This window comes from Paenibacillus sp. HJGM_3, from assembly GCF_045062745.1.
In the GTDB taxonomy this organism is placed as follows: domain Bacteria; phylum Bacillota; class Bacilli; order Paenibacillales; family NBRC-103111; genus Paenibacillus_AA.
Window position 1 is genome coordinate 1 of the sequence record NZ_JBJGED010000045.1, and the last position, 51,491, is coordinate 51,491.

The 51,491-nt window shown below is 58.3% G+C and carries 39 protein-coding genes and 6 tRNA genes; 38 read left to right on the forward strand and 7 right to left on the reverse strand.

Annotation, left to right across the window (positions count from 1 at the left end; genetic code table 11):
• Window positions 1–97 precede the first annotated feature (97 nt).
• From ACI5FR_RS31800 to ACI5FR_RS31825, 6 genes are all read left to right on the forward strand, one after another.
• Window positions 98–171: transfer RNA gene (locus ACI5FR_RS31800), tRNA-Met, on the forward strand.
• Window positions 172–182: 11 nt separating this feature from the next.
• Window positions 183–258 (forward strand) — tRNA-Val (locus ACI5FR_RS31805).
• A gap of 34 nt (window positions 259–292) precedes the next feature.
• A tRNA-Asp gene (locus tag ACI5FR_RS31810) sits at window positions 293–369 on the forward strand.
• Between the two features lie 52 nt (window positions 370–421).
• Window positions 422–497, forward strand: a tRNA-Phe gene (locus tag ACI5FR_RS31815).
• 6 nt (window positions 498–503) lie between these two features.
• Window positions 504–589: transfer RNA gene (locus tag ACI5FR_RS31820), tRNA-Tyr, on the forward strand.
• 23 nt (window positions 590–612) lie between these two features.
• Window positions 613–688, forward strand: a tRNA-Lys gene (locus ACI5FR_RS31825).
• Window positions 689–742: 54 nt separating this feature from the next.
• On the opposite strand, the gene ACI5FR_RS31830 is transcribed toward ACI5FR_RS31825, so the two are convergent.
• On the reverse strand, window positions 743–1,984 hold the full coding sequence (locus ACI5FR_RS31830; RefSeq protein WP_405462087.1) for a nickel-dependent lactate racemase family protein: 1,242 nt from the start codon (window positions 1,982–1,984) through the stop codon (window positions 743–745).
• Between the two features lie 139 nt (window positions 1,985–2,123).
• Here ACI5FR_RS31830 and ACI5FR_RS31835 point away from each other — a divergent pair, with 139 nt between their 5' ends.
• The 14 genes from ACI5FR_RS31835 (at window position 2,124) to hisIE (ending at window position 15,038) form a co-directional block, all read left to right on the forward strand.
• Window positions 2,124–3,071, forward strand: a complete 948-nt coding sequence (locus ACI5FR_RS31835; protein ID WP_405462090.1) for an MraY family glycosyltransferase — start codon at window positions 2,124–2,126, stop codon at window positions 3,069–3,071.
• 89 nt (window positions 3,072–3,160) lie between these two features.
• Entirely contained in the window at window positions 3,161–4,273 is a 1,113-nt protein-coding gene (locus ACI5FR_RS31840) for a PucR family transcriptional regulator (protein WP_405462093.1), read from the forward strand.
• Window positions 4,274–4,363: 90 nt separating this feature from the next.
• On the forward strand, window positions 4,364–5,485 hold the full coding sequence (locus ACI5FR_RS31845; protein WP_405462096.1) for an ABC transporter ATP-binding protein: 1,122 nt from the start codon (window positions 4,364–4,366) through the stop codon (window positions 5,483–5,485).
• Window positions 5,486–5,718: 233 nt separating this feature from the next.
• The gene (gene hprK, locus ACI5FR_RS31850; protein WP_405462099.1) at window positions 5,719–6,663 is read left to right on the forward strand and encodes an HPr(Ser) kinase/phosphatase; all 945 of its coding nucleotides are present in this window, start codon (window positions 5,719–5,721) and stop codon (window positions 6,661–6,663) included.
• A 66-nt stretch (window positions 6,664–6,729) separates the two neighbouring features.
• Entirely contained in the window at window positions 6,730–7,671 is a 942-nt protein-coding gene (gene lgt / locus ACI5FR_RS31855) for a prolipoprotein diacylglyceryl transferase (protein ID WP_405462101.1), read from the forward strand.
• 49 nt (window positions 7,672–7,720) lie between these two features.
• On the forward strand, window positions 7,721–8,380 hold the full coding sequence (gene ppaX / locus ACI5FR_RS31860) for a pyrophosphatase PpaX (protein ID WP_405462104.1): 660 nt from the start codon (window positions 7,721–7,723) through the stop codon (window positions 8,378–8,380).
• Complete coding sequence (locus ACI5FR_RS31865; protein WP_405462106.1) at window positions 8,377–8,877, forward strand: acyltransferase; 501 nt, start codon at window positions 8,377–8,379, stop codon at window positions 8,875–8,877. The genes ppaX and ACI5FR_RS31865 overlap by 4 nt, the downstream gene beginning before the upstream one ends.
• Window positions 8,878–9,106: 229 nt before the next feature.
• Entirely contained in the window at window positions 9,107–10,282 is a 1,176-nt protein-coding gene (locus tag ACI5FR_RS31870; protein WP_405462109.1) for an ATP phosphoribosyltransferase regulatory subunit, read from the forward strand.
• A gap of 26 nt (window positions 10,283–10,308) precedes the next feature.
• The gene (hisG, locus tag ACI5FR_RS31875) at window positions 10,309–10,953 is read left to right on the forward strand and encodes an ATP phosphoribosyltransferase (protein WP_405462112.1); all 645 of its coding nucleotides are present in this window, start codon (window positions 10,309–10,311) and stop codon (window positions 10,951–10,953) included.
• A 16-nt stretch (window positions 10,954–10,969) separates the two neighbouring features.
• Window positions 10,970–12,256 (forward strand): histidinol dehydrogenase, encoded by a 1,287-nt coding sequence (gene hisD, locus ACI5FR_RS31880; protein ID WP_405462115.1) that lies wholly within the window; start codon window positions 10,970–10,972, stop codon window positions 12,254–12,256.
• Window position 12,257: 1 nt separating this feature from the next.
• The gene (hisB, locus tag ACI5FR_RS31885; protein WP_405462118.1) at window positions 12,258–12,863 is read left to right on the forward strand and encodes an imidazoleglycerol-phosphate dehydratase HisB; all 606 of its coding nucleotides are present in this window, start codon (window positions 12,258–12,260) and stop codon (window positions 12,861–12,863) included.
• A 1-nt stretch (window position 12,864) separates the two neighbouring features.
• Window positions 12,865–13,485, forward strand: a complete 621-nt coding sequence (gene hisH / locus ACI5FR_RS31890; protein ID WP_405462119.1) for an imidazole glycerol phosphate synthase subunit HisH — start codon at window positions 12,865–12,867, stop codon at window positions 13,483–13,485.
• Window positions 13,486–13,521: 36 nt separating this feature from the next.
• Entirely contained in the window at window positions 13,522–14,280 is a 759-nt protein-coding gene (gene hisF / locus ACI5FR_RS31895) for an imidazole glycerol phosphate synthase subunit HisF (protein ID WP_405462121.1), read from the forward strand.
• Window positions 14,277–15,038 (forward strand): bifunctional phosphoribosyl-AMP cyclohydrolase/phosphoribosyl-ATP diphosphatase HisIE, encoded by a 762-nt coding sequence (hisIE, locus tag ACI5FR_RS31900; protein ID WP_405462124.1) that lies wholly within the window; start codon window positions 14,277–14,279, stop codon window positions 15,036–15,038. Before hisF ends, hisIE begins: the two co-directional genes overlap by 4 nt.
• A gap of 1,860 nt (window positions 15,039–16,898) precedes the next feature.
• Here hisIE and ACI5FR_RS31905 read toward each other — a convergent pair.
• Entirely contained in the window at window positions 16,899–18,509 is a 1,611-nt protein-coding gene (locus ACI5FR_RS31905) for a type 2 periplasmic-binding domain-containing protein (protein WP_405462126.1), read from the reverse strand.
• A gap of 211 nt (window positions 18,510–18,720) precedes the next feature.
• Here ACI5FR_RS31905 and ACI5FR_RS31910 point away from each other — a divergent pair, with 211 nt between their 5' ends.
• The 16 genes from ACI5FR_RS31910 (at window position 18,721) to opp4C (ending at window position 41,111) form a co-directional block, all read left to right on the forward strand.
• Window positions 18,721–20,961: a helix-turn-helix domain-containing protein gene (locus ACI5FR_RS31910; protein WP_405462127.1), complete on the forward strand. Its 2,241-nt coding sequence runs from the start codon at window positions 18,721–18,723 to the stop codon at window positions 20,959–20,961.
• 119 nt (window positions 20,962–21,080) lie between these two features.
• Entirely contained in the window at window positions 21,081–22,226 is a 1,146-nt protein-coding gene (locus ACI5FR_RS31915) for a Gfo/Idh/MocA family protein (RefSeq protein WP_405462129.1), read from the forward strand.
• 198 nt (window positions 22,227–22,424) lie between these two features.
• Window positions 22,425–23,375, forward strand: coding sequence for a ribose-phosphate diphosphokinase (locus tag ACI5FR_RS31920; protein WP_405462132.1), 951 nt, complete (start codon window positions 22,425–22,427; stop codon window positions 23,373–23,375).
• 142 nt (window positions 23,376–23,517) lie between these two features.
• A complete protein-coding gene (locus tag ACI5FR_RS31925; RefSeq protein ID WP_405462135.1) occupies window positions 23,518–25,257 on the forward strand; it encodes a tetratricopeptide repeat protein in 1,740 nt (579 codons plus the stop codon).
• A gap of 96 nt (window positions 25,258–25,353) precedes the next feature.
• Complete coding sequence (gene trxB / locus ACI5FR_RS31930; protein WP_405462177.1) at window positions 25,354–26,307, forward strand: thioredoxin-disulfide reductase; 954 nt, start codon at window positions 25,354–25,356, stop codon at window positions 26,305–26,307.
• Window positions 26,308–26,488: 181 nt separating this feature from the next.
• On the forward strand, window positions 26,489–27,433 hold the full coding sequence (locus ACI5FR_RS31935) for an ROK family glucokinase (RefSeq protein ID WP_405462136.1): 945 nt from the start codon (window positions 26,489–26,491) through the stop codon (window positions 27,431–27,433).
• Between the two features lie 100 nt (window positions 27,434–27,533).
• Window positions 27,534–28,445 carry an RNase adapter RapZ gene (rapZ, locus tag ACI5FR_RS31940; protein WP_405462138.1) on the forward strand — a complete coding sequence of 304 codons (912 nt, stop codon included), beginning with the start codon at window positions 27,534–27,536 and terminating at the stop codon, window positions 28,443–28,445.
• Window positions 28,442–29,434, forward strand: coding sequence for a gluconeogenesis factor YvcK family protein (locus ACI5FR_RS31945; protein WP_405462140.1), 993 nt, complete (start codon window positions 28,442–28,444; stop codon window positions 29,432–29,434). The genes rapZ and ACI5FR_RS31945 overlap by 4 nt, the downstream gene beginning before the upstream one ends.
• Before the next feature lie 6 nt (window positions 29,435–29,440).
• Window positions 29,441–30,412, forward strand: a complete 972-nt coding sequence (whiA, locus tag ACI5FR_RS31950) for a DNA-binding protein WhiA (RefSeq protein WP_405462143.1) — start codon at window positions 29,441–29,443, stop codon at window positions 30,410–30,412.
• Window positions 30,413–30,492: 80 nt separating this feature from the next.
• Complete coding sequence (locus ACI5FR_RS31955; protein WP_405462145.1) at window positions 30,493–30,762, forward strand: HPr family phosphocarrier protein; 270 nt, start codon at window positions 30,493–30,495, stop codon at window positions 30,760–30,762.
• A 324-nt stretch (window positions 30,763–31,086) separates the two neighbouring features.
• Window positions 31,087–35,109 (forward strand): CehA/McbA family metallohydrolase, encoded by a 4,023-nt coding sequence (locus ACI5FR_RS31960; RefSeq protein WP_405462147.1) that lies wholly within the window; start codon window positions 31,087–31,089, stop codon window positions 35,107–35,109.
• Window positions 35,110–35,432: 323 nt separating this feature from the next.
• Window positions 35,433–36,395 carry an ABC transporter ATP-binding protein gene (locus ACI5FR_RS31965; RefSeq protein ID WP_405462150.1) on the forward strand — a complete coding sequence of 321 codons (963 nt, stop codon included), beginning with the start codon at window positions 35,433–35,435 and terminating at the stop codon, window positions 36,393–36,395.
• A gap of 27 nt (window positions 36,396–36,422) precedes the next feature.
• Window positions 36,423–37,388, forward strand: a complete 966-nt coding sequence (locus ACI5FR_RS31970; RefSeq protein WP_405462153.1) for an ABC transporter ATP-binding protein — start codon at window positions 36,423–36,425, stop codon at window positions 37,386–37,388.
• A gap of 127 nt (window positions 37,389–37,515) precedes the next feature.
• Complete coding sequence (locus ACI5FR_RS31975; protein WP_405462155.1) at window positions 37,516–39,189, forward strand: peptide-binding protein; 1,674 nt, start codon at window positions 37,516–37,518, stop codon at window positions 39,187–39,189.
• A 69-nt stretch (window positions 39,190–39,258) separates the two neighbouring features.
• On the forward strand, window positions 39,259–40,230 hold the full coding sequence (locus ACI5FR_RS31980) for an ABC transporter permease (protein ID WP_405462157.1): 972 nt from the start codon (window positions 39,259–39,261) through the stop codon (window positions 40,228–40,230).
• A 2-nt stretch (window positions 40,231–40,232) separates the two neighbouring features.
• The gene (opp4C, locus tag ACI5FR_RS31985; RefSeq protein WP_405462159.1) at window positions 40,233–41,111 is read left to right on the forward strand and encodes an oligopeptide ABC transporter permease; all 879 of its coding nucleotides are present in this window, start codon (window positions 40,233–40,235) and stop codon (window positions 41,109–41,111) included.
• Window positions 41,112–41,172: 61 nt separating this feature from the next.
• Here the strand turns inward: opp4C and ACI5FR_RS31990 are convergent, their stop codons facing one another.
• From ACI5FR_RS31990 to ACI5FR_RS32010, 5 genes are all read right to left on the reverse strand, one after another.
• Window positions 41,173–42,174 carry a zinc-dependent alcohol dehydrogenase gene (locus ACI5FR_RS31990; protein WP_405462162.1) on the reverse strand — a complete coding sequence of 334 codons (1,002 nt, stop codon included), beginning with the start codon at window positions 42,172–42,174 and terminating at the stop codon, window positions 41,173–41,175.
• A 23-nt stretch (window positions 42,175–42,197) separates the two neighbouring features.
• Entirely contained in the window at window positions 42,198–44,450 is a 2,253-nt protein-coding gene (locus ACI5FR_RS31995; RefSeq protein ID WP_405462164.1) for a helix-turn-helix transcriptional regulator, read from the reverse strand.
• A 71-nt stretch (window positions 44,451–44,521) separates the two neighbouring features.
• On the reverse strand, window positions 44,522–45,397 hold the full coding sequence (locus ACI5FR_RS32000) for a carbohydrate ABC transporter permease (protein ID WP_405462167.1): 876 nt from the start codon (window positions 45,395–45,397) through the stop codon (window positions 44,522–44,524).
• Window positions 45,391–46,356 (reverse strand): ABC transporter permease, encoded by a 966-nt coding sequence (locus ACI5FR_RS32005; RefSeq protein ID WP_405462169.1) that lies wholly within the window; start codon window positions 46,354–46,356, stop codon window positions 45,391–45,393. The genes ACI5FR_RS32000 and ACI5FR_RS32005 overlap by 7 nt, the downstream gene beginning before the upstream one ends.
• 97 nt (window positions 46,357–46,453) lie before the next feature.
• Window positions 46,454–48,064, reverse strand: a complete 1,611-nt coding sequence (locus ACI5FR_RS32010) for an extracellular solute-binding protein (RefSeq protein WP_405462171.1) — start codon at window positions 48,062–48,064, stop codon at window positions 46,454–46,456.
• Window positions 48,065–48,490: 426 nt separating this feature from the next.
• Here ACI5FR_RS32010 and ACI5FR_RS32015 point away from each other — a divergent pair, with 426 nt between their 5' ends.
• Both ACI5FR_RS32015 and ACI5FR_RS32020 read left to right on the forward strand, forming a co-directional pair.
• Window positions 48,491–50,263 (forward strand): stalk domain-containing protein, encoded by a 1,773-nt coding sequence (locus ACI5FR_RS32015; RefSeq protein WP_405462173.1) that lies wholly within the window; start codon window positions 48,491–48,493, stop codon window positions 50,261–50,263.
• 137 nt (window positions 50,264–50,400) lie between these two features.
• A complete protein-coding gene (locus tag ACI5FR_RS32020; RefSeq protein ID WP_405462176.1) occupies window positions 50,401–51,063 on the forward strand; it encodes a hypothetical protein in 663 nt (220 codons plus the stop codon).
• Window positions 51,064–51,491: the final 428 nt, after the last annotated feature.

Here is a 51,491-nt window from a genome sequence, read left to right on the forward strand (position 1 = left end):
CCCAAGAGGCCGAAGGGGGCGCTTTGCTAAAGCGTTAGGGTGTAACAGCCGCAAGGGTTCGAATCCCTTTCTCTCCGTTTTCCCTTCATCAAAATATGGCGGCGTAGCTCAGCTGGCTAGAGCGTACGGTTCATACCCGTGAGGTCGTGGGTTCGAGTCCCTCCGCCGCTATCTTGTATCTCGGAGGCTTAGCTCAGCCGGGAGAGCATCTGCCTTACAAGCAGAGGGTCGGGGGTTCGATCCCCTCAGCCTCCACCATCTTGTCCTCAACCAGGACGAGACATTATATTGCGGAGCCGTGGTGTAGAGGCCTAACATGCCTGCCTGTCACGCAGGAGACCGCGGGTTCGAATCCCGTCGGCTCCGCCACTTTACCTTGCCGGGTGAAGTGACCGGAACCTTATTTTTTTGCCCTGGACATGGCTCGGTAGCTCAGTCGGTAGAGCAGAGGACTGAAAATCCTCGTGTCGGCGGTTCGATTCCGTCCCGAGCCACCATACCATGGAGGATTAGCGAAGTGGCCAAACGCAGCAGACTGTAAATCTGTTCTCTGACGAGTTCGGTGGTTCGAATCCATCATCCTCCACCATATCCCCTCATGATTCGCATCATGAGCCATTAGCTCAGTCGGTAGAGCACCTGACTTTTAATCAGGGTGTCGTAGGTTCGAGTCCTACATGGCTCACCAGTTTTTGAAATAATCCACCTCCTTTCTTCCCGGAAAGGAGGTTTTTGGTTTGCCTCATCCGTCCTCCCGGACGAACGTAAGCGCCCCATACGGCAGGACGGCGACTCGGGTCAGACCGGAAGCGACGCAAGCCCTCGCGGTCTCGGTAAGATCGTGGGTAGGGAGGAGCCCCGTCAGCTCCACGATCGCATCCGGGATGTCCGAGTACAAGTACACCGTGCATTGCGCCAGCACCTTATCCAAATGCTCCACCTTGTGCGCCCCGAGCGTGAACTGCTCCTTCAGCCGCGCTACCATCATAGCCCGATCCGGCATGGTCTCCATCCAATATTGAAAGATGCCGTTGCCGAACCGCTCCGCACAGCTCGCCACCAGAACGATCGCACCTCCGGGACGCGTGAGGGAGGCGGCATTTTGCAGCGTCTTGAGTGCCTGGTACAGATGCATGTCCTTCGGATGGCCGCCCGCGGAAGCGATGACCATATCAAAGGGACCGGCGGGGGGCACCAGGAAGGAAGATACGGCTTGCCGCAGACCTACCCGGTGAGCCTCGAGCAGATGGCCCGCTACGGCTCCACCAACCGTCCTGTTGTGATCCACGATTACGTTTAGCAGGAACGTGGGGGGCAAGTAAGGCACGACTTCCTCCAAGTCCCGATGAATCGGATTATCCACATGCCCAGGTTGGACCTGGAATTGTTGAGACAAAGCGTGGTTGTGCTCGATGCAGCGCAAGGAGGCTACTCCGGGGACGATCGCTTTGACACCTCCTGAGATCCCGACCAGACGATGGGGTTCGATATTACCCGTCGCTACGATCAAGTCGGCGGTCGCGGCGTGTCGATTGATTTCAAAAGGAGTGCCTCGTGTACTCGTCCCCAAATAAACACAATCTTCTGGCTGAGCCGAGTGGTTGAGTACGGATACCCGCTTGTACACGTCCGGGCCGGTCAAAGTTTTCAGCTCCGCTGCACTAAGCTTCCGATGAGCGCCGAGCGCTACAACGATGCGGATCGCCTCGTCGGGAAGACCTCCCCGATTCAGCTCCTCGAGCAAGTACGGCAGCAACAGGTAGCTGGGGCACAAGCGGGAAGGGTCGCTGATAAGAATGACGGCCGAACGCTTTCCTTGGGCTACCCGGTGAAGCGGCTCCGAACCGATCGGGTGAGCCAGGGCTTGCCGTAACAGCGATGCAGCATCGGCGCTAGCCTCCAGGCGGTATGTAATCTCTTGGACGGTTGCTTCAGCCGGCAATCGGACGGGCACCGTTGTCGATCCGTATGGCAACTGATACATTTGGCTCGCAGCCCCTTTCAACAAATCCCTCCACTATTTATTGCCTTTCCGCGTTCGGCTCATCCATCCAGAATGACCCTTGTCGTTTTCGGAGAGGCTAAAGGACAAAGGACAGAAGAGCGGAAAGGAGCCTAACTGCATGCAAGCCTTTATTCCTTTTATAACGAGCTTTCTCCTCGTGGTCGGCTTAGTGCCCTTGATGCGCTATGTGGCCTTGAAGGTCAGCTTCGTCGATCGCCCCACCGTGCGCAAAATACATGCCCATCCGATCCCCTTAATGGGAGGTATCGCCATCTATCTGGGCTGCCTGACAGCCTTGTGGCTGTTCGACGGATTCAGCAATCGGTTCATTACGCTTCTCACAGGTGGAACGGCACTTCTGATCATTGGCCTCGTGGACGATTGGTATAAAACCCAGGGCCGGGAATTTCCGGTATGGCCTAGACTGCTCGTCTATATAGCCGCATCCGCCGTCCCGATCTGGCAAGGCATCCAGATTGAAGGGATCTCCAAGGTTGGCGGCAGCGGGATGTACATATTTCCAGTGGGACTAAGCGTGCTGGCCACGATGGCTTGGGTGTTCGGCATCATGAACATGATCAATTTTATCGACGGAGTGGACGGTCTGGCGTCAGGCATTGTCACGATTTCGGCAGGGACTTTGCTGGTAGCGGCGCTGCTCGTGGGGGAAGAAGGGTCCGCGGTCATGGCCGCCATTGTCGTTGGGGCGAGCTTGGCGTTCCTCCTCTTCAACTTCTATCCGGCCCGGATTTTCATGGGGGATGCGGGGGCGGTGTTCTTGGGCTACGTACTAGCGGTACTGGCGATTGACGGCACGCTCAAGCAAGCGACCTTCGTCTCGATTGCCGTTCCCGTGCTGGCGATGGGAGTGCCGATCCTCGATACCGTTATTGTTTTTGGCCGGCGCCTGCTGAGCGGTAAAGGCTTGCACCGGGCGGACAAGCTGCATACGCACCATACGCTGATGAAGTGGGGGCTTTCGCAGACCCAAACGGTTTCCTTCCTATATTTAATAGGAGCGTTGTTCTCCCTGCTCTCGATCATCATCGTCCTGACCTCGACCTGAGCCGCTGCCCCGTTGCACAAGGCGCTTGGGTTTTCATCCTCTCCTAAAAAGAGTATCATGGGAGGTAGACTAACAACGGGGGGATGACGGTGACCAACTGGAACTTGATCAAGCAACAGCTAGAGCAAATACTGAATACAGCCATTCGCTTAACTTCGTTCCCCGCAGCCGAATGGAGCCGCATGGACCCGAACGGGTCGATCGCCGCCTCGAAGAGCATCGTTCATGAACATACCCGCTATTTTTATTTATACAAGGACGGAAGCTCCGTCTACGCCCTGGCCATCGACGAGCCGCTCTTGACGCCATCCGAGCAGCAATTGGTGGAACTGACGCTCGAAGCTTACCGGTCTCAGGAAAAAATGCAATCGCTCTCACCGGTGTCCGACGATGAACGCAAAGCCGGCGCGATCCGCAGTTGGATCGTACAAGAGCTGGAGGCCGGAATCACGGAGGGCGAGATGCCCGAGATGGTAGCTTCGTTGTTTCCTTTTTATACGTCCAAAATTCCGATTCTCTTATACGGCGACTATTCCGATCAGCGCAAAACGAATTACCAGGAGCTGAAAAAGCTGCTGGAAACGTTCTTCGAAGGCGATGTCGTCCTGCTCCCGCTGCTGGACAAAGAATGGCTCATTCTCGTCCCGGAATCGCTCTTGCTGGCCGGAAGCGACGCCGGAAAAAACGATGGAGAGGAAGAGGCGCTCGAGGATACGCTCGAATCTATCTGCGACGGCCTGCACGAAATGCTGGCGAGCGAATGGGTAGGCGAATGCCACCTCTCCGTTTCGTACCCGATCCGGCCATCCAAGTCGATGCTGCAGACCGTCGTTCGGCTGCGCGAAGCGATCACGCTCGGGCAGACGTATCACGTGACGGAATACATCCATTTGCCGTGGAAGCTGCAGATGGAGAAGCTGCTGCACTGGATTCCAGAGGAAGAGAAGGCCGAGTTCGTCGAACGGGTGCTGAAGCGCATGGACGCGCTGCTCGATCTCGAGATGCTCACCACGCTGGAGCAGTTCCTGGCGCTCGATTGCAATGTGAGCGAGACGGCGAAGCGGCTGTTCATCCATCGCAATACCTTGTTGTACAGGCTGGATAAGTTCAAGCAGGAGACCGGACTCGAGGTGCGCAACTTCCGCCATGCGGTCCTTGTGTACATTGCCTTACTATTGTACAAAGTGACGAAAAGAAACTAATTTTTTTGTAGGCAATGTGCATAGTCACGGGTCCGGCGGTAGGTTAAGATAGGTCTATGATTAATTTATAATTATTAGGGGGAATCAACCATGGCAGGTGTCCGCTTATCTCATGTCGTGAAGAAGTATCCTGGCGCTGCAGAAGACACAGTAAAAGACTTCAACCTCGAGATTAAGGACAAAGAGTTCCTGGTACTCGTAGGCGCGTCCGGTTGCGGCAAGTCCACGACGCTCCGTATGATCGCTGGCTTGGAGGAAATCACTTCCGGAGAACTGTACATCGGCGACCGCCTCGTGAACGATGTGGCACCGAAGGACCGCGACATCGCGATGGTGTTCCAATCCTACGCCCTCTACCCGCATATGAACGTTTATCAGAACATGGCGTTCGGTCTGAAACTGCGTAAATTCAAAAAAGCCGAAATCGACGCTCGCGTGCGTCAAGCGGCCAAAATTCTCGATATCGAAGTATTGCTCGACCGCAAGCCGAAGGCTCTGTCCGGCGGTCAGCGTCAGCGCGTTGCCTTGGGCCGCGCCATCGTCCGCGATCCTCAAGTCTTCTTGATGGACGAACCGCTTTCCAACTTGGACGCCAAACTTCGCGTACAGATGCGCGCTGAGATCAGCAAGCTGCACAAGCGTCTGGAAACGACGATCATCTACGTAACCCACGACCAGACGGAAGCTATGACCATGGGCGACCGGATCGTCGTTATGCACCAAGGGATCATCCAGCAAGCCGCTACGCCGGAAGAGATCTACAACTACCCGGTGAACATGTACGTGGCAGGCTTCATCGGCTCGCCTTCGATGAACTTCATCTCCGGCAGCCTGTCGGAATCCGGCGGTCAAGTTCGCTTCAAGGCTTCGGGCGTAGACGTGGTAATGCCGGACGGCAAAGCCCAACTGTTGAAAGAAAAAGGCTACATCGGCAAAGAAGTCGTATTCGGGATTCGTCCGGAAGACCTGCACGATGAGCCGATCTTCATCGAAGGTTCCCCGAACAGCATCGTGAACGGGAACATCGAAGTCGTGGAGAACCTCGGTCACGAAATGCAGCTGTACTTGAACGGCATCGGACCGAACCCGGTTGTCGCTCGTCTGAACTCCCGCACGTCCTTCAAGGACGGCATGAGCGTGAAGCTGGCATTCGACATGAACAAGGTCCACATCTTCGACAAAGAAACCGAAAAGAACGTTCTCCTGAGCTAATCAGGATCGAAGTAGGGTCAGCCCAGCGCTGGCCCTTTTTGTTTTGGTCCGGGGTCCACAGGAAAGAATTCGCCTCTACTCCGGAGGCCTAGCGGCACATTGTGGGGGATGACGGTTGCGTTCCTCGCATTATTTCGATACGATGGCTGTAGGAATGTAACAAAGGCTGAGGCACCGACATCAGATCGGACCCGGTACGCAGAACGCCGGGTCTAGCATAAGGGGACTTGAACATGGGGAAAAAGACGAAGGTGTCCGACCTCGTCCAGGCGTTTCAGCTGGAAGTGCTGGCAGGCGAACAAGGATTGAACCGGTTGATCAAGGTGGCCGATCTGTATCGGCCCGGGTTGGAGATCGCGGGCTATTTTGCCTATCATCCGAAAGAGCGGGTACAAATTCTAGGGAAGACGGAGCTGACCTTCTTCGAGACGTTGACCGCCGAGGAGCGCCGGGATCGCATGCAGCGCATGTGCGCGGAGGAGGAAACCCCGTGCTACGTCATCACGCGCGGCATGACGGCGCCGGTCGAGATCCTGGAGGCGGCTGACGAATACGGGATGCCGATCTTGCGTTCGACGATCGCCACCACGACGCTCGTCAGCCGGATCACCGGCTTCCTGGAGAACAAGCTGGCGCCCTCGACGACCATCCATGGCGTACTGGTGGACGTGTACGGCATCGGGATGCTCATTACCGGGTCCAGCGGCATCGGGAAGAGCGAGACGGCGCTGGAGCTCGTCAAGCGCGGCCACCGGCTCGTCGCCGACGACGCGGTGGAGATTCGCCAAGTGGCGGAGAATGTATTGATCGGCAACGCGCCGGAATTGATCAAGCATTTGCTCGAAATTCGCGGGGTCGGCATCATCAATGTCATGACGTTATTCGGGGCGGGCGCGATCCGCAATGTGAAGAAGATCACCCTCGTGATCCGGCTCGAGACGTGGCAGCAGGACAAGGAGTACGACCGACTCGGGCTCGACGAAGAGACGACGCGTATTATCGATACCGATCTGCCGCTCGTGACGATTCCCGTTCGGCCGGGCCGGAACTTGGCAGTTATCATCGAGGTAGCCGGCATGAACTTCCGCCTGAAGCGCATGGGGTATAACGCGGCCCTGCAATTCACGAACAAGCTGACGGAGACGCTCGCGGGCGACCTGGACGATTCCGACGTATAAGCCGGTCGAGGGGCACATCGGCCTCGGGCTTCGGAATAGATTAGAGACCGAAAGGGAGATTAAGGTATGCACGTATTGTTGAATCCGATCGCCTTCTCGCTGGGCCCGATCCCGGTGCACTGGTATGGCATCATTCTCGGCTCGGCGGCGCTGATCGGCCTGCTGCTCGCCGTCCAGGAGGGCAAGAGGTTCGGATTGCCCCCGGAGTTTTTCATGGATTTGCTGCTCATCGGGGTGCCGTCGGCGATCATCGGGGCGCGCATCTACTACGTGGCGTTCAAGTGGGACGCGTACAAGGACAACCTGTGGGAAGTGTTCGCCATCTGGCACGGCGGCATCGCCATCTACGGCGCACTGATCGGCGCCATTATCGGGGCGGTCATCTTCGTCCGCAGACGCGGCTATAACTTCTGGCGCATCGCCGACATTTGTGCACCATCACTCATCGCGGGGCAGCTCATCGGGCGGTGGGGCAACTTCGTCAATCAAGAGGCGCACGGCGGGCCGGTATCCGAATCGTTCCTGCGCGACACGCTGCATTTGCCGAATTTCATCATCGATCAGATGTACATAGACGGCGAGTTCTACCATCCCACGTTTCTCTACGAGTCGCTGTGGAACTTGGTCGGGCTGGTTCTGCTGATCGTTCTGCGGCGCCAAAAATTCCTCCGCGCCGGGGAGTTGTTCCTCAGCTATTTCATTTGGTATTCGATCGGACGGTTCTTCATCGAAGGGCTGCGGACCGACAGCTTGGCGATTACCGCACCGGAATGGCTGCGGAGCTTCGTGGATGCCCTCTGGATGCCGATGACCGGGTTGTTCGAGGCGGGAGCTATGGAATATGGCAATGTAAGAATTTCGCAGCTATTGGCCATTCTATTAATCATCGCAGCGATTGTGCTTATCGTAGTGCGGCGGCGCAAAGGCTGGGCCGAGGAACGCTATAGCGATCCGATTCACTCCACACGCGAACCGGCGAAAACCGTTGAGGCCGGGGAAGGCATTTAACCGCGCGAAGAGAAGATCTGGCTACAGGACCTAAAGGAGACAAGCAGCAATGGGGAGCATCACGACCGTATTATTCGATTTGGATGGCACAATCGTCGACACGAACGAGTTGATCATCGAATCGTTTCTGCATACGTTGGAAGGCATCACAGACAAGGCGTACACCCGGGATGACATTATTCCGCACATGGGGTTTTCTCTGAACGAGCAAATTAAGTTTTTCACCGGACGGGATGACATCGAGGAGCTCGTGAAAAAGTACCGCGCCTTCAACATCAGCAAGCACGATGAGCTGGTGAGGGAGTTCCCCGGCGTACGAGAGACGCTCGCCGAGCTGAAAGCGGCCGGCATGCGTATGGGCGTGGTCACGAACAAAATGCGGATGACGACGCTTATGGGACTGAAGCTGACCGGCCTCGACGCGTTTATGGACACGATCGTAACGGTAGAAGACGTCGCGCTAGGCAAGCCCGATCCGGCGATGGTGATCAAGGCGCTGGAGCAGTTGAACGTGCCCGCTTCCGAAGCCGTCATGGTGGGAGACAGTCAATACGACATCTTGGCGGCGAGAGCGGCCGGAGTGGCAAGCGTAGGAGTGGGCTGGTCGCTGAAGGGCGAAGCGCATCTGCGGCAGTTCGAGCCCACATACATCATCAACCGCATCGGGGAGCTAATCGACATTGTAGGAGCGAAGAGGGAGCGCCTTTGAGGAACACGAAGCGGTATCCCGTAGACGGACCGAACGCGTTATGGCAAATGTACAGCACCGTCAGCAAGTGGAAGGCGGTACGTAATTTTGTGTTTATCCAGATTTCCCGGTACTGCCCTTCGTTGCCGATGAAAAATTGGATCTACCGCCGTGTGTTGGGGATGAAGGTGGGGAAGGAAACGGCGTTTGCCTTGATGGTCATGGTGGATGTATTTTTTCCGGAGAAAATCACGGTCGGGAACAACACCATCGTTGGCTACAACTCCACGCTGCTTACCCATGAGTATCTGATCAAGGAATACCGGTTGGGCGAGATTCGAATCGGATCCAACGTCTTGATCGGTGCGAATGTGACGGTGCTGCCGGGCGTGACGATCGGAGACAATGCCGTCGTGGGAGCCGGTGCCGTCGTCCATAAGGACGTGGCGCCGGGGAGCTTCGTGGTTGGCAATCCGCTGCAGGTGATCCGGGAAGGGACCGATCGGACGGAGGCATAGTGAGGGAAGAATGGGCGAATGTGGAACGATAACCGGGGGAGCGCCTCCGGTTGTTTTGGCGTTGCAAGGAAATTCCAGGAGAGCTAGGGAAATGCCGTTGACGGCGAATCGTGTGCATGTTAAACTTACACATATCTTTATTTTGGTAGCATGGTAATATGGTAGCACATTATCGCGCTAAAGCGATTACCGATAGATGACGAAGCTGCCGTTAATGAGGTGAGTTGACATGTCCAAGCCGAAAGTGTTTGAGAAGCCGACCGGGGTCAAAGATTATTTGCCCGAGGCGGTCGCGAAGCTGCGGCGCATCGAAGCCCGCGTGCTGGATTGCATGCAGCGCTGGGGCTACCGGCAAATCATTACGCCCACGCTCGAGTATTACGATACGGTGGGCTTAGCGAGCTCCACTACCGACCGGAAACTGTTTAAGCTGCTTGACAAGCGGGGGACGACGGTTGTGCTCCGCTCGGATATGACCGCGCCGATCGCCCGAGTAGCGGCCTCGTTATTGAAGGACCATCCGCTGCCGCTCCGGCTGTCGTACCATTCCAACGTGTTTCGCGCTTTCGAGGAGGAGGCCGGCCGGGAGGCGGAATTTTACCAGACCGGCGTGGAGCTGATCGGCGATGCGTCCGCGGAGGCGGATGCGGAAGTCGTGGCGCTCGCCATCGCGAGCTTGAAGGCCGCCGGCGTGAAGCAGTTCAAGATCGCTCTCGGTCATGTAGGCTTTCTGAACGGATTGTTCCAGGAATCGCTGCCTAACCGGGTGAACGAGCAGAACGCGCTGAAGGATCGCCTGCTGCAGCGCGATCATGTGGGGTATCGGACGCTGCTCCGACAGTTCGACCTGTCGGACTCCGTGCGTCAGGAGCTGGAGGGCGTCCTGCGGCTGAGAGGCGGCGAGGAGATCTGCGAGCAGGCGCGTCAGCTGACCCAGGAGCGGACGGCGAGTGACGCGATCCAGCACCTGTGCGAGGTGTGGGACGTGCTGAAGGCGTACGGGGTGAACGAGCACGTGCTGATCGACCTGACGATGATCGGCGATTTCTCGTACTACACGGGCATGACGTTCGAAGGCTATTCCTCCGATCTCGGCTTCCCGGTATGCAACGGCGGGCGGTACGACAATCTGCTGCGGCAGTTCCATCGGCCGGCGCCGGCCACCGGGTTCGCCCTGAAGACGAACCGGATCATGGAAGTGATCGGCTCCGAGCCGGTCGAAGCGCCGTACCGGATTTTGATCCGCTACACGCCGGCAGAGCTGCAGGCCGCCCTGAGCCGGGCGAGCGAGCTGCGCGCGCGGGAAGGCGTGATCGTCGAGACGCTGCGGGTGACGGATGCGGTTCATGGCGCGGGTGCAGTTGGTGAACAAACGGAATATGACGAGATCATTGATTTTCTATAAAAACGAAAAGGAAGGAGCGGCGCTTCATGGGTGATCTATTGAAGGTAGCGGTTCCGAAAGGCCGCATCGTCAAGCATATCAGCCGCTTGTTCCATCAGGCGGGCATCCCGATTCCCGAGGATTTGGACGAGACGCGGAAGTTCATCCTCCCCGCCCCGGAAGTCGGGATGGAGTTCATCATCGCGAAGCCGGCGGACGTGCCGACTTACGTGGAGTATGGCGTAGCGGATGTAGGGATCGTCGGCAAGGACGTGCTGATGGAAGAGAACCGGAACGTCTACGAGCTGCTCGACCTGGGCATCGCGCGCTGCCGGTTTTCGGTGATCGGCTTGCCGACGTGGCAACCCGTACTGAATCCGCGCGTGGCGAGCAAGTTTCCGAACGTGGCTTCCCAATATTTTCGCGAGAAGGGCCAGCAGGTTGAGATTATTAAGCTAAATGGCAACGTCGAGCTGGCGCCGCTGATCGGGCTCGCCGACCGCATCGTCGATCTGGTCGAGACGGGCAATACGATCCGCGAGAACGGGCTAGTGGAGATGGAGACGATCGCGCAGATTACGAGCCGGCTGATCGCGAACCGCGTCAGCTACCGGATGAAGAACGAAGCGATTCAGCTGATGTGCGACCGGCTGCAGCCGGTCATTCAGGCGGCCGGTGTGAAGTCGTCGTAAGAGGAGGGGAATTCGAATGCGTATTATACCAGCCAAGTCGTTTGCCTTGGCGCGTGAAGTGGACTATGGCACGGCAGAGCAGAACGAGACCGTTCGCGCCGTGCTCGAGCAAGTGCGGGCCGAGGGCGACGCGGCCCTGACGCGGTTCAGCGAGCAGTTCGACCGCGTGCGGGTCGAACCGGACCAGCTCCGCGTCACGGAAGCGGAGATCCAAGCGGCCTACGGCCGCGTAGACGAGGCGTTCGTCGCAGCGCTGCGGCAAGCGGCGGCGAACATCCGCCGCTTCCACGAGAAGCAGGCGCGCACCTCGTGGATGGACCTGCAGCCGGACGGCAGCCTGCTCGGGCAGATCATCCGCCCGCTGAAGCGCGTCGGCCTGTACGTGCCCGGCGGCAAAGCGGCGTACCCGTCGTCGGTGCTCATGAATGTCATCCCCGCGCAGGTGGCCGGGGTGCCGGAGATCGTGATGGTGACGCCGCCGGCCACGAACGGCCAAGCCGGCATCGACCCGTACATCCTCGTGGCCGCGGCGGAAGCCGGCGTTCGCGAGATGTACCGGGTCGGCGGCGCGCAGGCCGTCGGGGCGCTCGCTTACGGCACCGCCACGATCCGCCCGGTCGACAAGATCGTCGGCCCGGGGAACATCTACGTCGCGCTGGCGAAGCGCGCCGTGTACGGCACCGTCGCGATCGACTCGATCGCCGGGCCGAGCGAGATCCTCGTGCTCGCGGACGACAGCGCCGACCCGGCGTACATCGCAGCCGACTTGCTTTCGCAGGCCGAGCACGACGAGATGGCATCCGCGCTCTGCGTGACGACGTCGCGCACACTGGCAAACGCCGTCGCCGCCGAGGTCGCGCGACAGCTCGAGGCGCTGCCGCGGCGCGACATCGCCGCGGTCTCGGTCCGCGAGCGCGGCGCGATCCTGCTCGCGGACAGCCTGGACGAGGCGCTCGACACGGTGAACCGGCTGGCGCCGGAGCACCTCGAGCTGCTCGTCGCAGAGCCGTTCGGCCTGCTCGGCCGCATCGAGAACGCGGGCGCCGTGTTCCTCGGCGCCTACAGCTCGGAGCCCGTCGGCGACTACTTCGCCGGGCCGAACCACGTGCTGCCGACGAACGGCACGGCACGGTTCTCGTCGCCGCTGAACGTCGACGACTTCTTGAAGAAGACGAGCTTGATCTCGTACAGCAAGGAAGCGCTGCTGGCGAACGGGGAAGCGATCATGACGCTCGCCAAGCACGAAGGGCTGGAAGCACACGCCCGAGCGATCCAAATTCGCCTGGAGAAGGAAGGGAAGTAGCATGACGATCGAGTCGAACCGGTCCCGCTCGGCGGGTATCGAACGTAAGACGAACGAAACGAACATCAAACTCCACTTCAATGTAGACGGAACCGGCGTCTCCGAGATTGCCACAGACGTGCCGTTCTTGAACCATATGCTCGACTTGTTCACCAAGCACGGACAGTTCGACCTCAAGGTCGAAGCCGAAGGCGACATCGAGATCGACGACCATCACACGACCGAGGACATCGGCATCTGCCTAGGGCATGCGCTGAAGGAAGCGCTCGGTGACAAGCGCGGCATCAAGCGATACGCCAACGTATTCGTGCCGATGGACGAGGCGCTCGCCCAAGTGGCGATCGACATCAGCAACCGGCCGCATCTCGAATACCGCGCGACGTTCCCGTCCAACCAGGTCGGCAGCTTCACGACCGAGCTTGTGCACGAGTTCCTGTGGAAGTTCGCGCTCGAAGCGCGGATTACACTGCACGTCATCCTGCACTACGGCCAGAACACCCACCACATGGTGGAAGCGATCTTCAAAGCGCTGGGCCGCGCGCTGGACGAAGCGACGTCGATCGACCCACGGGTGACCGGCGTGCCGTCGACGAAGGGAGTGCTCTAACGTGATCGCCATTATCGATTACGGGATGGGCAATCTGCACAGCGTGAGCAAGGCGGTAGAGCGGCTCGGCGTAGACGCGGTCGTCACTTCCGATGAGGGCGAACTGATGCAGGCGGACGGCGCGATTTTGCCGGGCGTAGGCGCATTCGGCGACGCGATGCACAACCTGCGCGACACCGGTCTAGGGGAAGCCGTGCGCTACTACGCGCAGTCCGGCAAGCCGCTGCTCGGCATCTGCCTCGGCATGCAGCTGTTGTTCGCCGAGAGCGAGGAGCATGGACACCATGAAGGGCTGGGCCTCCTTCCGGGCCGCGTCGTGCGGTTCCAAGGGGACTACAAGGTGCCGCACATGGGGTGGAACAAGCTGCAGTTCGAACAGCCGCAGCATCCATTGTTCAGCGGACTGGAAGAAGGGCACGTGTACTTCGTGCACTCGTACCATGTGAAGCCGGAGCAGCCGTCGGACCTGCTCGCCACGACCGATTATTATCAGCCGGTCACGGCGATCGTAGGCCGCGGTCAAGTGTTCGGCATGCAGTTCCATCCGGAGAAGAGCGGTCCGCTCGGTATGCGGCTGCTCGATAATTATTTGAAGCTCGTGCAGAATCGTATTCCGGTCTAACCGGCTGAGGATGCTGGGGTAGGGAGAGAGAAGCGCATGCTAGCAAAACGTATCATTCCTTGTTTGGATGTGAAGGACGGACGGGTCGTCAAAGGGGTCAATTTCGTCAATTTGCGTGATGCCGGAGATCCGGTGGAGCTGGCCGCCGTCTATGACCGCGAAGGGGCCGACGAGCTAGTCTTTCTCGACATCTCGGCTTCCGTAGAAGGACGCGCGACGATGGTCGAGGTCGTGAAGAAGACCGCGGGCGAGATCACGATCCCGTTCACAGTCGGAGGCGGCATCTCCAGCGTCGAAGACATGAAGCGGCTCCTTCGAGCCGGAGCGGACAAAATCGGCATCAACACAGCCGCCGTGAAGAACCCTCGTCTCGTAGCGGACGGGGCTTCCAAGTTCGGGTCCCAATGTATCGTCGTGGCGGTAGACGCCAAGTATAACGAGAGCTGGGGCGAATGGGAAGTGTACACGCACGGGGGCCGCAACGAAACGGGTATCCGGGCGCTCGAGTGGGTGAGCGAGGTCGAACGGCTCGGCGCCGGGGAGATCCTGCTCACGAGCATGGACGCCGACGGGACGAAGGACGGCTTCGACTTGAAGCTGACCCGGGCGGTTTCGGAGCGGGTGCACATCCCGGTCATCGCTTCGGGCGGGGCTGGGAAGGAGTCGCATTTTTATGATGTCTTCTCGGAAGGTAAGGCCGATGCCGGTCTCGCTGCGACCATCTTCCATTATAAAGAACTTACCATCGATCAAGTGAAACAAGACTTGAGACAAAAAGGGGTTGAAATTCGATGACGAACCAACTGGGCAGCGACTGGCGCTCGAACATCAAGTGGGATGCGAACGGTTTAGTGCCGGCGATCGTGCAGGACGCCATCAGCAAAGAAGTGCTTATGCTGGCTTATATGAACGAGGACTCGCTCTCTCGGACGGTCGAGTCGGGTGAGACCTGGTTCTGGAGCCGTTCGCGCTCGGAGCTGTGGCACAAGGGAGCGACATCCGGCCACATTCAAAAGGTAAAATCGATCAAGTATGACTGTGACGGAGACACGTTGCTGGTGTTGGTCGATCAAGTCGGACCGGCTTGCCATACGGGCAAATACAGCTGCTTTTACAATGAGATCGTATCGGATAGCTCTTCTAACGCGCCGGCTTCGGCTGTTGAAGAGGCGGCAGCCCAAGCGGCTACCGGATTCATCAATCTGGGCTCGCCGGATGTGGACGTATGTGGGGTACCGAGCCGTGCGGGGCGCTTCGATATCTTGAGCAAGCTCGAGAACGTCATCGCCCAGCGGGATGCAGAGCGTCCGGAAGGAGCCTACACGACGTATCTGTTCGAAAAGGGCATCGACAAAATTCTGAAGAAGGTCGGCGAGGAAACGGCGGAAGTGATCATCGCCGCCAAAAACCGCGACAACGACGAGCTGCGCTACGAGTCGAGCGATCTGATCTTCCACCTGCTTGTCCTGCTGCGCGAAGCCCGCTTGCCGCTCGACGACATCATGGCCGAGCTGGATCGCCGCCACGTGAGCAAGAGCAAAAGCAAAGCTTAATGTTATTAGCTATTCGTGCTGATAAAAGAAGGTGCCGTTCCTCCCTAGAGGGAGGCACTTTTTTTATGGGGTTAATGAGTGGTGAGGTTCGCGCAGGCCATTGTGGTACTATCCCATTGGCTCAGGTGGAGTGAGCAGTTGGGGGTACCTACTCACGTATCGGTTCTTCGAGCCTTATGAGCACTATCCCTTTCGCTCAGGGAATGTGAACAGTAACGTCGGAGTCTCTGGGGCGAGCCCAGGTTGCGGTTTTTCGAGCCTAATAGGCACTATCCCTTTCGCTCAGGGAATGTGATCCGTTAGGTCGGACTTTCTGGAGAGAACTGAGGTACCGGTTTTTTCGAGCCTTATGTGCACTATCCCTTTCGCTCAGGGAATGTGAGCAGTAAGGTCGGACTTTCTGGAGCGAACTGAGGTACCGGTTTTTTGAGCCTTATAGGCACTATCCCCTTTGCTCAGGGATGTGAACAGCAAGGTCGGACTTTCTGGAGAGAACTGAGGTACCGGTTTTTTCGAGCCTTATGAGCACTATCCCTTTCGCTTAGGGAATGTGAGCAGTAAGGTCGGACTTTCTGGAGCGAACTGAGGTACCGGTTTTTCCAGCCTTATAGGCACTATCCCTTTCGCTCAGGGAATGTGAGCAGGAGGGTCGGTCTTTTTGGAGCGAATTGAGGTACCGGTTCTTCGAGCCTTATAGGCACTATCCCTTTCGCTCAGGAACCAGAGCAGTAAGGTAGGACCGCCTAGAACGAACTCAGGTACTGACTTTTCCAGCCTTATGAGCACTATCACCTTTGCTCAGGGGATGTCACCGTTAGGTGAGGAGGGCTGTCTGAGCCAAAGTTGCGATCCGTTGGTATGATTTTACCATTCTGAGCGAAGGGGATAGTGGCGATAGAGGGGTGGAAGGGGCCAAGGGGCCGAAGTTTGCTCCGGGAGCTATGCGCGAGGTTGAGGTAAGCCGACCTGAGCGAATGGGATAGTGGGCATAAGGAGCGATGTAAGGTCTTAGTAGTTGCAGAACGCGAGGGCCGCCAAAGTGAGTGAAAACGACGTAGCGATCAATTGGGCGGTGGTATCTGAGCGAAAGGGATAGTGGCGATAAGGTCCGAAGAGTACAGGGGCCGATGCAGAGGGGAGCTTTAAGAAACGAGGTTAAGGATACCCAATCTGAGCCATGGGGATAGTGGCTATAGGGTCCGTAGAGTCCGTCAATGGACTTGGTAATTGTAGAACGCAGAGGCCGACTGAGTGAAGGCGCTGGTGGAAATGGGGCATCGGAATCGGAGTGAATGGGGAAAGTGGTGCCGGTTTATTAGAGTGGGAGTCCCTACTGAGCGTAACGTAAAGGGATAAGGGCGTTAGGTCCGCTATAGGTCCGGAGAGTCCGATGAAGGGCTCTGGTAAGTGCATAAGGCAGGGCGGCGAATCTGACTGAAGGGTTAGTCGCCTTTTGTGTGCAGCGGTACCGGAGTGGAAGAGATAGTTGCGATCCGGTTGGTATGATTGCTCCGTTCTGAGCGAAGGGGATAGTGGCGATAGGAGGGCGGAAGGGGCCGAGGGCCGAAGTTTGCTCAGGAAGCTGAGTGCGAGGTTGAGGTAAGCTGGCTTGAGCGCAAGGGATAGTAGCGATAGGGTCCGGTCCATAGGGTGAAAGGTAAGGCTTGTGAAAAGAGCTCCTTATTCGAGTAGCCCAACTGCCTGCAAAAAACACGATCCCCTTCACAATGGGGGAGAGCCAGACGGACTAAGGTCTCTGGCTTCCCCACCTGAGCGAAGGGGATAGTGGCTATAAGATCATTCAAACAAGCCAGCTTGTTAGGCTACAGCCCCAGCTACAGAGAGACGAGCGTCGCCGGCTTATTTCACAAGCCCGGCCGCTTTGATCTGCTCGGCGTAGGCTTCGAACAGCTTCGTGCCGTTGTACTTCGTCATCAGCTCTTCGCGGTAAGCCGGCCAGTTCTTGCCGGATTTGTCTTCGAAGATCGCCTTCGCCTGCAGCTCGCGCTGGCGCTTGCGGAACGTCGCCAGGTCGAAGCCGGTAGGCGCGATCAGGCTCGTACCGAGGTACGGGGCCGAAGGGATCGAAGCCAGCGTCTTCTCGATCTGACGATCGCGTTCGGTCTGGGTCGGATCGATGACCGTCAGGCCGAAGACATTCGGCGTCGCCGGCGTGAAGAAATCCCAGATCGTCAACCAGTCGCCCTTGTTCGTAATGTCAGCCGTAATGGCTTCCGGCTTCAGGGTGATCGTCTTCCCGTTCTTGGTGTAGTGCTTGTTCTCTTGGCCATAATGCGTCAGCAGGTAGCCTTCCTCGCTGGATAACCAGTCGAGGATCTCGACCGAACGGGCCACCTTCTCCGGATTTTTCTCCGCCACGCTTTTAGGGAACAGGAACGGGGAGCCCGGTGCAATCCCGGATTGAATCGGGTGACTGCCAAAAGGCGTGAACGGCACCCAGTTCGCGTTCGGGAACAGCGCTTTGGTCTTCGTCTGCAGGCTCTGCGGGTTGGAGTCAAAGGCAAAATCTTTTGTAGCCCCCAGGACGACCCCGACCTTGCCTTGCGCCGCCTTATCCGTGTGTTGTGGCGCCTTGTTCAGGAACCAGTCCGGGTCGACGACGCCTTCGGCGACGACTTTCGAGATATCGTTCAGCACCTGCTCCACGCGCGAATCGGTCTGCATATCGATGAACTTGCCGTTCTCCAGGAAGGTGGCGTAGATCAGCCCGTTCTTCCAATACTCCGGCCAATCGAGCCCGATCCCGTCGCCGCCGGCCGCCGTGGTGAAGCCGTACGTGTCCTTTTTCCCATTGCCGTCCGGGTCGTTGTTGGTGAAGGCGCGCAAGACGTTCAAATATTCCTCGTACGTTTTCGGTACTTGCAGGTTCAATTTGTCCAGCCAATCCTTGCGGATATACCAGGCGCGGTACAATTCCTTGCTGTACGGGATCGGAGCGCGCAGCGTCTTCCCTTGAACCTGATAGCCGGCGAACGTTTTCTCGTCCACCCAATACTTGAAGTAGTTGGGCATCGTCTGAGGCGTGACGAACTTGGAAATGTCGGCCAGAATGCCGTCCAGCGCGTACTTCTGCCCCCCGTCCCCATTGGCGTCCCGCCACATGTCCGGCGCATCGTTCGCGGTGAGCTGGGCGTTGATCTTGTTGATGTAGTCCTGGCCCAACACCATGTAGTCCACGGTCAGCTTCACGTTGAACTTCTCTTCGATCGTCTTCTTGACGAAGTCCTCCTGGTCGCTCGGCAGCTTCGCATTCGCCGGACCTTCGATGAACCATTTGAGGTTCAGCTTCTCTTTTTGCGGCTGGGCTGAGGCGGTTGCGCCGGAACCTGTTGCGGCAGGTGACGCTTGTGACGACGGCTTGTCGGAATCGGCCCCGCATGCGCTTAAGACGGTTGCGACCATCGCAGCGGTTGTAAGCACTTTCAAGTGAGTCATCGGTTTGGCTCTCATTTGTTGGTCATCCCCCAATTCGATTTGGTTGCTCTCGCTCGTTGCATTTTTAACGTTAAGGGATGGGGCGGGAGTTTGCCTATAGATCGTTTTTGCGGCATTCCTCGATTTTGAAAGCGTTATAAAAAGGTTGACGGTACAGGCCGCGCTTGAAATAATCAAAATAAAGGGATGCCCAAAAAGGGTAAATCGAGAGTGGAGGGAAAGCATCATGAGCTTCATGAGACGGAACTGGTTTTACCGCCTGATGTTGTCCTACATCCCGGTGTTCCTGGCCGTTTGTTTGACGTTGCTCCTGATCCTGTTCCTTACAGTTCGACAACTGTCGGAGCGTTCCTCCATCCAATCCAATGAAACGGTAGCCCGCAATGCCAGCCAAATGCTGGAACAGTCGCTTCGGGGGATCGATGACGGGATGTTCCTGCTCGTAAATTCCAACTCGGACATCGAAGGGTTCTATGCCGAGACGAGCTCGGACAGCTTCGTCTCGGCATACCGGACTGCATTGGCTTTATCGAACTTGCAAACGCGTTTTCCCTTGATTGTTTCGCTTTATTTGGTCAATCCGGAGAAAAAAATCGTCCTCGAGCCAACCAGTATCGCCGAATCGGATCTGTATGCCGACAAGGCCTATATCGAAGCTCAGATGCAGTCGGATACTCGATTCCGGTGGGGGGACCGACGTAAACTTGCGTCTCCCTCCTCACCCCAAGGGACCCGCGAAGTGATCTCGATCGCCCGCATTGCGAATCTGCGCACGAAGGGGCTGCTCGTGTCTCAGGTGGACGTCAATGAGCTGCAAAAGCTCTTGAGTCAATCCGTGGATACGTCGGTCGGTTATATCCGCATTGCCGATGGGAACGGCCGGCTGATCGGATCTACGATTCCCGCCGATGAGACGGGCAAAGAACGGAAGCGGCTCGCAACGGTGACGATGTCTTATACCGGCTGGACGATCGAGAGCGGCGTGCTGCAGCCGGGCATCCTCGGCTGGGCGGAGCCCGCGCTGTACATCTCCATCTCGCTCGGAGGACTGTGCATGCTGATCGGAGGCGTCTGGTTCGTGCTCGCTTCCCGGAGGCATTACCGACCGGTACAGGGGCTGCTCAGTCAGGTGGGCGCCATCGGGCTCAAACGGCCGCTCGACCCGCCGCAGGGGGGCAGGCGCGACGAGTTTCAAACCATCGGCCGGGCATTGGACCATCTGTGGGATGATTCCAACCGGCTGAAGCTGGAGAATGAGGCGAACCGGAAGTTCAAACGGGTGCATCACTTCCTGCGGTTGGCAGAAGGGCGGTTCGACGCGGCTTCCTTCTATGGCCAGCGCGAGGAGGAACTGTTCGGACTTCGATTGGATGCGGGGCGTCCGACAGCAGTCATTGTAGAGCTCGATCGCTATGCGGCCTTCTTCGGCACGGACCGCTCGGAGGAGGAGCTCCAGGCGATGCGGCTCGCGCTTCAGGGGCAGTTGGACTTGACCCTGGCCGATACCGGCTGCTCGTTTACCTCCGAGTGGTTGTACGAGCACCAGCTAGGTGCGATCGTAATGCAGGGTGAGGCGGCGGACGCGGAGATCGGCCTGATCGCCGGGCTGGAGCAATTGCGCGCCTGGGTGGAGAAGGAGCTTCCTTGCACGGTGACGATCGCGGCGGGGGTGGCCGTAGACCGGATCGAATCGGTGTCGGTCTCGTTCCAGACCGCGCGCAGGGCGCTGGGGTATAAGCTGAGCTTGGGCAGCAACCGGCTGATCCCGCTGCACATCCTGCCGGACCGTGGCCAGCCGGAGTTGATCCTGGAGCTCGAGCGCATCGAGGAAATCAGCCGTTCGCTCCGCATGGGAGAGACGGAATGGGAGGCGGAGCTGACGCAGCTGTCGGCGTCGCTGACATCGCACTTGTTCGGCGGCGAGCAGGTGCGCAACCTCCTGTACGTGCTGTTGTTCCACATTCAGCACAAGATGAGCGACCTGCCTGCGGAGCTGGACGGCTACTGGCAATCGGCCAACGAACGGCTGATGCAGAGCCTGAAGGAGGGAGAGAGCCTCGCCGAGATCAGCGCGGCGCTCCGGGGGACGCTATCGGCCGTGTCGGAGCAAATCCGGCTGTGGCGGGATTCCCGGCAAAACCGCAGTGCGATGCAAGAGGTCAAGCGGTACATCGACGAGCACTATTTTGACCCGGGCTTGTCGCAGTCGCTCCTGGGCGACGCCTTCCGGCTGCATCCTAGCTCGATTAGCCGGTTGTTCAAGGAGGAGTACGGCGTCAAGTTCGTCGACTATGTCAACAGCTTGCGCATCGAGAAGGCGATCGAGCTGATGGAGCAGGAGGAGTATCCGGTGCACGTGCTCGCGGAGAAGGTCGGCTTCATGCACAGCAAGACGTTCATTCAAGTGTTCAAAAAGCATACGGGGACAACGCCGGGGATGTACCGCAAGGAGCGGACCGGCACGTAGCGTCTCGTATCGCCAGGTATCGCCAAGTACCTCCAAGTAACGCCAAGTAACGCCAAAAAACGCCTAGAAACCTCCACGGCCGAAGGGAAAGTAATTGTAGACGGGAGCCTGAAAAAAGCATGACCATTGAACAACAACAGCCGCAAAAACCTCAGCCGCAACACGCGCAGCCGCCGGTGCGCATCGGCCTCGTCGGCTGCGGCGTGATGGGCCGCGTGTACTTGCAAGCGGCCGCCGGCCAGCCCGACCTCGCGATCGTCGCGGTCGCCGATGTGCAAGAAGCGGCGGCCCGGGCCGCGGCCGCCGAATTCTCCATCTCCGCGTGGTACAAGAGCGCGGAGGCGATGATCGACACGGCGGACGTGGACGCCGTCCTCCTGGCCGTGCCAGCCGCGTTCCGCACGAGGCTGGCGCTGTACGCCTTCGCGCGCGGCAAGCACGCGCTGCTGGAGAAGCCGGTCGCGCTCAGCGCGACCGAAACGGAGCGGCTGCTCGAAGCAGCCGACGGGTTGGTGGCCGCGAGCTGCTCGTCGCGGCTGCGGTTCGCCGACTCGGCGGAAGCCGTGCGTCGGCTGCTCGAGGCCGGCACGATCGGCGCGCTGCGCACGATCTCGTGCCGCTGGCTGCTGCCGGCGAAGGCCGCGCCGGCGCCCGACAAGCTGCCGCCGGCGTGGCGGCTGAGCCCGGCCTTGAACGGCGGCGGCAACCTGACGAACCTAGGCACGTACGTGCTCGACTACATGCTGGGCGTTACCGGCTGGCGGTACACGCCTGCTCAAGTGTCGGGCCGCGTCTGGACGCTCCAGGACATGTTCCGGCACCATGTTCCAGCCGGGTCGACGGGAGAGACGCATACGGCGGCGATGATCGTATGCAGCGGCGATGAGGCCGGCAGCGAGCGCGAGACGGCCCCGGTCCTGCTGCTCGAGCAAGGCGAATATTTCGTCGGCCCGGAGGAGGCAGCCTGGCAGATTACCGGCGAGACCGGCACGATCCGCTTCCGTATCGTGCCCGGCCTGCGTAATGTTGTGACGCTGTACCGCTACAGCGAGGCGAACGGCGTAGAAGCGGAGACCGTGTGGTCCGGCGACGAGACGTTCGGGGAGCTGCAGCGCCGAGTACTCCGAGACTTCGCCGGCGCGATCCGGGAGCGGCGGCCGCCCCGGACGACGCTGCGGCAGGCGTGGCTCTTGCAGCGGACGATCGAGGCGGTGTACCAAGCGTCCGAGTCCGGGCAGACCGTAACGCTTCATCCGCAATCATGACCCCCAAACCCCTCTGGTGCAAATTGCCGAGGGGTTTTCCGCCCTTTCCTGGATACAATAGGAACGGGTTTGTTACAAAAATTCGACAAACGCTCGGTTTCCTTTTGAAATTGATTGTCGAACAGGTATAATAAAGCTGCACACAGTTGCATTCAAGGACGGAGCCGAGCGCCGCCGTCCTACTTATAGGGGGTAACCATGTACACGGACAATTGTAAAATTTTCAGCGGATCGTCCAATCCGAAGCTGGCAGAGGCCATCTGCACGGAGTTAGGGGTGCCTCTCGGCAAGATTAAGTTATCCCGGTTCAAGAGCGGGGAAATTTATTGCCACTACGAGGAAACGATTCGAAATTGCGACGTGTTCTTGGTGCAGACCTTCAACCATCCCGTCAACGATCTCATGATGGAGCTGCTCATCATGATGGACGCAGCCCGTCGGGCCTCGGCCAAAACGATCAACTTGGTCATCCCCTACTACGGTTACTCCCGCCAGGAGCGGAAGGCGTCTCCGCGCGAGCCGATCTCGGCCAAACTGGTCGCCGACTTGCTGACCACCGCGGGCGCGAACAGCATCATGACCGTGGACCTGCACGCCCCGGCGATTCAAGGCTTCTTCAACATCCCGGTCAACCATCTGACCGCAACGGATATGATCGCCGATTACATCAGGAGCAAGAACATCTCGAACCCGGTCGTCGTCTCGCCGGATGCGGGGCGGGCTACAACCGCCGAGAACTTGGCGAATATCCTGAACGCACCGTTCGCGATCATGATCAAGAAGCGTCATGCGCATAATGAAGCCACGATTACGCACGTCATCGGGGACGTAGAAGGACGGACTCCGATTATCATAGAAGACCTCATCGACACCGGAGGTACGATCGTCAAGGTTGTCGAAGGGTTGAAGGAGCGCGGCGCCCAAGACGCCTACGTATGCGCCACGCATCCGGTGTTCACCGATCCGGCCATCAAGCGCCTCGATCACCCGAACATCAAGGAAGTGATCATCACCGACTCGATCGCCTTGCCGGAGACGGCCAGCGGCCGGTTCAAGGTGCTGTCGCTCGCGCACTTGTTCTCCGATGCGATTCGCATCATCATGCAGGGCGGTTCGATCAGCACGCTGTTCAAGTACGGCGGCGTCTAGAATGGCGATACAGGCGGAGCGGGTGTCCGGAATCGGGCATCCGCTCCGCCTATCCGCGCTTGTTGCGCGGGATTCCCTGTAGGTGAACCGAAGGAACTGTGATATACTTGAATGAAGTATGTCACTGGAGGTGTCAATTACCATGGCGAAGAAAAAGCCTGTGGCCGACCCGTTGCCGCGAAACGTCATATCGATCCCGATGGATGCCACTTTCTTTTTCGAGAGAGCAGTCCAGTCCTTGGATCGACACCACTATGACAAAGCCTTGAAATATTTTCGCAAGGCGGTCGATTACGAGCCCGAGAATCCGGTCAACCATTGCAATCTGGCCGGCGTCCTCTCGGAGATGGGCAATTTTGAAGAGTCGAACCGGGTCCTCACCCATATCATAGATGAGATTGATCCCGCCATGACGGAGTGCCATTTCTATCTGGCGAACAATTATGCCAATATGGAGGACTTCGAGAAAGCCGAAGAGTCGCTCATCTACTATCTGGAGCACGACCCGAACGGCCATTACTTGGAGGAAGCCGAGGAAATGATGGAGCTGCTCAGCTACGAGCTGAACCGGCCCACCCGCCTGAAGTCGATCAAGAGCCGCGAAGGCATGTTCGAGCACGACCGGGCCCGGGCGCTCTTGGAGGAAGGGAAATTCTCCGAAGCGGTGCGCATTCTCGAGCAGTTGGTGGAGGCGAACCCCGATTTCATGGCCGCCCGCAACAACTTGGCGCTCGCTTACTATTACATGGGGCTGTTCGACCAATCGATGGAGACGATCAAGGAAGTGCTGGAGGTCGATCCGGGCAACCTGCACGCGTTGTGCAACCTCGGCATCTTTTATCAGCATAACGGGCAGAAAGATGCTCTCCAGCAGCTCTTGGCCCAGCTGCGCAAGACGTATCCGATTCATCACGACCATGTGTTCAAGCTGGCTACGACGATGGGGATTCTGGGCGAGCATGAGACGGCGTTCCGCTTGTTCCGGCGGCTGCTCAAGAGCGCGGAGTCCGGACTGGATCCGTGCTTGTACCACTACACGGCGGTCTCGGCGTACCACATCGGCCGGTATACGGAAGCGGAGAAGCTGTGGCGCGTCGTGGAGAGGCTCGATCCCGGCACGGAAGTGGCCCCTTTCTATCTGAATCAGCTGAAAGAAATGCAGGACGGGCAGAAACGCGCCATCAGCTACCACTATCACCTGCCGTTCGAGGAGCAGTTCAAGGTGCTGGAGGCGGCGGAGGACGGGATTCCCGATCATATGCGGCGCGATCCGCTCGTTCGCTCGTCGTTCTTCTGGGCGCTGCGCCACGGGGATAAGGATACGAAGCTCCAAGTGATCCAAGCGTTCGGCATGATCGCCGACAGCGAGGTGGAGGATGCGCTGCGCGCGTTCCTGCTCGATCCGAAGGAAGACGAGTATTTGAAAAAGGTTGCAATGTTCGTCCTGCGCAGCATGCGCGCGAAGGAGCCGATCCAAGTGCTCCTGCAGGGCAAGCAGGTGACGGCCTCGGCTCCCTGGTCCCCGAACCTGCCCGTCTGGAAGGACGAGTGGCAGGAAGTGATGCAGTGCGCGCTCGGCAAGATGGAGAAGCGCTACGATATGGTGCAGCAGCACGACCTGGAGACGCTGTGGGTCGAATTTCTGACGCGGATGTACCCGAGCGTGCCGAGGATTACGAAGATCGACGGCTGGGCGGCGGCGCTCGAATACCTAACCGCCAAGATGCACCGCCGGCAAATCTCGTATCACGAGGTGGCCGCGCGTTACGGCATCTCGACGGCTACGGTCAGCAAGCATGTGAAGTCGATTGACGACGCGTGCGGCCTGAAGGCCAAGATGGACGAAATTTTCCCGAAGCTGAAGCGCTCCGAACAGGGGTAGCCTCCTAATAGTCGAATAGATCGAAGGCTGAGCTGACGGAGCTTGCTATACCCATAGAGAAATGCATCCAAAGGAGGTACGTCTAAGATGAGCAACATCTATCATAGCATTGTAGTTGGGACCGGCCCTGCCGGATTGACCGCGGCGATTTATCTCGCCCGTGCGAATCTGAAGCCTCTCGTGATCGAAGGCCCCGAGCCTGGCGGCCAATTGACGACCACGACGGAAGTGGAGAACTTCCCCGGCTTCCCGGAAGGGATCATGGGCCCGGAGCTCATGGACAACATGCGCAAGCAAGCGGAACGGTTCGGCGCCGAATTCCGTACCGGCTGGATCAACGAAGTCGATCTGTCCCAGCGGCCGTTCACGCTGAAGCTCGAAGGCGGACATGAGCTGAAGGCCGAGACGCTCATCATCTCGACCGGCGCCTCCGCGAAGCTGCTCGGCATTGAGGGCGAGAAGGCGAATATGGGCCGCGGCGTCAGCACGTGCGCGACCTGCGACGGCTTCTTCTTCCGCGGCAAACGGATCATCGTCGTCGGCGGCGGGGACTCGGCGATGGAGGAAGCGAACTTCCTGACCCGGTTCGGGTCCGAAGTGCGCCTCGTGCACCGTCGTCCGGAGCTGCGCGCCTCGAAGATCATGCAAGACCGCGCCCGCGGCAACGAGAAGATCAAGTGGAGCCTGAACCGCACGCCGCTCGAAGTGGTGGCCGGCGAGAAGGGCGTGACCGCCTTGAAGGTGCGCAACAACGAGACGGGCGAGGAAGAGCTGCTCGAGACGGACGGCATCTTCGTCGCGATCGGCCATACGCCGAACACCGGCTTCCTGGGCGGCCAGCTGGAGACGGACGAAGCCGGCTACCTGATCGTCAAGCCGGGGACTTCCGAGACGAACATTCCGGGTGTCTTCGCTTGCGGCGACGTGCAGGATCACCGGTATCGTCAAGCGATCACCGCGGCCGGCAGCGGCTGTATGGCGGCCCTGGATTGCGAGAAATTCCTGGAAGGCCAACCGGTTCACGACTGGAGCCAGTCGCTGAACGCCTAACGCATAGAAACCGTTGATCCGCGTCAGGATCCGGATTGTAACGCATGCTCGAATCCCCTTCCGCTCCTTGGCTGAGGGGGATTCGGCTCATTCACGGGAAGCCTTGTGCGGCTTGACCTTCCGATAGGGTTGGCTTATAGTTGGAACAGAAGCATACAATTTATATAGAGGTGACACTGGGATGTCGGGAAAGATCTATATCGGCGTAGACTTGGGCGGCACGAATATCAAGGTCGGGATCTGTAGTGCTGAGGGCAACCTGCTGCATACGTATGAAGGTCCCACGGGAGCCGAGGAAGGCCACCAAGCCGTACTCGATCGAATCGCGCAATATGTGAAACAAATTGTGACCGACTCCTCATATACATGGGATCAGGTGGCCGGCGTAGGTGCGGGCATCGCCGGGTTCATCGACCTGGCGGAAGGCGTCGTCCTCGCGGCGCCGAACTTGAAGTGGGAGAACGTAGCGGTGCGCCGGGAGCTCGAAGAGCGACTGAACATTCCGGTCGCGATCAACAATGATGCGAACGTAGCTGCGCTCGGCGAAGCTTGGGGCGGCGCCGGACGCGGCGTGCAGCACTTGGTCTGCTTCACGCTCGGCACGGGCGTAGGCGGCGGCATCATCATCGGCGGCAAGATCGTGGAAGGCTTCCGTGGGATGGCGGCCGAGCTCGGGCACATCAAGGTCGTGCCGGATCTGGAAGCGATCCAGTGCGGCTGCGGCCAGATGGGCTGCGTCGAGACGGTCTCCTCGGCTACGGGCATCGTCCGGATGGCTCAGGACGCCGTAGGCCGAGGCGAAGTGACGACGCTGTCCGAGCTTGAGACGATTACCGCGAAGGCGGTGTTCGACGCGGCGAAGGACGGCGATGAAGTGTCCATTCGCATCGTGAAGAGGGCGGCCCACTATCTCGCCAAGGCGATGGCGGCGGTCGCGGTCGTGCTGAATCCGCAGCGGTTCATCATCGGCGGCGGCGTGGCCAGAGCGGGCGACATCCTGTTCGATGAGATTCGCAAGGTGTATAAGCTGAACGTCCCTCCGGTGTTCACCGAAGGGGTAGACATCGTACCGGCTCAGTTGGGGAACGACGCCGGGATTGTCGGGGCCGCCGGCTTGAATTTGTAGCGTTTGGGAAAAAAATCCTGGGTCCCCGCAAAGTACCAGGAATAAGCTTCGAAGGCTTCGCGTCACTTTGTGGGGTATCTTAGGGGAGGGGGGGAGCGAGATGGTACATCTGGAGGAAGGCCACGCCGCGCCCAAGCTGGTCATCATTACCGGCATGTCCGGTGCGGGGAAGACGATCGCGGTGCAGAGTCTCGAAGACTTGGGCTTCTTCTGCGTCGATAACCTGCCGCCCGTGCTCATCCCGAAATTCGCGGAGCTGATCGATCAGTCCCAGGGCCGGATCGGCAAGGTGGCATTGGTGATCGACTTACGCGGGCGGGAGTTCTTCACTTCGTTGTCCGAATCGCTTCGCACGATCCGCGAGAACTATACGATCACGTACGAGATTCTGTTCCTGGACGCGACGGACGCGCTGCTCGTGCAGCGGTACAAGGAGAGCCGCCGCCGCCATCCGCTCGCACCGGATGGACTGCCGCTCGACGGCATCCGGCTCGAGCGCAAGCTGCTGGAGGAGCTGAAGGGGATGGCGACGCAGGTCATCGACACGAGCGACCTGAAGCCGGCGCAGCTCAAGGAACGGATCATCGACCGCTTCACGAATCTGGGGCGCTCGGGGATCTCGGTTAACGTGATCTCCTTCGGCTTCAAATACGGGATCCCGATTGATGCCGATCTCATCTTCGATGTCCGGTTCCTGCCGAATCCGCATTACGTGGAGGCGCTCCGGCCGAACACGGGGATGGATCAAGACGTCTACGACTATGTGATGAAGTGGGGGGAGACGCAGCAATTCCTCGTGAAGCTGGTGGATATGCTGCAATTCCTCATTCCGCAATACGCCAAGGAAGGCAAGAGCCAGGTCGTCGTCGGCATCGGCTGCACAGGCGGCAAGCATCGATCTGTGGCGATTGCGGAATACTTAGGCAAACGACTCGGCACGAGCGAGACGGAGACGGTGCGCGTCAGCCACCGCGACGCGGACCGCGACCGGAAGCCGGAGGTGAGCCGATGATCGCCGAGGAGCCTACTAAGCTTACAGGCAAGCCTCGCATCGTGGTCATCGGCGGCGGGACCGGGCTCTCCGTCATGCTCCGCGGCTTGAAGGAAAAGCCGCTAGACATCACGGCCATCGTCACGGTGGCCGATGACGGAGGGAGCTCCGGCATTCTCCGCTCGGAGCTGCAGATGCCCCCGCCGGGCGACATTCGTAACGTGCTCATCTCGCTCGCCGATGTCGAGCCTCTGCTGGCGAAGACGCTGCAGTACCGCTTCAGCGCCGGCTCGGCGCTGGCCGGTCACAGCCTCGGCAACTTGATCCTCGCCGCGATGAAGGACATCACCGGGGACTTCGTCACCGGCGTGAAGGAGATGAGCCGCGTCTTCGCAGTCCGCGGCCGCGTGCTGCCAGCGAGCGACCAGCAGATCGTGCTGAAGGCCGAGATGCACGACGGCACGATCGTAGAGGGCGAGTCGCTCATCCCGAAGGCGGGAGGCAAGATCAAGCGCGTGTTCATCGAGCCCGCCGATGTATCTCCCCTGCAGGAAGCGGTGGAGGCGATCCGGGAGGCCGACGCGATTCTGGTCGGGCCGGGGAGCCTGTTCACCAGCATCCTGCCGAATCTTCTCGTCCATGAATTGGCCGAGGCGATCGTCACGTCGCAGGCGGTCAAGATCTTCGTCTGCAACGTCATGACGCAGCCGGGGGAGACCGACGACTACTCGGTCGGCGACCACTTGCAGGCGATCTACGATCACGTCGGGCACCATCTGTTCGACTATGTGATCGTGAACAATGGGGAGATTCCGCCCCAGGTGCAGAGCAAGTACGCGGAGCAGGGCGCGAAGGCCGTCCATCTCGACCTGGACGAGGTGACGCGACGCGGGTACAAGGTGATTGCCGACCGGCTGGTGCTGTTCCGCACCTACCTGCGGCATGACGCCGAGAGACTGAGCCATCACATTTATCAAGTTGTGGAAAGCTGGATGGTACGAAAGAGGTGAGTTCCGTTGTCATTTGCAGCGCAGACGAAGAAAGAGTTGACCATGATAGAAGCCGAGCCTTGCTGCGAGCGTGCCGAATTGGCGGCCCTCATTCGCATGAACGGTTCCGTGCAGCTGACGAATCAGCGCATCGTCCTGGACATCTCGACCGAGAATGCGGCGATTGCCCGACGGATCTATTCCTTGATCAAGAAAATGTACGAGATGCATACCGAGCTGTTCGTACGCAAGAAGATGCGGCTTAAGAAAAACAACGTGTACATCGTGCGGCTCCCGGGGCAAGTGCAAGAAATATTGTCCGATCTGCATATCGTGACCGAAGGGTTTCAATTCAACCCGGGCATCGACAAACGGATCATCCGCAGCAGCTGCTGCCGCAAGGCGTATCTGCGCGGAGCTTTTCTCGCCGGAGGGTCGGTCAACAATCCCGAAGGCACCTCCTATCACTTGGAGATCGCTTCGATGTACGAGGAGCATTGCCAGGCGCTCTGCCAGCTGGCGAACCGGTTCGACCTGAACGCCCGCTGCATCGAGCGCAAGAAGGGCTTCGTCCTGTACATGAAGGAAGGCGAGAAGATCATTCAGTTCCTGAGCCTGATCGGGGCTCACCAGGCGCTGCTGCGCTTCGAAGACGTCCGGATCATGAAGGACATGCGCAATTCGGTGAACCGGATCGTGAACTGCGAGACGGCGAACCTGAACAAGACGATCGGCGCGGCCGTCCGGCAGATCGACAACATCAAGCTGTTGCAGAAGACGGTCGGCCTGGAGAACTTGCCGGAGAAGCTGCGAGAGGTCGCGGAGATCCGGCTGCAGCATTCCGATATGAATCTGAAGGAAGTCGGCGAGCTGCTGAAGGGCAATGTCAGCAAGTCCGGCGTGAATCACCGGCTGCGCAAGCTGGATGAATTGGCGGAAAAAGTAAGAAATTCACAACCGGATGCGAAAATGCCAACGATTTCTTTTACAGATTCATGAAAAATGGTATAATACAAAAATAAAGAAACCGTCAGAGCGTTGAAGTGAACCAAGTGATGGATGTAGGGGGTATTGGGATAATGACGAGACGACCTGCAGTCGTGAGGCTGAGAACAGGGCTACACGCCAGACCGGCAGCTTTATTCGTACAAGAGGCTAACAAATTTTCTTCCGAGATCTTCGTGGAGAAGGACGATAAGAAAGTCAATGCCAAGAGCATCATGGGGATCATGAGCTTGGCGATCAGCTCAGGCACCGAGGTACACATAAGCGCAGAAGGTTCGGATTCCGAGCAGGCTGTAAACGCTTTAGTCGCCCTCGTCGGCAAGGAAGAGCTGGAGAATCAATAAGCGCTTCGCTTCCGTGCGGACGAGGCGTATTTAAGCATAGTTGGACCACGATACTCTACATGCATCCGACATCGAGCGGCTCCCGTCTGTAACCGGGCAGGGTCGCTTTTTTGACGTTCCGCGGGCTCCCTCTCCCTCCAAACCCTCCATTGTAGCACGTCCCGAACGGACGGCGAATAACGCATTCTCAACCTCTCGTATCGCTTTGTGAACATATCCCTGATGTTAAGAAAACAGAACGTCATGTTGAGAAAGCATTCTTTCTCTCGTCCTACCCCGCCTATATACTGAGGCTGCAATCTCATGTGTGAGGGAGGAACACGGATGTTCAAGCGATTGTTGACGGCTGCCTTGACCTTAAGCGCCATCGCGCTATGGATCGGGCTGGCCAGCCCGATCCCCATCGGGAGGGCGGAGGCGGCGACGTCCGCCGTATACGGCGTGACCGGGACGGAGCTGCCGGACGATGAGTCGGCGTCCGCGCGGGTCGCCAGGGGAGAACCTGGGTTCACCTATGCGCCGGCCTCGAGGGACTGGCTCGAAGGTGTAGACTACTATGCCCTGGAGAATGAGGAAGTGAAAGTGACGGTCGGGAAGAACGCCTTGGCCACTCCCCATCCGACCGACTACAGCGACAATGTATCGGGCAACAACAAATGGGGAACGCTGACGCCCGGCCATATCATGGACGCGGCACCAAAATTCAGCGGCAGGGAGAACCTAGACTATACCGAGTTTGTTCTGAGTCCGCAAGTCGGCCGAACCTGGTGGTACCCGACGCAAAAGCTCAGCCTGCCCGATATCCAGGCCCAAGCTCACTCGATCGTCTCTCGCGGCGCGTGGGATGCCAATCCCGCCATCAAGGCACAAGTAACCTACTCGCTGGTGGAGCGATCGCCGCTGATCAAGATGAAGGTGAAACTGACCAACGAAGGCGCGACCGCGTTCACCGGGCATCTGGGGTATATTATCGATCCCGAGGAAACGTTGGAGCAAAGCAGTTATGTCCCGGGCTGGGGCTGGAGAGGCGGGCAAGTAAGCGAATTTATCACCTCCGGCTGGAACAAGAACTATATCTTTAACGGCATTCAGGACAAATTCACGGGCAATCCCGCGCACGCCATCATCTGGCCGGATAACCAGCAGCCAAGCGCCCTGATCCCGGAAGGCTACATCACCGGCGCCTGGTTCCAAGTCTCCCTCGCTCCGAATACGTCGAAGGAGCTCGTGCTGTACCATCTGCCGCACATCCCGGGACCGGCCTATTCCTCTTATCAAACTGCGGAGTTTTGGGCCGACGTGGTGAAGAACCGAACCGATCTCGCTTCGATCGGCAAGGTGACCGGCACCGTCACGGATTCCGCCGGGCAGCCTTCCCGGGGCGTCGACATCGTGTTGAATACGCAATCCGGGAGCCCATACGCGTCGGCTACGACCGATAGCCGGGGCAGCTATAGCGTTTATACCGTTACCGGGAACGTTTACGGCCTCCATGCTACCAACGGAACGGACACGTACGACCTGACGCCGGCCCCTGAGCTGGCGGGACCTTTCGCACAGGTTGATTTTACGATGGCCGCTCCTGAGAGAGAGGTCACGGCAGGAGTGACCCGGGGCGATCCGGGCTTCGTCTACGAAGGCACCTCCCGGGACTGGTGGCCGAAGAACGACTATTACTACATCGAGAGTCCGGAAATCAAATTCACGGTGGGCACCGTCCGTACGGCGGGTATGGACCCCGTCGACTGGAGCAACGACGCGTCCGGCAACAACAAGTGGGGCACGCTCACGCCGGGGCACATCATGGACGCGGTTCCTGCGGGGCTGAGCCGAATCGAGAATCTGGACTACACGGAGTTCGTCCTGAGCGACGATCTCGGCGTCACGCCCGAAGACGAAGCGAACGGCAAGCACATGGAATGGTCGTGGTTCCACCCGTTGACCAAGCTGGAGATGCCGGACATCCGTCTGGACGGGACATCCATCCTTGCCAAGGGGGATTGGGACCACAACGCCGGGATGAAGTCGGAAGTGCGGTACTCCATTGTGGACGGTACGCCGCTGATCCGCATGGAGGTTACGCTCCGGAATGAGACGGGCGCCGACTTCCACGGCAACTTCGGCTATATCATCGACCCGGATCAGCCGGGGGAGCAGCATAGTTACGTGCCGGGAAGGAACTGGGTGTTCAGTCAGGAGAAGAATCCGATCAGGAGCGGCTGGACGGAGAACTATCTGTTCAGCGGCATTAATAATTCATTCACCGGCAAGCCGGCGCACGCTATCATTTGGCCGCAAGAGCAGCAGCCAAACATCCTGATTCACGAGGGTGTGTTCGTTGGCGCCTGGTTCGAAGCGTCTATTCCGAACAACGGGAGCCGGCAGTACGTGATCTACCATATGCCGCATATCGCCGGTCCTGCCGATAAGCCTTATGCGGTTGCGGAATTCTGGGCGAAAGTGATCCGCGAGCACGGCAATCCGGAGGATTACGGCAGTATATCCGGGACGCTGCGGGATGAAGCCGGGGCGCCGGTCGGATTCACGGAGGTGGTGAGCAAGGACAGCGCCGGGCAAGTTATGGCCCGTGCCGTGACGACAGCCGACGGCCAGTATCAAATTTTTGCCGCCAAGGGGGTTTATTCGGTCCTCCCGGTCAATGAGGCTTATTCGGTGCAGGGCCAGACTGTCGAGATCGGGGAGCGGCAAAGAGTCCAGGCGGATTTCGTGCTGAGAAAGGTAGCGGACGTAGCGATCGGGCTGCCTACGGATTTGACCGCCGATACCCCGTTCGATGTCTCGGTGACGGTACGCAATTTGACCGGCAATCCCTTGCAGAACGTAGCGGTCGCCTTGAAGCCGCCTTACTTCGTGCAAGTGCTCGGGGACAGCTCGATTACGATCCCTGTCATCGACGCCCGCTCTCAAGCTACATTCACGGTTAGGGCGGTTGCGCTCGAGGGGGGCCGAGCGGCGATTCAGGCGCATGCCTCCAACGCGGAGTTCCAGGTGACCAAGAAAGCGAGCTTCGACGTGGCGGGCGCCGGGTATTATGCCGGAGACAACCATACGCATACGAAGCATTCCGACGGGGTGAACACGATTGCCGAGAACTCCGAGCGCGTGTACAATAAACGACTGCTGTCCTGGGTGTGGAGCACCGAGCATAATAAAGATTCGCATAAGGCAGATGCGGCAGCCGTTACCCAAAGTTATGACGGGAAGTTCTTGAGCTTGGCAGGCACGGAAGTGACGACGCCGGTCGGGCATGCGCTGGTCTACGGACTCGACGGCCTGCCGCGATCCGATATCGACAATTCCGGCTCCGGCTACACCTGGCAGAACAGCATCGACGACATTACGGGTCGGGGCGGCCTGGTCTACATTGCGCATCCGTTCGAGCAGACGTATCTGTTCCAGAATCCTTATCAGTGGAGAGGGTTCACCGGCGTAGAGGTATGGAACGGGACTTGGCATGCGCTCGATAACGGTGTGAACGAGAAAGCGTTCCGGTTCTGGGATGAGATCAACATTCGCGGAGAGGCCAAATATTACGGAATCGCCAATACCGACGGACACACGCGAGACAAGGTGGGCGACACGTACAGCAAGGGCTGGCTCGCCGGTCTGACGCAAGCGAATGTGCTGGAGCTGCTGAGGACGGGCGGCTATTATGGGACGAACGGTCCGGAGCTCCGGTTCAGCATCGGCGGGGTCGGCATGGGCGGCACATTAACGCTGGAGCATAAAGGCGTGGCGCCGTTCCGCATCGAAGCCTACGATCCTAATTCGAAGCTGACGCGCGTTCGTGTCCTGCGCTACCCGGTTACCGGGAACATCGCGGATTACGACAAGCGGACCGTCGTGCTCGACGAGGATCTCACGTCGCTGCAGACGAATTCGTTCGTCCGGACGGTCGCGTTGCCGGTGTCGGATCGCGAGTTCTACCGCCTGGAAGTGTTCAGCGAGCGGGCGAATGAGAACAGCTCAGGCATCGGGCCGCTGACCGGGACCGGCTTTGCCTTCTCCAACCCGGTCTGGGTGGAGATGGGGGACAGCACCAATGCGGCGGCGATCACCGGTCTGACTTATGCCGGCGCCCGGCTGGAGACCGTCAGCCGGTTCGGTGCCGACGAATTGATCGTCCATGCGAGTGAGTTCGATCCGGAGAGGCTGCTTGTGAGAGTGATGAGCGGCGCTGCCGTCACGTCGCAGCAAGCGCTCGCGTTGGAGGGGCCGGCCGGTACGCAGGCGGCGACCTTGCTCCAGCTGACGGTTACGGCGAAGGACGGGTCGAGCCGGAGCTATGAGTATTTGGTTTATACGGCCCCGCATAAGGGGAACTAGCCGATTAGCGTTCGAGTGAGGACAGAGTCCCGTTCGAACGCTAATTTTTTGTGCAAATAGGTACTAACTGGGAAATGGAAAGCATACAAATCTTTTAAGGAGCATCCCAAACCAGGAGGGGACAAGCCTTCTACTGCTTTACCACTTTGCGGTAGATATGCAGTAATGCGTTTGGGCGGATATGCGTTAACGTTTTATCGCTTTTATGAAATAAAGTTTCACGGAAACAAATAAATCGTGACAAAATGTTTATTAGCCTATACAATGGGAAATAATTATTGCTTTTTACTTATTTCCACATTTAGCGAGTGAAGGTGAGCTGCTTGTCCGAAGCAATCTTAGAAGTAAAGTCGCTCCGAACCGTATTCAAGGATAAACATAAAGAGCTGACCGTCGTAGACGGCATCGACTTGGCCATCGGGCCAAACGAGGTCGTCGCTCTGGTCGGCGAATCGGGCTGCGGAAAAAGCGTGACGTCGCTGTCCATCATGCAGCTGCTTCCCCGTACCGGTGAGATCGCGCAAGGAGAAGTCCGGTTCCGCGGCCGCAACCTGGTCGGGTTGAAGAAGCGGGAGATGGCGAGAGTCCGGGGCCGGCAGATCGCCATGATCTTCCAGGAGCCGATGACGTCGCTCAATCCGGTGCTGACCATCGGGCTGCAAATGACCGAGGGGCTGCGCAAGCACTTGAAGGTATCCCGCGTGAAAGCGATCTCAATCGCGGACGAGTGGCTGCGCAAGGTAGGCTTCCCAGAGCCGGCGCGGATTCGGAAGGAATTCCCGCATCGTCTCTCCGGCGGGATGCGCCAACGGGTGATGCTCGCGATGGCGATGGCGTGCCAGCCGGATCTGCTCATTGCTGACGAGCCTACAACGGCGTTGGACGTGACGATCCAGGCGCAAGTGCTCGATCTGATACGCGGATTGATCCAGGACTCCGAGATGTCCGTGCTGTTCATCACCCATGACTTGGGCGTCGTGGCTGAGATGGCGACCCGAGTCGTCGTCATGTACGCCGGGCAGATCGTGGAGTCGACGGACGTGAAGACGCTGTTCACGAACCCGCTGCATCCTTATACGAAGGGACTGCTCGCATCGACACCCCGCATGCATGGTCCGATCGAGAAGCTGGTCCCCGTTCGGGGCACCGTCCCTCCCGCCGGGCAATTCCCGCAAGGCTGCCGGTTCGCGGACCGATGTCCGATCGCCACCGATGATTGCCGATCGCAGATGCCTGAATTGCGGGACATCCAGTCCGGTCACCAAGTCCGCTGCATCCGGGTTTAGCTGTCATACAGAAGGGGGATTAGGGACGTGAGCGCTCCATTGCTTGAAATTAAAGGACTGAAGAAGCATTTTCCGATAGGGAATAGAGCGAACAAAGGGATCGTCAAGGCGGTCGACGGCGTGGACTTGACAGTAGGGGTCGGGGAGACGCTGGGGATCGTAGGCGAGTCCGGCTGCGGCAAGTCGACCGTCGGGCGTATGACGCTGCGGCTCCTCGATTCGACCGAAGGCCAGATTCACTTTGGCGGCGTGAGTATCGAGCGTATGAGTCAGCGTCAGTTCCGCCCGATGCGCAAGGAGATGCAGTGCGTGTTCCAGGATCCGTACGCCTCGCTGAACCCGCGCCTGTCGGTGGGGGATGCGATCGCCGAGCCGCTCTTCCTTCAGGGCGGGCTGAGCCGCAAGGACGCGGCCGACCGAGCCGGGGAGCTGCTGCAGACCGTCGGCCTGAGCCGACAAGCAGCCAAGTTGTACCCCCACGAGTTCTCTGGCGGTCAGCGCCAACGCATAGCGATCGCCCGCGCGATCGCGCTGCAGCCGAAGCTGATCGTAGCCGACGAGCCGGTATCTGCGCTCGACGTGTCGATCCAGGCGCAGATCGTGAACCTGATGGAGGAGCTGCAGGCGAAGACGAAGGTGTCGTACATGTTCATCTCGCATAACCTCAGCATTGTCCGGCATATCTCGAACCGCGTCGCGGTCATGTATCTAGGCCGCATCGTCGAGACCGGGACCCGCGACCAAGTGTTCAACAACCCGCAGCACCCGTACACCCAGGCGCTTCTGTCATCGGTACCGGAGCCGGAGGTAGGTGCGAAGCGGGAGCGGATCGTCTTGTCCGGGGAAGTGCCGAATGCGGCCAATCCGCCTTCCGGCTGTCCGTTCCATCCTAGATGTCCGCATGCTCAAGAACGCTGCCTGTTCGAGCAGCCGATCTTCCGAGAAGTGGAGCCGGGGCATTCCGCCTCGTGCCATTTTCTACCGATTCAGTAAGAATAAACTTCGCTGAAATCACATCCTGAATCGGCATAAAAAGCTACCACTAAGGACGTACCAGCTTCATGGAATTACTCCGAAAGGAGCTATTTCTATAAATTATATTTTTGAGAGGGGTTTTATCATGGTCTCTATGCCTTACCGCACTTTATCCTCGGTTGCCCTGGCAACCGTACTGACGGCAACCGCCTTCCTGGCCGGCTGCTCGTCGGACAAGAACAATTCCACCAACACGCCTGCGCCATCCGCCGCTGCGTCCAGCGCGCCGTCCGCCGCTCCGTCCAAAGAGAAGGTCGACGGAGGCGAGATCATCACCGCTTACCTGGGCGATCCGCAAGGCTTTATCCGTTTCTGGGCTACGACGACGACATCCTCCGAAGTCATCGAGCTGACCTCCAGCTACCTGTATAAGCTGAACGAGAAGCAAGAGCTCATTCCCGACTTGGCTGTAGGCCAACCGACTTTCTCGGCCGACAAGATGGAAATGACCATGAAGCTCCGTACTGACGCGAAATGGTCCGACGGAAAGCCGGTTACGGCGGACGACGTAGTGTTTACTTACAGCATTCCGATTAACGATGATTACAAGGGCCCTCGCAAAGGGACGTTCACCGAGCTGTCCAAAGTTGTGAAAGTGGACGACTCCACCGTAAAATTCGTATGGAAGAAGCCGTTCGCGGGCTACATCGATACGGTCATCTACAACATCCTGCCTGCACACGTGTTGAAGGATGTGCCAATCAAGGATCTGGACAAATCGGATTACTACAAGAAGCCTAGCGTAACGTCCGGTCCTTACAAGCTGGATGAATGGAAAACGGGCGAATACCTGCGGTTCAGCCGCAACGAGTCGTACTACAACGGCAAGCCGGCTATCGATAAAGTAACGGCGAAGATCGTGCCGAACGCGAATGCGATGATGGCTCAGCTGCAAACCGGCGAAATCAATGTCATCGGCGTACCGGCCGACCAATTAGGTGCGATCGAACCGTTCGCGAAGACGTCCGGCAAGATCAAGCTGAATAAAGGGATTAAATCGTCCAGCTACCTGTTCGTTGCGTGGAACCTGACGAACCCGCTCTTCCAAGACAAGAAGGTGCGCCAAGCGCTGACGATGGCCATCGACCGCAAAGGGATCGTGGACAATGTGGCGGAAGGTCTGGGCGTAGTCGTCAACAGTCAAACGGCGCCCAGCTACTGGACTTACACCGACAATGTACCGAAGTTCGACTTCAACGTAGAAAAGGCTAAAACGATGCTGGCGGAAGCGGGCTGGAAAGATACGAACAATGACGGCCTGATCGACAAAAACGGCAAAAACTTCGAGTTCGAGCTCCAAGTGAACCAAGGCAACACCGTTCGGGAGAAAGCGGTCACCGTTATCCAGCAACAGCTGCAAAAAGTCGGCATTAAAGCGACTCCGCGCATCGTGGAAAGCTCCGCCTTCTCGAAGAACTTCACCGGCAAGCAGTTCGAAGCGATCTACTATGCATGGAGCATCTCCGGCGACCCGAATCCAAAGGGCATCTGGCATTCCTCCGAAATCGAAATCGGGTTGAACACCGTCTCTTACAAAAACCCGGAAGTCGACAAGCTGATCGACGAAGACCTGCAAACGTTCGATACGGCAAAGCGTAAAGAGCTGTTGAACAAAATCGACGCCCTGATCGCCGAAGACCAACCGTACACGTTCATGTACTCGCCGACCACCGTTATGGCATACCCGGCCAAGCTGGAAGGGTTCAATCCGAACCGCGACAGCTTGAAAGAAATCGAGAAGTGGTACTTCACGAAGTAAGGACTTGCCGACGCGCGCCTGAAACCGGCGCGCGTCGGACTCAATTCGTACAGAAAGAAGTGACAACCGTTGGTCTCCTATGCGCTGCGGCGTTTGCTTAACGCCATACCGATTCTGATCGGCATCACGATTATCTCCTTTGCGATCATACATCTGGCACCGGGAAGCCCGCTGTCGGCGTTTCTGGAGGATCCGACGATCAAGACGGCCGACAAGCAGGTCATGATTCAGCAAGCCGGCTTGGATAAACCGATCATCACGCAGTATTGGATTTGGGTCAGCGGGCTGCTGCAAGGCGACTTCGGGACCTCGTTTCATAAGAGCGAGCCGGTCCTGAGCCTAATTCGGGAGTACATGCCGAATACGCTGCTGCTGACGATCACCAGTTTCCTGGTGTCTCTCCTAATTGCCGTGCCATTGGGGATCCTGTGCGCCCTGAGGGCTAACTCCCGGCTGGATCAGGCCGTAAGCGCGCTCTCCAACGTGGGCTTGGCGATTCCGGGCTTTTGGCTGGCACTGATCCTGATCATGTTCTTCGGGGTGAAGCTGGGCTGGCTGCCGATTGGAGGCCTGTCGACGATTAATGCCCCCTTCAGCCTAGTGGATCGGATCGAGCACCTGGTCATGCCGGTCTTGACGATCGCCATCGCGGAAGCGGCGGTGTGGACGCGGTATATTCGGTCCAGCATGCTCGAAGTAATCAATCAGGACTACATGCGCACGGCCAAAGCCAAAGGGTTGCTGACGGGGCGCATTCTCGGTCTGCACGGTCTGCGCAATGCCTTGATTCCGCTTGTGACGTTGTTCGGATTGGCGATTCCCGGATTTTTCGCGGGTTCCGTTGTGCTGGAGTCGATCTTCAGCATTCCCGGTGTAGGCCGTCTCCTGATCGAAGCGACCTTCCAGCGGGACTACCCGATCATCACCGCGCTAGTCACATTGGGTGCGATCCTGACCGTACTCGGCAACATCCTGGCGGACCTGCTGATCGGCATGCTCGATCCGCGCGTCAGTCTCAGTAAGAAGGAAGTGAGGGCGTAGCGATGAACGTAGCCGTCTCCAACAACACGACACAGCCGGCGCCCAGGGTCATCAAGCATCGGGCGTGGGGCCGGTTCAAACGAAATAAAATGGCCGTTGTCGGTTTGGTCATCATGGTTGCGCTCATCCTGCTGGCCTTATTCGCCCCGCTGATCGCCACCCACGACCCGGCGGAACAAGATCTGCTCCAGCGGCTCAAACCGCCTTCGAAGGAACACTGGTTCGGCACGGACGATTTGGGGCGCGATCTGTTCAGCCGGGTGCTGTACGGGGCGCGGGTGTCGCTCTCGGTCGGGATCTTCTCGGTGCTGTTCAACGTTATTATCGGCGTGATCGTAGGCTCTATCGCCGGATATTACGGCGGGAAGACGGACAGCATCCTCATGAGGTTCGTCGACATGATGCTGGCGTTCCCCCAGTTCTTCCTGCTGATCGCGGTCGTGACCTTGTTCAAGCCGAGTTTGTTCAACATCATTGTGGTGTTCGTCGTCTTCGGGTGGATGGGCAAGTCGAGGCTCTTGCGGGGACAAATCATGTCGGTCAAAAACCGGGAGTACGTGGACGCGGCCCGCACGATCGGGATGTCCGATTTCCGGATCATCTTCGTGCATATTTTGCCGAACGCGATTGCTCCGGTCATCGTATCGGCCACGCTGCAGATGGGCGGCATGATCTTGTCGGAGTCGACGTTGAGCTTCCTGGGGCTCGGGATTCAGCCTCCGTTCGCGAGCTGGGGCAACATTCTGCAGAGCGCCCAGAACTTGACGGTCATGACCAAGGCGCCTTGGGTGCCGATCATTCCGGGCTTCATGATCTTCTTGACGATCATGTGCTTCAACTTCATCGGCGACGGGCTGCGCAATGCGTTCGATTCGCGATAAGGTTGGAAATGAATAAAGGTTGGCTAAGGATTGCTCCTTGGCCAACCTTTTTCTACGTGCGCTAGAACTTCAGCAGCGTCCCGATCGTCGTGCTCGGCGATTGGATATGCTGGTCATACGCATTCTTGGCGTCCGCCATCGGGTACACGCCGGTGATAAGCGGTTTCACCCGGATGCGGCCCTCCGCCAGAAGGCGGATGTATTCCCGCGTATTGCGGCCCTCCGTCCAGCGGACATGGCCGTACGGGTAATCCTGGTTCTGGCGCTCATAGACCGGGTCGTAGCGGCCCGGACCGCCCGCGCGCGAGATGAGCACCTGCGCTTCCTTGTGGAACATCGCGCTGCGGGAGAAGTTCGCCGTGATGTCGCCGACGATGACGATCTTGCCGCGGTCGCGGATCCACGTGAACGAGTCGTTGATCAGCTTCTCGCCGTCGCCGCTCGCGCACAGCAGGACGCCGTCCGCGCCATAGCCCTCGCTCAGCTCGTGCAGCGAGCGCTCGAGCGCCACCTGGTCGCTGTAGGCATGCGGCACGCCGCACTGCTGCAGCCGGGCGACACGCTCGGCGTTCCGGTCGTAGCCGAGCGATACGAAGGAGGCCGCGGCCGCGATCTGTGCGAGCAGGTTGCCGAGGATGCCGAGGCCAACGACGATCGCCCGCTCGCCGAAGCGCAGATCCGCAACGCGGAGCGCGTGGATCGCGATCGCGCCGAGGCCGGCGAACGCGGCTTCCTGCGGGTCGACATGATCGGGCACGGCGGCCGTCAGGTTGACCGGCACCGACATCAGCTCGGCATGCCGCACGTAGGGAGCGCCGTAGCAGGCGACACGCTGGCCGGGTACGAGACTCTCGACCTCAGGGCCGACCTGCTCCACAATGCCGACCGCGCTGTAGCCGAGCTCGATCGTCGTGTCGGTCGAGCGGCGCAGCGCGGTCAGCTCGGTGCCGGGGCTGATGGCGGAATATTCGGTACGAATAAGGACATGCCCTTTGGCCGGGGCAGGGACGGCTAAATCCGGCAATACGGTAATGGAGCCATGACTAGCTGCAATTGCTTTCATGAACAAACTTCAATCCTTTCCAATCATCGGTTCAATTGTTTGCGGTACTCGCTCGGGGAGATTCCGAAATGCTTCTTGAACGTGCTGGTGAACGTGGAGGCATTCAAGTACCCGGTCTTCTCGCTGATCTCGGAGATGGACAGGTCGGGGTTCTGCAGCATCCGCTTCGCATGGTGCAGCCGTACTTTGTTCAAGTACTCGACGAAGTTCACCGAGAACGTACGCTTGAAGAAGCTGGAGAAGTACTTCGGCGTTGTCTGCAGCCTCTCGGCCATATGGTCGAGGTGCAGGTTCTCCATGTAATGAGCCTCGATATATTGCGAGACGGCGGCGGGATCCAGCTTGCGCTTCGCCTCGGACTTGGCCGTCGTCTCCGCGATGGCACGGGCGGTGCCGACGAGCGCCTCGCGGATCTCCGGCGCGCCGGCCGGCGGTTCGAGCTGGCGGAAGAACGCCTTCTCCAGGGCGACGAACCGCTTGGCCTCCTTGCCGTTCGCATCCGCTTGCTTCAGCAGCTCGTAGAAGATCGTCCCCGCGACCGCAACGAGCTGCCGGCGATGCACGCGGAGCTCTTCATTGCGGCGGACGATCGCCTCGATGATCTGTACGCACGCGTCCACGTTGCCGACGACGAGGCATTGGGACGCCTTCTCGATCTCGTCGAGGGGCGCATAGACCTTCCACGTCGCCTGGATCGTCTGGTAGTCGATGACCGCCTCCGTGGAGTCCAGATGCCGGTAGGCGAAGCCGTCCGTCACGTCCTGGAACGCCTTGGCCACATGCGCGGCCTCCGAGGTGAACGCCCGGCTCACGGCCGACTCGGCGGCGAGGCCCCGCCAGATGTCGCTCATCGCATGCCGCAGCACGACATGCAGCTGCCGGAGCACCGTCTCGCGTTCAGAGAGCCGGGGGATTCCGATCACCGCGACCATGAAACCCGGCTCCAGCGGGAACAGGCCGTAAGCGTCGAACTGGCGGCTCAGCTCAGCCTCCAGGAACGGCGCGTCCTCCGAGGCCCCGGCATGGGTGTCGGCACGGGTGTCGGCATCCGCCGGACGAGGCGGGAGCCTCAGCGCCGCGAGGACGAAGAAGCGATGCTCGTAGAAGGCCGGGTAGTCGCGCTGCAGCCGCTGCTCCAGCTCCCGGCCGCCCGACAGCCCGTGCAGCGCCTCCAGGAACGCGGCCTTCCGCAATTCGGCCCGCACCATGCCCATCTGATGCTTGATCGACTCGTTCTCCTCCTGCATGCGTACGATGCCTGTCCGGATGTTGCCGTAATCCGCGCCTCGCAGCTCCCGCCCGGTGATGAGCTTCACGATGTGGCGCACCGGCCGGTACAGATACAGGCTGAGCACCGCCGAGAGGAGCAGGGCGAACGCGATCGCCACGAGCATGATCTGCACGTTCGCGTCCCGGACGTCTTTCATGTTCGCGAACAGGTACGGCGCTTTGTGAATATAAACAAATCCATTATAGTCCGATTGGAAAATCTGGTAAACGTAATCTTTATTTTTAAGCGTCGTCTCCGCCTGCGTCCCGAGGTTGAGCTCCCTGAGCGTGTCGAACAGACTCCAGTTCGGATCCGTATTCAGAATGACGTTGCGGTTCTCATCCATAACGATGAGCGACGTCCCTTGCATCATCGCGTCTTCGTTCACATGCTCGAGCAGCTTGTCGATCTTCAGGAAGACGAGGACGTTCAGGTCGGAGATCTGCGTACTCCCGAGGACAGGAATCAGCTTGCGGCCGACGCCCGTATTCACGTTCGTGTAAGCGTCCGTCGAGAATACCCGGAGCGGATGCTTCGTGTTCGTGAGCGACAGCCAGAACTCCGCATTGTAATTCGGATTGGCATATTGGCGCTGCAGCAGCTCCTTCAAGGAGATTGTGCCCTGCGTCGTAATCGCCAGATCCGACCCCTGGTGGAAGATGACCACTTCCTCGATATAGTCGATCGAGCTGACCAGCGAGCGTACGTTCAGGTAAGAAGAGTAAGCTTGATTCAAGTCCACCAGCCCGTCGCTTTTCCACGCATTGTACGAGAGCATCTGAATCGAATACAAAATGTCGTTAATATTTTTGAAGCTGTCGTCGAACAGGCGGATCATGTTCTTCACGACGAGCTTGTTGTTTTCGCTCACTTGTTGGTAGATGCCGGTGATGGAGTTCCGGTACACCATATAATTGGCGATGAACATCGTGACGGCTACGAGGAGCAGCGCCATGAAAATACGCAGCAGCGCCTTGTTGACGATGGTTCTGATTTTGGGCAGCATGGCCCCACCCCCAATTAGAATCCCGAAACATGTTGCCGGGTGTGCCTACTCCCTATTCGACACAAACCGGCTCAACCCTTCTCCGCACCCAACATTACGCCTTTGGCAAAATATTTCTGCGCAAACGGATAGATCAGCAGCACCGGCACCATGGACACGAAAATCGTCGCGTTTTTCATCGATTGGGGGGTAATCGTGGACTTGTCGATCAGGCTCGTCTCCTGGACGGTGTCGAACATGAGCATCTCGCGGAGCACGACTTGCAACGGATACAGATGCGGATCGTTCAGGTAGATCATCGGGATAAAGAAGCTGTTCCAGTGCCCCATGAAGTAGAACAGGCCGATGGAGGCCAGCGCCGGCTTCGACAGCGGGATGATGATGTTGAACAGAATGCGGTATTCGGAAGCGCCGTCGATGAGCGCCGATTCCCGCAGCGAACCGGACATGGACTCGTAGAAGCTTTTCAGAATGAGCAGCTCGACGGTCCAGATTGCATTCGGGATGACGATCGCCCAGATCGTATCGATCATGTGCAGCTTCTGCACGATTAAATACGTCGGGATGATACCTCCGGTCAAGAACATCGTCAGCACGATTGCGATCATGAAGAACTTGCGGCCAAAAAAGCCAGGGCGGGACAACGGATAAGCCGCGACGGCGGTCATAAGCAGGTTGATGAACGTCCCGAGGCCGGTATACAGGATCGTGTTCCAATAAGCCCGGGGAATCTTGGGATTCTCGATAATTTGCTTATACGCTTCGATGTTGAAGCCCTTCGGCCACAGGAACACCCGGTTCTGCACGATGGAGGCCGTATCGCTGAACGAGATCGCGACGATATACACGACCGGATAGATCGTCACGATGCCGATCAGGGTGAGCACCACGATCAGGACGGCGTCGAACAGGGTGAACTTCCGCTCCAGGGCGCTTGATCTTACCATAATCCTCTTCCTCCCGCTTTCTTGCTGATCGCATTCGAGAGCAGCAGCATGCACAGGGCGATGAGCGACTCGAACAGGCCTACCGCGGCCGCGTAGCTGTAGTTCGTCTCCAGCAGCCCCTTGCGATATACATACGTCGAGAACACGTCGGCCACTTCATACGTCATCGGATTGTAGAGGAGCAGCACCTTTTCATACCCAATGCGGAACATGGAGCCCGACTTGATGATGAACAACACGAGAATGGTCGGCATGATGCTCGGAATCGTAATGTGCCGGATCATCTGGAACCGGGTCGCGCCGTCGACCTTGCCGGCTTCGTACAGCGTAGGATCGATGCCCGCGATCGCGGCCAAGTAGATGATCGACTCGAACCCCATGTGCTGCCAGATATCGGAGGCGATATAGACGGTCCGGAACCATTCGGGAGCGGCGAGGAAATAAATCGGCTGCAGCCCGAGCGCCTTGAGCGCCTCATTCAGCAGACCGTGCGTCGGCGACAGGAAGTCGATGATCATGCTGCTGATAATGACGACGGAGAGGAAGGACGGCAAGTAGCTGAACGTCTGGATCGTCTTCTTGAACTTAACGTACCGGATCTCGTTCAGCAGGATGGCGAATACGATCGGGAACGGAAACGTCCACAGCAGCGTGAACAAGCCGAGCAGAAGCGTATTCTTGAACAGCAGCCAGAAGTCGGGGCTGTCGAAGAAGCGGCGGAAATGCTCGAGGCCGACCCAGTCGCTGCCGAGAATGCCTTGATAGACGCTGTAGTCCTTGAACGCGATGATCAAACCGTAGATCGGCCCATAACGGAACAAGATGAAGAACACGATACATGGGATGAATAAAAGGAGCAGTTGGCGGTCCCGGACCACATGGCGCCAGATGGCTCTAGCGCGGGAGACGGGAGCGCGATGGGCGGGCCCTTGTGTTAGATGAGGCTGTGTCGATGCCATGGGCTTCCTCCTTGCGTGGGATAAGGACAGAGCACCCGGGACAGCTCGGACCCGGGTGCTGCTGGACATACCGATCAAAGCTTAACAGTTTTGCGGATTACTTCGTTTCGTCGTAGCGCTTCTGGGCCGCGTTGAACGCGTCGATCATTTTCTTCGCACCCAGCTTATCGACTTGCTGCAGCCATTCGGTCCATTGGGCTTCGCCCATTTCCTTCTTCATCACATACTTTGTGCTGAATTCGTTCGCGGCTTTGTCGAGTGATGCTCTCAGGTCGGCGATCGTCTTCGTCTCGTCGTCCGTGAACTTCAGGACCGGATCGGCCGGCTCATACTTCTTCGCCTTATTGATCTTGTCCTGCGCCTCTTGCTCCTTCTCCGTGAAGTTGAAGTAGACGCTGCGCTTGTCGGGACGGAAGTACATGCCTTCGAGCCACATGCCGTATTTCGTCTCAAGAACCTTAATATCGACCAGCGGCACGTCCTTCAGCTCCGCATACACCGGCTTGTTGTTCTCGAACTTGAACGTCTGGCCTTCGATACCAAGGGAGACGAGCTGCGAGCCCGCCGGGCTGGTCAAGTAGTCGAGCAGCTTCAGAGCGACTTCCTTGTTCTTGCCGTTCGAGACGACCGTGCCGAAGTTCGAGATCTTAGGCAGCGTCCGGATGTTGCCGGTCGGTCCTACCGGATTCGCGTAACGCAGGTTGTAGTCCGGGATCTGCGCCTTCACTTGATTCGCGAACGAATCCAGACGGCCGATCCAGTCGAACGTCACGAACGACTTGTTGTTCGTCGTCATCTTCGCGGTCCAGGAGGCGTCGGTGTCGGTGATGAATTCAGGGTCCATCAAGCCTTCGTCATACAGCTTCTTCATGAAGTCGAGCTGGTTCTTGTACTCAGGCGCCGTGTAGGCCAGTTTCCAAGTTTTCGCCTTCTCGTCGTAGACGGCCGGGAAATCCGCTCCGCCCACGCCCCAGCCGTAAGCCCAGTCGCGGAAAATGTTTTCCTTCGTTTTGGACGCGTACGGATACGATTGCGGGTAAGCCGCTTTGAGCTTTTTCAAGGCCTCGTAGAACTCGTCGGTGTTCGTCCATTCCTTGATGCCCGCTTTGTCGAAAATATCTTTGCGGTACAGGAAGCCGTGGTTCACATCGCGGTTCAAACCGTAGATCGGCCATGTATACAAGTTGTTCTTGTCGTCGGACCACGACTTCATCACCCAATTGTTGTTCGCGTCGTCCACATACAGCTTTTTGAAGTTCGGCAGCGAGTTCAAGTAGGGATTGATCGGCGTGAGCGCACCTTGGGCTCCCATTTTGTTCACTTCCGCGACGGACAGTCCGTGGAAAATGTCAGGCAGCTTGCCGGAGGCGACGACCACCTTAAGCTTGTCCTTATAAGTCTGCGAAGAGTATGCCTGGATGTCGAGCTTGATGCCGGTGCGCTTCTCGATCTCCTTCACGACCATCGAGTTGGGGAGATCCGGGTTGTCGCTGACAAGCATCCATGTGAGTGTAGTCGGCTGGTCCACGAGCGGCAGCTTCAGCCCGCCGGTATCCCCGGTATTGGCTGCGGCTGCTGTAGGCGCAGCACTTGGCGCGGGGGTGGCCGCGGAAGATCCGTTGTCTTTGGTCCCGCCGCCGCATCCGGCGACTACAAGGGTCGTCGTCAGCGTCATGGCGGACAGCATTACTTTAAACTTGCGTGACATTGCTTTGTTCCTCCCTTTTTGTATTCAGGTGCATTCGGGCTGCGAACCGGATCGCCGTAAGTACGTTTCGTTCATGGTAGCGGTATCGCCGGGGATCCGTCAACATCCTGCCCTTATCCTAGGCGATGGAGGGAGCTTCGTAAATGAAGCGTTTTCACGAACCTCATGTTTTGACCGTTTTCCTCTCGTGAGGTTGGAGAAACCTTTCAGGATCAACGGTTTGGGCGATGTGGAAAATGCTAAACCGGTGGAAAATGAGCAAATTGTCCGTGTGGAATGCGTTTGTTTTGGGAGACGTCTCGTATCGATTCGGGGGAATCTTTGTGTCGATTTCGGGAATGCTAGACAGATGCCTTGCAACCTTTTCCCGCCTCTCGCGTTTAATTAAGGGAACTTATACCATTAGAAAAGAGTGGAGAGAGAACCTTGAGAACACGCAATTGGAAAACGGTGACGCCTTGGGTACTAGTGGGGGTGCTGCTCGTCTTGTATCTGGTGTCCACCCAGGCGAGCGCCGGCGTCGCGACCACGACGATGTCGATTTATCTGAATGAGGACCAGCCTGTGGCGGCCGTCGACGGTCAGAAGTTCGACCTGGACACGCCGGCCGCCGTGAAGGATGGAAACCGGTGGTTCGTGCCGTTAATGTTTTTGTCGCAGCAAATGGGGTTTGAAGTGAAGTACAACGCCTCAACGAACAGGGTTGAGGTCGGAACGAGCCGAGCGAAGCTCGAGGTCGATTCGGCTAACAAAGTCGTATATGTCAACGGGGTAGCGTCCCCCTACGATCCGATGGCGAAGCTGGTGAACGAGCGGCTGATGGTGGCGGATTCGTGGCTGTATGATTTTCTGGGGGCCAAATACACTTACAACACCGCCGAGAAGCGGCTCGAGATTACATATGTGAAGCGCCCTCCGGCGCTCACGAACGATGCGAACAGCAATTCGAAGCCGGTCGCTCGGTTTACGTTCGCGAAGCCGGTATACAAGATGGGCGAAGCGGTGAAGTACATCGACCTGAGCTATGATCCGGATGCCGAAGGCTTGTCCTATACGTGGACGGGGAACCAGGAGGCGTTTTATAAGCCGGGTAAACATTTAGTTACGTTGAAGGTAACCGACGGCAAAGGGCGGGTCAGCGACACCTATTCGCGCTACATCGAGATTGAGAACAAGACGATGTACAACACCGAGATCGACCGGCTGCTGTACACCACCCCTCCGGGCACGATCATCAAGACCGACTGGCCGCTCTTGTACGCGCGGTTCCTGGAGATCCCGGAGCTGCCGAAGAAGGTGACCGAGGACCGTTCACGGACGCTGCTCATGAGCGACGCCCCGGAAACGATCGTGGAGAAGGGCATTCTGTACCAGGATACCGTCAATGGCAAAGCCCGCTTGTACGGGTCCCATATGAACGGCATGAACGAGAAGCTGCAATTCGTCATCATGGCGACCAATTCGACCAACAAGCCGGTTACGATCCGCACGACCAACAAAGGCGAAGTGTACCCGTCCATCTACGCGCATCTGATCGGGCATCAGGCTTCCGTCGAGTTCCTGCTCGGCGATCGCTATGACGAGAAGCTCACGATTCCGCCCGGGGAGACGCGGGCGTATATCCAGATGCCGGACTTCCAGCCGGGGCAGGGCGTCAATGTGTTCTACGACGTCGAGACCGACGGGCCGATCAAGTTCTCCTTCATGGCGATGGACGCCGTGATCGAGACGCCGACCTCGCTGTATCCGTCGCTGTATAAGCCGCTGCCGTTCGACGGCCATGTGCGCGGGACGTTCCCCGTGTCGGAGAAGCGCTGGGACATCGACGCGAGCTCGTTCAAGAAGCCTTCGCGTCTCGTGTTCGGCGACAACAAGAGCGACCCGTTCCAGCCGGGGTACGACGTGTTCCGCCAGCAGCAAGTGTTCGAAGACGGCAACTACGGCGTCGTGTACAAGATCCATGCGGATAAGCCGCGCAAGATGGCCATCCTGCTCTTGGCCCGCGGGGGCGCGTTCAAGGGGCCGTTCAAGTTCAACGGCGAGTTCGTGCTCGCGCCGCCGTCCGGCGTCATCGTCGCATTCGAGCAGATGCAGGTGCTGTACCGCACGACCGGGAACGAGCCGTCGCTCGACATCGAGTTCACGCCTCCGGCCGGGTCGGCGTTCCCGATGGATTTGATCTTTTATCCGTTGGATTAGGTAGACACCGTACACTGCGTCTGGTATATTATGGGTATCGCATAAATTTTCGACAGCGTGAAGCACACGCCGTCTGTTCCTTCGGGAGCAGGCGGCTTTTTGTGTTCAAAATCCATGGTGAGGAGAATGTGTATCGTATGGTAATCGATCAACAGGTAGAAGCGTTTATTCAAAAGCAAAGGGAAGGGGCGCGAGGGCAGCGGTTGGAAAGGCTGCAGAAGGAGTTGGTGGGGGAGCGCAAGCTGTTGGGGAGCGTCTTGTTCCCCGTACTGCAGTCATTCGATGGACTGGTCTTGGAGTACGAGCTCGTGAGTCCTTCGGGGGTAAGGATTTTCATTGATGTCTTTTATGAGCCGCTTGGGCTCGCGTTCGAGAGCGAAGGGTATGTGGTGCATGCGGAGGTGATTACGCGCGAACGCTTCTCCTTCGAGCGCTCGCGGATGCGTGCGATTGCGATGCAGGGCTACAAGTTCATCCCTTTCACTTGGGATGAGATCGAGAAGAAGCCGGAGATTTGCCAGCGGGAGGTCTATGAGCTGTTGGGTCGCTTCTCCTCCACGCCAGGCCGAGGATTCGCCGAGTTGAGCGTGTACGAGCGCGAGCTGTTGCGCTTCGCCCTCCGGCTCAACCGGCCGTTCCGGTTGGCAGACGCTTGCGCTTGTTTGGGGGTGGGGGATGTACCGACCCGTAAGGTCATACGCAGCCTGATGGAAAAGAAATTGGTTCTCCCTCTCGGGAAAGGGAGCATCCGATTTCATGAGTACTTGGTGGACCACAAAGCGGCGCTTCCGTATCTCTAAGGAGAGAGAAGGAACTGCTCCGAGCGGGAAGAGGTGGGATCCGGAGCTGTAGAGTAACAAAATTACTTTGGAGAGCAGGGTGAGGCGGGATCCGGGGCTGTAGAGTAACAAAATTACTTTGGAGAGCGGGAAGAGGTGGGTGTCGGAGCTGTAGAGTAACAAAATTACTTTGGAGAGCGGGGAGAGGTGGGATCCGGAGCTGTAGAGTAACAAAATTACTTTGGAGAGCGGGAAGAGGCGGGATTCGGTGCTGTAAACTAACAAAATTACTTTGGAGAGCGGGAAGAGGTGGGATCGGGAGCTGTAGAGTAACAAAATTACTTTGGAGAGCCGGGAAAGGTGGGATCCGGTGCTGTAGAGTAACAAAATTACTTTGGAGAGCGGGGAGAGGTGGGATCCGGAGCTGTAGAGTAACAAAATTACTTTGG

Bases quoted from the DNA above. Each gene is read 5' to 3' on its own strand.
- ACI5FR_RS31830 (WP_405462087.1), bottom strand. From the start codon at position 1,984: ATGTATCAGTTGCCATACGGATCGACAACGGTGCCCGTCCGATTGCCG.
- ACI5FR_RS31835 (WP_405462090.1), top strand. From the start codon at position 2,124: ATGCAAGCCTTTATTCCTTTTATAACGAGCTTTCTCCTCGTGGTCGGC.
- ACI5FR_RS31845 (WP_405462096.1), top strand. From the start codon at position 4,364: ATGGCAGGTGTCCGCTTATCTCATGTCGTGAAGAAGTATCCTGGCGCT.
- hprK (WP_405462099.1), top strand. From the start codon at position 5,719: ATGGGGAAAAAGACGAAGGTGTCCGACCTCGTCCAGGCGTTTCAGCTG.
- lgt (WP_405462101.1), top strand. From the start codon at position 6,730: ATGCACGTATTGTTGAATCCGATCGCCTTCTCGCTGGGCCCGATCCCG.
- ppaX (WP_405462104.1), top strand. From the start codon at position 7,721: ATGGGGAGCATCACGACCGTATTATTCGATTTGGATGGCACAATCGTC.
- ACI5FR_RS31870 (WP_405462109.1), top strand. From the start codon at position 9,107: ATGTCCAAGCCGAAAGTGTTTGAGAAGCCGACCGGGGTCAAAGATTAT.
- hisG (WP_405462112.1), top strand. From the start codon at position 10,309: ATGGGTGATCTATTGAAGGTAGCGGTTCCGAAAGGCCGCATCGTCAAG.
- hisD (WP_405462115.1), top strand. From the start codon at position 10,970: ATGCGTATTATACCAGCCAAGTCGTTTGCCTTGGCGCGTGAAGTGGAC.
- hisB (WP_405462118.1), top strand. From the start codon at position 12,258: ATGACGATCGAGTCGAACCGGTCCCGCTCGGCGGGTATCGAACGTAAG.
- hisF (WP_405462121.1), top strand. From the start codon at position 13,522: ATGCTAGCAAAACGTATCATTCCTTGTTTGGATGTGAAGGACGGACGG.
- hisIE (WP_405462124.1), top strand. From the start codon at position 14,277: ATGACGAACCAACTGGGCAGCGACTGGCGCTCGAACATCAAGTGGGAT.
- ACI5FR_RS31905 (WP_405462126.1), bottom strand. From the start codon at position 18,509: ATGAGAGCCAAACCGATGACTCACTTGAAAGTGCTTACAACCGCTGCG.
- ACI5FR_RS31910 (WP_405462127.1), top strand. From the start codon at position 18,721: ATGAGCTTCATGAGACGGAACTGGTTTTACCGCCTGATGTTGTCCTAC.
- ACI5FR_RS31915 (WP_405462129.1), top strand. From the start codon at position 21,081: ATGACCATTGAACAACAACAGCCGCAAAAACCTCAGCCGCAACACGCG.
- ACI5FR_RS31920 (WP_405462132.1), top strand. From the start codon at position 22,425: ATGTACACGGACAATTGTAAAATTTTCAGCGGATCGTCCAATCCGAAG.
- ACI5FR_RS31925 (WP_405462135.1), top strand. From the start codon at position 23,518: ATGGCGAAGAAAAAGCCTGTGGCCGACCCGTTGCCGCGAAACGTCATA.
- ACI5FR_RS31935 (WP_405462136.1), top strand. From the start codon at position 26,489: ATGTCGGGAAAGATCTATATCGGCGTAGACTTGGGCGGCACGAATATC.
- rapZ (WP_405462138.1), top strand. From the start codon at position 27,534: ATGGTACATCTGGAGGAAGGCCACGCCGCGCCCAAGCTGGTCATCATT.
- ACI5FR_RS31945 (WP_405462140.1), top strand. From the start codon at position 28,442: ATGATCGCCGAGGAGCCTACTAAGCTTACAGGCAAGCCTCGCATCGTG.
- ACI5FR_RS31955 (WP_405462145.1), top strand. From the start codon at position 30,493: ATGACGAGACGACCTGCAGTCGTGAGGCTGAGAACAGGGCTACACGCC.
- ACI5FR_RS31960 (WP_405462147.1), top strand. From the start codon at position 31,087: ATGTTCAAGCGATTGTTGACGGCTGCCTTGACCTTAAGCGCCATCGCG.
- ACI5FR_RS31975 (WP_405462155.1), top strand. From the start codon at position 37,516: ATGGTCTCTATGCCTTACCGCACTTTATCCTCGGTTGCCCTGGCAACC.
- opp4C (WP_405462159.1), top strand. From the start codon at position 40,233: ATGAACGTAGCCGTCTCCAACAACACGACACAGCCGGCGCCCAGGGTC.
- ACI5FR_RS31990 (WP_405462162.1), bottom strand. From the start codon at position 42,174: ATGAAAGCAATTGCAGCTAGTCATGGCTCCATTACCGTATTGCCGGAT.
- ACI5FR_RS31995 (WP_405462164.1), bottom strand. From the start codon at position 44,450: ATGCTGCCCAAAATCAGAACCATCGTCAACAAGGCGCTGCTGCGTATT.
- ACI5FR_RS32000 (WP_405462167.1), bottom strand. From the start codon at position 45,397: ATGGTAAGATCAAGCGCCCTGGAGCGGAAGTTCACCCTGTTCGACGCC.
- ACI5FR_RS32005 (WP_405462169.1), bottom strand. From the start codon at position 46,356: ATGGCATCGACACAGCCTCATCTAACACAAGGGCCCGCCCATCGCGCT.
- ACI5FR_RS32010 (WP_405462171.1), bottom strand. From the start codon at position 48,064: ATGTCACGCAAGTTTAAAGTAATGCTGTCCGCCATGACGCTGACGACG.
- ACI5FR_RS32020 (WP_405462176.1), top strand. From the start codon at position 50,401: ATGGTAATCGATCAACAGGTAGAAGCGTTTATTCAAAAGCAAAGGGAA.